We start from the raw sequence: 44473 nt of genomic DNA on the forward strand, positions 1-44473 counted from the left end.
GGCAGGTCGGCCCACTGGCCGGTGAAGAGGGTGAAGGGTCGTGGCACGGCGAGGGCCTCCTCGATACGGGCGTGGTCAGGCGGGGACGGGGGTGTAGACGGCGTTCTTCTCGGCGCTCTCCTCCACCGCCGCCAGGACCCGCTGCACCTGCAGCCCGTCGGCGAACGACGGCGCCGGGGCGACCCCTTCGGCGATCCCGAGGACGAGGTCGCGCGCCTGGTGGGTGAAGGTGTGCTCGTAACCGAGCGCGTGGCCGGGCGGCCACCACGCCTCCAGGTACGGATGGCCCGGCTCGGTCACCAGGATCCGCCGGAAGCCGGCCGAGTCGGCGGGCTCGGTGTGGTCGTGGAACGACAGCTCGTTCAGCCGCTCCAGGTCGAAGGCGAGCGAGCCGCGCTCGCCGTTGATCTCCAGCCGCAGGGCGTTCTTGCGCCCCGAGGCCATCCTCGTGGCCTCGAAGGAGGCGAGCGCCCCCGAGGCCAGCCGCCCGGTGAACAGCGCCGCGTCGTCGACGGTGACCGGCCCCCGCCGGGTGCTCCCGGAGCCCGACAGCCCCGACGACGTGCCGGCCAGCTCGGGCCGCTCCCGTACGAACGTCTCGGTGAGCGCCGAGACCCCCACCAGGTGCTCCCCCGCCAGGTACTGCGCGAGGTCGACGGCGTGCGCGCCGAGGTCACCGAGCGCCCCGGAGCCCGCGTACTCGCGCTTCAGCCGCCAGGTCAGCGGGAAGTCCGGGTCGACGAGCCAGTCCTGGAGGTAGGTCACCCGCACGTGGCGGATGGTGCCCACCCTCCCGTCCGCGATGAGCCGGCGGGCGTAGGCGACCGCCGGCACCCGCCGGTAGTTGAAGCCGACCATGGCCACCTGGCCGCGGGCGGCCGCCAACTCGGCCGCCGCGGCCATGGCCTCCGCCTCGGCGACCGAGTTGGCCAGCGGCTTCTCGCACAGGACGTGCTTGCCCGCCTCGAGCGCCGCGATGGCGATCTCGGCGTGGCTGTCCCCGGGGGTGCACACGTCCACCAGCTGGACGTCGTCCCGGTCCACCAGTGCCCGCCAGTCCGTCTCCGCGGCGGCCCAGCCGTGCCGGGCGGCCGCGGCCCGCACCGCCCCCTCGTCCCGGCCGCCGATCGCGGCCAGGACGGGCCTCATCGGCAGGTCGAACACGCGGCCCACGGTGCGCCACGCGTGGGAGTGGGTGGCGCCCATGAAGGCGTAGCCGACCATGCCGATGCCGAGCGCCGGCGAAGCGGCCCCTGCCTCACTGTCTTCCTTGCCGGCCATATCAGCCATGCCGTTGCTCCTCGTCGGTTGCTCGGTTCGGACGGGCGGGGCGGATCTGTTAGATGAAGCCCGTCGGCAGGTACTCGTCGACGTTCTCCTTGGTGACGACGGCCGAGTACAGGGTGATCGACGCGGGGATCTCCAGCTCCGACAACCCGCCGACGCCCTTCTTCTGTCCGAGCGCTCGGGCCAGGTCGATGGCGGAGGCGGCCATGGTGGGCGGGTACAGGACGGTCGCCTTCAGCACGCCGTCGTCGGCCTTGATGGCGTCCATCGCCGACTTGGACCCCGCGCCGCCGACCATGAAGAACTCGTCACGGCCCGCCTGCGCGATCGCGCGCAGGGCACCGACGCCCTGGTCGTCGTCGTGGTTCCACAGCGCGTCGAACTGCTTCTGCGCCTGCAGCAGCTGGGCCATCTTGGCCTGGCCGGTCTCGACGGTGAACTCGGCGGCCTGCCGGGCCACCTTCCTGATGTTGGGGTAGTTCTTCAGAGCGTCGTCGAAGCCCTGGGTGCGCTGCCGGGTCAGCTCCAGGTTGTCGATGCCGGCGAGCTCGACGACCTTGGCGTCCGGCTTGTCCTTGAGCTGCTCGCCGATGTAGCGGCCGGCGTTGAGCCCCATGCCGTAGTTGTCGCCGCCGATCCAGCAGCGGTACGCCTGCGGGGAGGCGAAGATCCGGTCCAGGTTGATCACCGGGATGCCGGCCTTCATGGCCTGCAGGCCCACCTGGGTGAGGGCCTTGCCGTCGGCCGGCAGGATGACCAGGACGTCGACCTTCTTGTTGATCAGCGTCTGGATCTGCCCGATCTGGGCGGCGGTGTCGTTGGAGCCCTCGGTGATCTCCAGCGTCACCTCGGAGTACTTCGCGGCGCGGTCCTTGGCGTTCTGGTTGATGGCGTTGAGCCAGCCGTGGTCGGCCTGCGGGCCGGCGAAGCCGATCGTGACCGGCGTGCCGGGCTTGTCGTCGGCGGCCGGGGCCTTGGTGGCGGCCGTGCCCGCCTTCTTCGGCTCGTTGCTGGTGCAGGCGGTGAGGGCCGCTCCGGCGGAGACGGCGGCGGCGCCGAAGAGCAGTCCTCTGCGGCTGGTGACCGGGATTCGTGGCATGGCGGTGAAACCCTCCGGGATAGGGCGGTGCGGGGCGCGTGCGGGTTGTCGGGTGGAGCGGGGGCGACGGGCTGTGTCAGCCGTCGCCGTTGCGCACGGTGCTGCGCTGGACCAGGACGGCGGCCACGATGATCGCTCCCTTGGCGATCTGCTGGACGGCGCTCTCCAGGTTGTTGAGGGCGAAGATGTTCTGGATGGTGATGAACACCAGGACGCCCAGGACGGAGCCGACGATCGTGCCGCGGCCGCCGCTGAGCAGCGTGCCGCCGATGATCGCTGCGGCGATGGCGTCGAGTTCGTAGAGGTTTCCGTTGGTGTTCTGGCCCGAGCCGGACAGGATGATCAGCATGAAGGCCGCGATGCCGCAGCACAGCCCGGACAGCAGGTAGAGGTAGAGCCGCTGCCGGCGGACGTCGATGCCGGCGAGGCGGGCCGCCTCCGCGTTGCCGCCGACGGCCACGGTCCGGCGCCCGAACGTCGTCCGGTTCAGCACCAGCCAGCCGATGACGGTGACCCCGGCGAAGACCAGCACCAGCGGCGGGATGCCGAGGACGTAGCTGGCGGGAAGGCCGAGGTCGAGCACCGAGTTCACGGTGACGATCTGCGTCTTGCCGTCGGTGAGGTACAGGGCGAGCCCGCGTGCCGAGGCGAGCATGGCGAGGGTCGCGATGAACGGCACCATGCCGCCGTAGGCGATGAGCACCCCGTTGACCAGCCCGCAGCCGACGCCGACGACGACCGCGGTGAAGAGGATGCCCGCGAAGCCGTACTCCTGGGTGGCGAGGGTCGTCGCCCACACGGAGGAGAGCGCGACGATCGCGCCGACGGACAGGTCGATGCCCCCGCTGGTGATCACGAAGGTCATGCCGACGGTGACGACACCGATGACGGACGCCTGCGTGAGCACCAGTTGGAGGTTGGAGACGTCCAGGAAGGCGTCGGGCTGTGTGATGCCCCCGACCAGGACGAGGGCGGCGAGGACGCCGAGCAGGGACAGGTTGCGGACGTCGGCGTGGAGCCCCAGCGCCGGACGCCGGCCGCCGCCCTTCGTGACGGGGGACGCGTCCGCGGGCGGCGTCGGTGCCTGCGGGGCCTGGGAAGCGGGCTGTGTCATCAGCTCGGGCTCCCTTCCATGACGAGGTCGAGTACGCGGTGTTCGTCCAGCTCCGTCGCGGGCGCCGTGTGCACGACGCGTCCCTCACGGAGTACCAGCACCCGGTCCGCGAGCCCCAGGACTTCGGGGACCTCGCTGGAGACGAGGAGTACGGCGAGCCCGTCGTCGGCGAGCCGGCGGATCACCGCGTACAGCTCGGCGCGGGCGCCGACGTCGACGCCCCGGGTCGGCTCGTCGAGCAGCAGGACGCGGCAGCCGCGCAGCAGCCAGCGGGCCAGGACGGCCTTCTGCTGGTTGCCCCCGGACAGGGTGCGCACCCGGGCGTCGGGGTTGTCGGGCCGCAGCGACAGCGACCGGGTGGACTCCTGTGCGGCCCGTCGTTCCTCCCTGCGGTCGAGCCAGCCGGCCCGGGAGAAGCGGGCGAGCGTGGACACCGACACGTTGCGCGTGACGGACTCCAGCATCAGCAGTGCCTGCGCCTTGCGCTCCTCGGGCGCCAGTCCCAGACCGGCGCGGACGGCGGAGCGGACGCTGCCGGGTTTGAGGGGCCGGCCGTCGACGGTCACCCGGCCGGCGGTGGGCTTCCTGGCACCGTAGAGCGTCTCGAGGATCTCCGACCGTCCGGAGCCCACGAGTCCGGCGAGCCCGACGATCTCCCCCGGACGCACTTCCAGGTCCACGGCGGCGAACTCGCCGTCGCGGGCGAGCCCTTCGACCCGCAGGACGGGATCGCCGGAGCGCGGTCCCGCGGGACGCGGCGGAAAGACGTACTCGACGTCACGGCCCGTCATGAGGGCGACGATGTCGCGCGTGGGCATCGACTTGGCGGGGAGTCCGCCGGCGACCGCGCGGCCGTCCTTCAGGACGGTGACCCGGTCGCCGACGCGGCGGATCTCCTCCAGCCGGTGGGAGATGTAGACGACCGCGACGCCGTCTGCGGTCAGCTGCCCGACGATGCGCAGCAGGTTGTCGGTCTCCTCGGGGTCCAGCGCGGCGGACGGCTCGTCCATGACGATGAGGCGCACGTCGTGGGAGAGCGCCCGGGCCATCGAGACGATCTGCTGCTGGGCGGCCGAGAGGTCACCGACGCGGCGGGCGGGGTCGATCTCGGGGTGGCCGAGCCGGCGCAGCAGGACGGCCGCTTCACGGCGTGCGTCGCGTCCGCGCACGACGAAGCCGGCGGTGGTCGGTTCGTGGCCGAGGAAGACGTTCTCGGCCACGGACAGCCCCTCGACCAGGTCGAGTTCCTGGTAGATGGTCGCGATGCCGAGCCGCATGGCGGCGATCGGCGACTTCAGCGACACCGGTTCCCCGCGCCAGGTGATCTCCCCGCCGTCGGGCTGGTGGGCCCCGGCGAGCACCTTGATGAGGGTGGACTTCCCCGCGCCGTTCTGGCCGAGGAGGCAGTGCACCTCGCCGGCCTGGACGTCCAGGTCGACGCCGTCCAGGGCGCGGACGCCGGGGAAGGACTTGGTGATGCCGGACATGGTGAGCAGCGGCGCCGCTGTCGCGGGCGGCGGTGCCGGTGGTTGTGGTGCCATGACGATCCCCTCGGCGGGTGCGGGTGACACGTACGCGTGCGGAGCGTGCAGTGGAGCCGGTGGTGCCGTGGTGCCGGTGGAGCGCTTGGCCGGTGGGGGGATCAGGCCGGGGAGAACACGTGGTCGCTGATGAGCCGGGCCGCGCCGATCACGCCGGCGGTGGGGCCCAGTTCACCCAGGACGATGGGGAGGTTGCCGGTCGCCAGGGGCAGGGACTGGCGGTAGACCTGGCTGCGGATGCTGGCGAGCAGCGTGTGGCCGAGGCCGGTGACGCCGCCGCCGATCACGACCAGTGCGGGGTTGAAGAAGCTGACGAGCCCGGCGATGACCTGCCCGACGCGGTTGCCCCCCTCGCGGATGAGTTCGAGTGCCGCCGCGTCACCGACCGCGGCAGCCGCGGCGACGTCGACGGCGGACAGCTGACCGGCCGCCTCGAGCCGGGCCGCGAGGGCGGCGGACCGCCCTGACCTGGCCGCCTCCAGGGCGTCCTGGACGAGCGCGGCGCCGCTGAAGTGGGCCTCCAGGCAGCCCTTGTTGCCGCAGGCGCAGGCGCGTCCGTCGGCCTCGACCCTGATGTGGCCGATGTCGCCGGCGCTGCCCGTCACACCGCGGTGCACCTCTCCGCCGACGACGATGCCGCAGCCGATGCCGGTGCCGATCTTGACGCAGAGGAAGTCGCCCACGGAGCGCGCGACCCCGGCGTGCTGCTCCCCCATGGCCATCAGGTTCACGTCGTTGTCGACCATGACGGGGCAGCCCAGTTCCTGGCTGAGTGCCTCGCGGACCGGGAAGCCGTCCCAGCCGGGCATGATCGGCGGGGCGACGGGGACGCCCTCGGGGAACCGCACCGGCCCCGGTACCCCGATGCCCGCGCCGTCGAAGCCTTCGGCGAGGCCGGCGGCCTTGAGTTTGGCGGCCATTTCGAGGATCCGCTCGAAGACGGCGACCGGTCCCTCACGGACGTCCATCGGGTGGTTGAGGTGGCCGAGCACCTCCAGCTCGGCGTTGGTGACGGCGACGTCGACCGAGGTGGCGCCGATGTCGACGCCCAGGAAGCGCAGGCCCGGGGCGAGCCTGATGTTGTGCGAACGCCGCCCGCCGCGCGAGGCGGCCAGGCCGTCCGCGACGACCAGACCCGTCTCCAGCAGCCGGTCGACCTCGACGGCGAGCTTGGAACGGGACAGGTCGATCTGGTCCCCCATCTGGGCACGGGAGTTGGGACCGCCGTCACGGAGCAGCCGCAGGAGCCGCGCCTGATGCGCGTTGGCGGGTCGAGCTGTCATGCGTCTCATGTGCCCCTCACCTCCCCCGGCCGTCGGCATGGGGATACCGGACCGGCGTCGGCCGGTCCCGCTCCGTCAGGCTTTCGATGGGAAAGTAGCAGCGCCCGTCCAGTGGGGGAAGAAGTTGCGCAGGAATCAGCAAGGTCTTTTTCCGGTTCCAGGACAAAGTCCGGAAGAGGTCAACTCACCTGCGGGCAGGGGGCGTGGGCGCGCCCGGAACGGCACGCACGGAGACGACGTGGCGAACCGGGGGTGGGACGGGCCCGTCACGGCGGACGGTGCCCGCCGTCGGTCACACCGGCGAGAAGACGTGGTCGCTGATCAGGCGCGTGGCCCCGACCACGCCCGCGGTCGGGCCGAGTTCACTGAGGACGATCGGCAGGTTGCCAGTGGCCAGCGGCAGCGACTGGCCGTACACCTGACTGCGGATGCTCGCCAGGAGGGTGTGCCCCAGACCGGTGAGACCGCCGCCGATCACGACGAGTCCGGGGTTGAAGAAGCTCACCAGGCCGGCGATGACCTGGCCCGTGCGGTTGCCGCCCTGCCGGATGAGGTCGAGGGCGGCACCGTCCCCGGCCGCCGCGGCGGCCGCCACGTCGGCGGAGGTGAGCGTCCCGGCAGCGGCCAGCCGGTCGGCGAGCGCCGCCGATTCCCCGGCGGCCGCCGTGGCGGCCGCGTCCCGGGCCAGGGCGCTCCCGCCGAAGTAGGCTTCGAGACAGCCGCGGTTGCCGCAGGCGCAGGAGATGCCCCCCGGCACCACCTGGATGTGACCGATGTCCCCGGCGCTGCCGGTGACCCCGCGGTAGACCTGCCCGCCCACGACGATGCCGCAGCCGATGCCGGTCCCGATCTTGACGAAGAGGAAGTCCCGCACGGAGCGGGCGACCCCGGCGTGCTGCTCCCCCAGCGCCATGAGGTTCACGTCGTTGTCGACCAGGACGGGACAGCCGAGTTCCTGGCTCATGGCCTCCCGGACGGGGAACCCGTCCCAGCCGGGCATGATCGGTGGGGCGACCGGCACGCCGTCGGGGAACCGCACCGGCCCGGGCACTCCGATCCCCGCCCCGTCGAAGCTCTCCGCGGCGCCGGTGGCGCGCAGTTCGGCCGCCATCGCCAGCACCTGCTCGAACACGGCGACGGGCCCCTCGCGCACGTCGAACCGCGCGGCACGGTGGCCGAGCACCTCCAGCTCGGCGTTGGTGACGGCGACGTCGACCGAGGTGGCGCCGATGTCCACGCCCAGGAAGCGCAGCGAGGGCGCGAGGCGCACGTTGTGGGAGGGCCGTCCGCCGCGGGAGGCGGCGAGGCCGTCGGGGACCACGAGGCCCGTCTCCAGGAGGCGGTCGACCTCGACCGCCAGCTTGGACCGGGAGAGTTCCACCTGGTCGCCGAGCACGGCCCGCGACTGCGGGCCCGCGTCGCGCAACAGGCGCAGCACTCGCGCCTGGTGCCCGTTCGCCGGACGGGCCGTCATCCGTCTCACGTCGCGCCTCTCCCTCGCCGGTGATCCTCGGGTGCGTCTCGTCACCCTCCGGACGGGGCCACGACTGGACCGGACCGTACCACCGGGGTGGGCGGCCGGGAAGAAACCGCCGAAAGGCACCCGGAGGCCCCTTCTCCGGGCGGCACCGGGGGGCGCCGTTTGCGGGCGCCCGCCGCGTCCGGCAGGGTGCGGGGCGACGGCACGCGGCACGGCTGCCCGCGTCGGGAGGGGGAAGGGGTTCGTGATGACGTGGTCCCGGATGACCGTGGTCCGCGACGGCGTACGGCTGGAGTGCCGGGACCTGCCCGGTCCGGGGCCGTCGGCGGTCCTGCTGCACGGCCTGGCCGGCCATGCGGGCGAATGGGACGAAACGGCGGGGTGGCTGAGCCGCCGTCATCGCGTGGTCGCGGTGGACCAGCGGGGGCACGGCGCCTCCGAGCGGCGTCCCGGGGACGTCTCCCGCGCGGCCTACGTCGCCGACACCGCCGCCGTCATCGCGGAGTCGGGGACCGGGCCGGCGATCCTGGTGGGCCAGTCGCTCGGCGGCCACACCGCGATGCTGACCGCCGCGGCCCGTCCGGACCTGGTCCGGGCCCTGGTGCTGGTCGAGGCGGGTCCCGGCGGCCCGAACCCGGATGTTCCGGGGGACATCGGGGCGTGGCTGGACTCCTGGCCGGTGCCCTTCCCCTCGGTGGAGTCCGCCGCGGCCTTCCTCGGCGGTGGCCCGGTCGGCAGGGGCTGGGCGGAGGGCCTGGAACGGCGCGAGGACGGCTGGTGGCCGCGCTTCGACCGGGACGTGATGGTCGCGTCCCTGCGGGAGAACGCGGAGCGGGACTTCTGGTCGGAGTGGGAGGCACTGCGGTGCCCGACGCTGGTCGTCCTGGCCGAGAGGGGGATCATCGGGGCCGAGGAGGCCGAGGAGATGTGCCGTCGGCAGCCGCGGGCGGTGGCCGTCGGCGTTCCCGGGTCGGGCCACGACCTCCATCTGGAGCGCCCGGACGCGCTGCGCCAGGCGATGACCGCTTTCCTCGACGGGCTCGGATGACGCGGCCCGCCTGACGGGAGCGGGGCGGCCCGGTGCGTCACCCCCGTCTCCTCCGGCATCGGCGTCATGCCGCCGGCCAGCATGCTGCGGCAGCTGAGCGCCACCGGATCGCGCAGGCCGGTCACCGTGCTCCACCACGACCGCACACCGTGGACGCACCCACCGCGCTTCGAGGTGGAGGAGTGCGTCGGCGGCTCGGCGGCCGGCTGCACGTCTGGTACGAGGACCCGGCGGGGGCACCGCCCCACGCCCGCCAGGGGGCGCCCGACCTGTCGCAGGCGGCGGTGGCGCCCGGAACGCGCGCCTACCTGTGCGGACCGACCTCCTTCACCAGGGCACTGCGGCCCAGGCTGGTGCACGTCCCCGTGGGGCGCGTCACGCCGGGCCGGAATTACTTGATCGGACGATCCAGATTGGTTTAGCCTTCAACCATCGGCCCGGAACGCGCCATCACGACCGGGCCCGAGATCTGTATCAATCAATCAAGAAAGGCTCGCCATGGACCTGCACCTCAAGGACAAGACCGTCGTCGTCACCGGAGCCAGCCGGGGCATCGGGCTCGCCACCGTCCGCGCCTTCGCGGAGGAGGGCGCGCGCGTGGTCGCCGGCGCCCGCAGCCCGGGGGCGGGCCTGGCGGAGCTCGCCGGGTCGTACGACGTCGTGCCGGTGGCCGGGGACCTCGCGACCCAGGAAGGCGTCCAGCGACTGGTCGCGACCGCGGTGGAGCGGTTCGGCGGGATCGACGTCCTGGTCAACAACGTCGGCGCCGTCCAGCCGCGGCTCGGGGGCTTCCTGTCGGTCACCGACGAGGACTGGCTGGCGACCATGAACCTCAACCTCATGAGCGCGGTGCGGGCCTGCCGCGCCGCGCTGCCCGGACTGCTGGAATCCCGCGGGGCCGTCGTCACGGTCAGCTCGGTGAACGCCTTCCTGCCCGACCCCGGCGTGATCGACTACACCGCGTCCAAGGCGGCCCTGACCAACTTCTCCAAGGCGCTGTCCAAGGAGGTCGGCCCGCTCGGGGTCCGGGTCAACTCGATCGCCCCAGGGCCGGTGTCCACCGACATCTGGACCGGCGAGAACGGGATGGCCGACCAGGTGGCCCAGGCCATGGGCAAGGACCTCGACAGCGCGGTCGCGGAGCTCCTCGCGGGCCTCGGCGGTCTCGCCACGGGACGTCTCACCACGCCGGAGGAGGTGGCGGACCTCGTCCTCATGCTCGCCAGCGACCGCACCGGGAACGTCACCGGAGCGGACTTCACCATCGACGGCGGCCTGATCAAGACCCTCTGAGACCCGCGCCGTTGGACAGTCCGCGGACAGCCCGGCGAGCGGGTCCACGACTCCCCTATGCTCGCCTACGATCCGACAACCTTCCCAACAGTTGATCCTTGAATCACCTCAGGAGATCGCCATGCCCGAGACACCCGGATCCGGGACCTCGGCCCCACGCGAGGTCGCCGAGGCGATGTACGACGCGATGCTGCGCTCCGACCGCGACACGCTGACGGCCATCGCCTCCCCCGAGATCCGGATCCGGGTGACCGAGGCCCTTCCCCACAGCGGCACGTATTCCGGACCGGCCGGTTTCGCCGCGTTCTTCAGGAAGACCTTCGACCTGATCGAGAGCCGCATCGAGATCGAGCGGCTCTTCGAGGCCGGCGGCCAGGTCGTCGCCGTGGGGCGGACCCAGGGCACCGGACGCGACACCGGCCAGGCCTTCGACTCCGCGGTCGTGCACGTCTTCACCGTCGAGGAGGGCAGGATCGTCGGGTTCGACGCCTACGTCGAGGGCCGGCCCGTGACCGCGGCGGTCAAGCGCGACGGGGCTCCGGCCTGAGGAGCGATCCAGCGGTCGCCGCGAGGCCGACGGGCCGGGCCCGACGGGCCCGGCCCCCCTGCTCCGGTGCTCAGGCCGAGGCCTGCCGCGGACCCCGCTCGTAGGCCTGGCGAGCCGTCCGCAGCAGGGTGCGCCAGGAGGTCACGGTGGGGCGGCGGCGCAGCAGGGCGCGGCGCTCACGCTCCGTCATACCGCCCCAGATCCCGAACTCGGTACGGTTGTCGAGGGCGTCGGCCAGGCATTCGGTGCGCACGGGGCATCCGCCGCACACGGCCTTGACGCGCTTTTGGGCGGCGCCCTGGACGAACAGCACGTCCGGGTCCTCCATCCGGCACATGGCCTGCGCTCCCCAGTTCTCCACCCAGACGTCGGACTCGCCCGCGATGCCCGTCGGCCCCGGCTCCCCCAACACGTCAAGCTTCATCGGCGTCTCTCTCCCGCTCCGCCGCCCCGTCGCGCCTTCGCGCGGGGCTTCTCCTCTCGTCCCCGTGCCCTCAGTACGGAGCGGGTGCGGAAACCGTTCAGCGGTCAGGCGGACGAGTCGGCGCGGGCGACGGCGATGTCGGCGAACTCCTCGATGAGCGGGTCGTGCCGGGTGCCGTCCCAGGCGAGGAACACGCGGTTGGGACCGATGTCCTCGATCGCGACGTGGGCGATGTCGGCGCGGGTGTAGTACGTCGCGGTGGAGAGCGGCAGCACGACGACGCCGCGGCCCGCCGCCACGCTCTCCAGCTTCTCCTCGACGGAACGGAAGCCCGGGACGGCCGGCCGCGGCTGCGGGTCGGCGAGCTCGCGCGCGATGTCCCGCCACTCGGGGACGGCGGCGGGATCCTGGAGGAGGTGCTCGCCGGCGAGGTCCGCGATGCGCAGGGCGGGCTTGCCCGCGTAGGGGTGGTCCGCGGGCAGGACGGCGACGCGGGGTTCGGCGAGGAGGCTGCGGGTCGCCAGGCCGCGGGTGTCGACGGGCATCCTGACGTAGCCGATGTCGACGCGTCCGTCGAGGATCACTTCCGTCTGGTCGTCCCAGTTCGTCCTGACGACGTCGACCGACAGGTCCGGGTGCCGGCGGGAGAGTTCCCGCACGGCACTCGTGACGATCAGTCCGGGCATGAAGCCCACGGTGAAGGAGGCGAGGCCGCGGGCCGCCCGGACGGCGCGCCGGCGGGTGGCGTCGGCGGCCGCCAGGAGCGGTCCGGCGTCGGCGAGGAGTTGCGTGCCGGCCGGGGTGAGCTCGGTGCTGCGGCGGTCACGGGAGAACAACAGCACCTTGAGTTCGTTCTCCAGCGCCCTGATCTGCCGCGACAGCACGGGCTGCGCGATGTGCAGGCGCTGTGCCGCCCTCCCGAAGTGCAGTTCCTCGGCCACCGCGACGAAGTAGCGCAGCTTGCGCAGATCCAGATCCACGGGCCCCTCCTCGCCTGCTCACCGGGACGGACACCTCCGAGCGTATCCGCCCGGCCCGCACTCCTCAGCGGAGAGGCTCAGGGGCGGGCGAGGTCTGCCGCGAAGTCGAGCCGGGAGGGACGCCAGCCCAGCTCCCGGCGGGCCCGGGCGCCGGTGAGCCGCTGGTCCAGGGCGAAGGCCTCCGCGATGGGGCCCATCCGCCCCTCGGCCTCAGCCGCGGTCAGGTGCCGGACCGACCCGGGATGGCCGATCGCCCGGCCCACCGCGTGGGCGATCTCCGCCTGGGTCGGGTGGAGGTCGCTGACCCCGGCGTACACCGAGCCGGGCGCGGCGTTCAGGGCCAGCGCGTAGAGCTCGGCGACGTCGTCGACGTGCACGGTCGACCAGTGGTTGGCGCCGTCGCTCACGCAGGGCACGGAGCCGGTCTCCCGGCCCGGAGCCGCATAGAAGGCCTCGACCAGTCCGCCGTTGCGGCCGTGGACCAGGCCTGGCATGACCACGACCGGCCGTTCGCCGGTCGCGGCCCGGGCCAGCACGCGCTTCTCGTTCTCCAGCCGCCAGGCGGTGAGGCGCGGCGGGGACAGCGGGGCGTCCTCGTCGGCCACGCCGTCGGTGTCGCCGTAGACCCACGCCCCGCCGGTGTGCACGTAGGGCCGCGGCCCGGCGCCGTCCTGCAGTGCCTCGGCCGCCGCCCGGTCGACCTCGGCGGTGTCGGGACCGTAGTGCTGGCCCAGGTGGATGACCCCGTCGGCGGCGCGCGCGGCGGCCCGCAGCACGTCCGTATCGGTCAGCTCCCCCCGCACGGGGGCGGCCCCGAGGTCGCCGACGACCCGGGCCGAGTCCTCGGTGCGCGCCAGCGCGACGACCTGGATCCCGCGGCGCACCAGGGCCTCGATGGTGGCCCGTCCGATGTAGCCGGAGCCTCCGGTGAGGAAGACCTTCATGACGCTCGCCTCTCTCGTGGTGTCCTGTGACACCTCCGAGTCTTCTGGCGGGGCGGGCACCGCGTCCAAGACCTGTTCCCCGCCCTGTGATACCCGCCGGGCATCAGCGCACGGCGGCGTCGATGAGCTCCTGCAGGCGCAGTCCCCGTCGCGCGTCGAGCTCGCCCGCACGGCCGGAGCGCACGGCGGCGGCGAACTCGGCGCGCAGCACCGGCCAGTCCTCCTCGTGGTCGATGGCGGAGGTGTCGTAGACGAGCTCCCCACCGGGGCCCAGGAGTTCGATCCGGGTACGCGGCTTCGGCAGCCGGACGCTACCCGAGGGGGAGGACTGGCTGACCGCCCGCGGCGGGCACCGCGTCCAGGACCTGTTCCCCGCCCTGCGATACCCGCCGGGCATCAGCGCACGGCGGCGTCGATGAGCTCCTGCAGGCGCAGTCCCCGTCGCGCGTCGAGCTCGCCCGCACGGCCGGAGCGCACGGCGGCGGCGAACTCGGCGCGCAGCACCGGCCAGCCCTCCTCGTGGTCGATGGCGGAGGTGTCGTAGACGAGCTCCCCACCGGGGCCCAGGAGTTCGATCCGGGTACGCGGCTTCGGCAGCCGGACGCTACCGGAGAGCGAGGCCTGGCTGACCGCCCCGTTCTCGTGCTCGCAGGTGACCTCGACCCATCGCCGGGGGTCGCCGGTGGCGCGGATCGAGGTGATCGGGCCGACGGCCGCGTCGAGGAGGTCGATCAGGTGCGGACCGAGGTCGAGCAGGGCGCCCTGTTCCAGGCGCCAGCCGGTGGCGAACTCCCCGCCGAGGAAGGCCCCGTGCAGGTAGCAGGACCGGGCACCGGTGACCTCGGCCTCCCGTGCACGCCGCAGGAAGGCGCGGGTCTCGGCCTGGTAGCGCTTGGTCAGCACCATCTGGGAGACGACACCGGCCTCGGCGACGGCTTCGGCGACCGCGCGTGCGGAGGCGAGGTCGGGGCCGAGCGGCTTCTCCAGCAGCAGGGCCTTGCCGGCCTTGGCGGCCCGTACGGCCAATTCGGCCTGGACGGCGGGCGGCACGGCGAAGGCCACGGCCTCGCAGCGGTCGAAGAGTTCCTCGGGGCTGCCGGCCGTCGCCGCGCCGTAGGTGGCGGCGATCTCGCGGGCGGCCTCGGTCCGGCGGGCCCAGACGGCGGTGAGCCGGGTCTCGGGTCCGGCGGCCAGGATCCGCGCGTGCATGGCGCGGGCCCAGGGGCCGGCGCCGATCAGCCCGACCTCGACGGGGGCAGGGGTGTTCACGGTGGTGCTCCAGGGTCAGTTGGGCGCCGCGGCGGTCAGGCGTTCGTTGGCCTGGTCCGGGGCGTAGAGGTGCTCGACCACCATGGCGGTGGCGCCGGCGAGGGCGGCGCGGTCACCGAGCCGGGAGGTCACGACCTGCAGGTTGCGGGTGGCCCGGGGCAGCGCGCGCTGGTAGAGCAGTTCGCGCACCCCGGTGACGAAGTGGGTCTCGGCGAGGTCCCCGGCGATCATCAGGACCCCGGGGTTGAGCAGGGTGACGACCGTGACCAGCACCTCGCCGCAGCGCCGGCCGGCCTCGCGGGCCAGACGCACCGCGTCGGGGTGGCCGGCGTCGAGGTGCCCGCGTACCTGCGCGGCGGAGCCGGCCGGCACGCCGAGGGCGCTGAGCTGCCCGGCCAGCGCGCGGCCGCTGGCGACGGCGGCGAGGCAGCCGTGGGAGCCGCACATGCACAGGGCGTCGGACGCGTCGTGCAGGCGGATGTGCCCGAGGTCGCCCGCGCCGCCGTCGATCCCGCGGAAGGCGCTGCCGTCGATGACGACGCCCGCGCCGATGCCGGTGGACACCTTGACCAGGACGAAGGCCGAGCAGTCGCGCCAGGAGCCGCGCTGCTCACCCAGGGCCATGAGGTTGGCGTCGTTGTCGACGAGGACCGGTACCGAGGCGGGCAGGCCGGCGTGGTGGGCGAGCGCCTCCTGCATCCGGGCCGGGACGGGGTAGCCGTCCCAGCCGGGCATGATCGGCGGCCGGACCACCACGCCGGTGGTCCAGTCGACGGGGCCGGGCACCGACAGGCCGACGCCGCACACCGTGGCCGCCGGGACGCCGGCGGCCACGAGGAGCTTGGCGAACCACCGGCCCAGTTCGTCCAGCACCCGCTCCGGGCCCTGGTCGAGCAGCAACTCCCCGGTGTGCTCGGCGAGCACCCGGCCGGACAGGTCCAGCACCGCGGCGCGGGCGCTGGTGGTGTCCAGGTCGGCGGCGAGCACCGCGGCGTGCCCGGAGTCGAACTGCAGGTGGGTGGAGGGGCGTCCGCCGGTGGACTGCCCGCCGGGTACGGTGCGCAGCCAGCCCGCGGCGAAGAGCTGGTCCAGCCGCTGGCCGACGGTGGAGCGGGACAGGCCCGTCACGCGCTGGAGTTCCCCACGGGTGGTCGCCTGCCCGGTCCTGATCAGTTCCAGCAGGTGTCCGGCGGTGCTCCAGGGCGTAGCCATCCGTCCTCGCTCCCCCTCGTGTCGGGCCATGGTGCTCAGCTCTTGTCCGCGCCGCTGGTCAGGCCCTCGGTGAGGAGCCGTTCGGCCGCGTAGAAAAGGAGTACCACGGGAAGCGTCAGCACGACGGAGCCTGCCATGAGGACGGTCTTCGGTACCTCGATGCCGTTGGCGAGTTGCTGCAGGCCCAGGGAGACCGTCCACTTGCCGGGTTCGGCGGCGAGGAACAGCAACGCGAAGAGGAACTCGTTCCAGGCGATCATGAAGACGTACAGCCCGGTGGCCATCAACGACGGGGCGGCCAGCGGCAGGACGACCTTGCGCACGGTCTGCAGCCGCGAGGCGCCGTCGAGGGCGGCGGCCTCCTCGATGCTCTCCGGGATGGTGATGAAGTAGTTCTTCAGCATGTAGATGGACACCGGGACGGTCTGCGCGATGTAGACGATCGCGAGGCCGAACAGGCTGCCCTGCAGGCCGATCCGGGCGAAGATGACGAACAGCGGCACCGCGAGCAGCGTCGCCGGGAAGAGGTAGACGGCCAGGAACAGCGCGCTCACCTGCCGGCCGCCGAAGAACTTCAGCCGGGTGATGGCGTAGGCGCCCGGGACCGACACCAGCAGGGTCAGCAGCATGGTGCCGAGCGCCACCAGGGCGGAGTTGCCGAGCATCCGCAGGAAGCCCTGGCCGCCGTCGTCGACCGACTTGAGGACGGTGCGGTAGGTGTCGAGCGTGAACTCGGAGGTGCCGACCCAGAGCTTGCCCGGATCGAGCAGCAGCTGGTCGATCGGCTTCACCGAGAGCAGCAGCATGTAGTAGAAGGGGAAGATCGTGATGACCGCGAGTCCGGCGATCACCACCCAGCGCAGGACGGCGAAGGTGCGGTCCTCGATCTGTGCGCGACTGGCCATCACGCCTCCTCCTGAACCTTCTTGGCGAAGAACTTGAAGTAGATGCCGAGCAGCACGGCGAGGATCGCGGCGAGGACGAGGGCCTGGGCCGCGGCGGCGCCCACGTCGTAGCGGGCGGTGAGGAAGTCGTAGACGCGCACGGCGACCACGTCGGTGCCCGAGCCGCCGCCCGTCAGCAGGTAGATGTCGTCGAACTTGTTGAAGGTGAGGATGAAGCGCAGCACCGACAGCAGGGCGATGACCGGCATCAGCTGGGGCAGGAGGATGTGGCGGAACCGCTGCGTGATGGTGGCACCGTCGACGACGGCGGCCTCCTCCAGCCCCTCCGGGACCGCCTGCAGACGGGCCATCAGGAACAGGAACGCGAAGGGGAAGTAGCGCCAGGTCTCGAAGGCGATCACGGTGAGCAGGGCCAGCGGCACGTGGACGTGCCACCCGAGGAGCGAGATCTCCTGGGACCTGGTGGACAGGAAGGCGACCGGCTCGTCCCAGCCGAACACCTTGGTGCCGACCTCGTTCACGATGCCGAACTGCGGGCTGAGGGCGATCTCCCAGACGAAGGTCACGGCGACCACGGGCGCCACGTACGGCAGCAGCATGGTGCCGCGGAGCAGGGCCCGGCCGCGGAAGGGACGGCGCAGCGCGAGCGCCGCGATCAGGCCGAGGACGATGGAGCCGGCGGTGGCACCGACCGTGTAGACCAGGGTGGTCCACAGGGAGGTCCAGAAGCCGGGCGAGGTGAAGACCTGGCTGAAGTTGCCCCAGGTCCAGTTGGACAGGAAGCCCATGCCCTGGATGTCGACCAGCCGGGCGTGCTGGAAGGCCAGCAGGACGGTCCAGGCGATCGGCAGGACCACGACGACCAGGACCACCAGGAGGGTGGGCGAGACGAAGGCGAGTCCGGCGCGGTTCTCCCGCTGGGCCAGGGTCAGCGGGCGCTGGGACTTGGTGTTCGCGGTGTCCGCCTCCGGCGTTCTCCGCTGCTGTGTGCTCTGTGCGGTGCTCATCACTGCTTCCTTGAAGGACGAGGCCGGGGGCGGCTCACTGGAGGGACTTCTGCAGGGACGCGACTTCCTCGTCGGCCTCCTCGGCCGCCTCCTGGGGGGAGGTCTGGCCGGTGGTCATGTCACCCACCGCCTTGGGGATGGGCAGTTCGCCGATGGTGGCGCCCACGAGTGCGCCCTGGCCCTGGGTAATGCCCCAGCGCTTCATGTTGCCGACGCCGGCAGCGAGTTCGTCGAGCAGCTGCGGGGAGAAGACCTCTTCCATGGACTTCTTGGTGTCCACGCCCATGTCGCTGGCCCGCCAGGCCTTGAGGTACTTCTGCGGATCATCGGCGGTTCCGGCCCGGACCGGGATCTTGCCCTCGGGGGCCATGCCGAACCAGCCCTGGTAGCCGTCGCCCATCATGAACTCGATGAACTTCTCCGAGGCGGCGGTCTCGGCGGTCTTGGTCACGACCCACGAGGAGACCTCGCCGAACTGGGCGGGCTTGGTGGAGTCGGGTCCGCTCAGCGCGGTGACGATCCCGCTGTTGTCGGAGAGGTACTGCGGGTCCTTCTTGCACTGGGCGCAGCTGGGCAGGGCGTCGTTGCGCAGTCCGGCCAGCTCGTCGAGGAGGAAGGTGGACCAGACGATCATGGAGGAGCGCCCGGCGAAGTAGGTGGCCCGGGTGGTGTCCACGGTCTGGGTGCCCGGGGCGCCGTAGTCGCCGGCGAGCTTGTTGTAGGCGTCGAAGGCGCGGTCGCACTGGGGGCTGTCGAGGGTGACGTCGCCCTTGGTGTCGGCGAGTTCGCAGCCGTTGGCGAGGGCGAGGTCCTCGAAGCTCTGCTGGGTGAAGACGTCACCGGGGTCGGTGGAGAGCGAGATGCCGCTCGTGCCGCCGCTGTGGAGCTCGCGCGCGGCCTTGAGCATCGCGTCGTAGCTGTCGGGGGCGGCGAGCCCGGCCTTGGCGAAGAGGTCCTTGCGGTAGACGAGGATCTGCATCCAGGCGTCGCTGGGCACGCCGAGGCGGGTGGCCCCGTCGCCGGTCAGCTTCAGGGCGTTGCTGTTGAACGTCCCCGCCCCCAGGTCGTCGACGATCTTCTTCGTGGCGTCGGTGTTCAGCAGGCCGTTGCTGTACATCTGCCAGACCGGCGCGAGGGGTATGCCGCCGATGACGTCGGGGAGGGTGCCCGCGGCGGCGGCCGACATGATCAGCTGCGGCAGCTGTCCCTCGTCGACCCCGACCAGGTTCACCTTGACCCCGGACTCCTTCTCGAAGGCGGCGATGGTCTTCTTCGTCGCCTCCACGCGGTCGGTGAGGTTCTCCAGGCTCCAGACGGTGATCTTGTTGTCGGGTTTCCCGTTGTCCTGCGCCGCGCAGCCGGACATCACCCCGATTCCCACTACGGCGGCCAAGCCGCTCGCCAGCGCCCTCGACCGTCGGGACCACATGCGCATCAACCGTCCTCATCGTCAGCCTTGCGTTACGTACGCGTTGCATCAGAGCACCACTTTTGCTTGTTGACAAGACTTAAGTCTCGGATATCTTCGACGTAAGTCAGCCGTCGATGGCTGAACGGACCGCATAACCGATCTTTCCGGAGTCCCCTGTGGAACGCGTAGTCCAGTTCACCGGCCCCCGTCAGGTGGAGGTCGCCCCGAGCGAGTCAGTCCCCCTGCCCCCTGGCCATCTGCGCGTACGAACCCGCTACTCCGGCATCTCGGCGGGCACCGAGCTCACCGCGTACCGCGGCACCAACCCGTACCTGACCCGCACCTGGGACCCGGAGGCGCGCCTGTTCCGCGAGGGCGCGGCGGGCATCGAGTACCCCGTCGCCGGCTGGGGGTACTCCGAGGTCGGCGAGGTGACGGAAGTCTCACCCGAGCTCACGGACGTCCCCGGCATGCCCGCCGTGGGCGACCTCGTCTGGGGCATCTGGGGCCACCGCAGCGAGGGCGTCGTGCCCGCCGAGCGCATGGTCGGGCACGTGCTCCCGGCCGGCCTGGAGCCGCTGGCCGGTGCCTTCGCCCGCGTCGGGGCGATCGCCTACAACGCGGTCCTCGGCGCCGACGTCCACCTCGGTGAGGACGTCGCCGTCTTCGGCCAGGGCGTCATCGGGCTGCTCACCACCCGGCTCGCCCAGCTGAACGGCGCCCGCGTCACCGCGGTCGACGCGCTCGACGTCCGCCTCGCCAAGGCCGCGGAGTACGGCGCGACGACCACCCTCAACGCCCGCACGGACGCGGTCGCCGAGCGGATCCGCGCCGCCACCGACGGCCGCGGCGCCGACGTCGCCATCGAGATCAGCGGCGCCTACCCGGCCCTGCACGACGCCCTGCGCTCGGTCGCGGTCGGCGGGCGCGTCGTGGCCTCCGGCTTCTACCAGGGCGACGGAGTGGGCCTGCGGCTCGGCGACGAGTTCCACCACAACCGCGTGCAGCTGATCTGCTCCCAGATCGGCGGGGTCCCGCCGCAGCTCAGCGGGCGCTGGAGCGTCGAACGCCTCCAGCAGACCTTCCTGCGGCTGGTCGCCGAGGGCCGCGTCGACGTGAAGTCCCTCGTCAGCCATGTCGTCCCGGTCGCCGAGGCGGCCGAAGCCTACGTCCTGCTGGATGAGCGTCCCGCCGACGCGCTCCAGGTCGTCCTGGAGTTCTGAGAGGCCCTTCGATCATGTTCAAGACCGCTTGCCAGGAACAGCTGCTGCCCGGTGACACCCTCCAGCAGAAGTGGGAGTTCGCCCAGGAAGCCGGCTACGACGCCATCGAACTGCGCGGCAAGGGCGACCTCCACTTCCGCGACCGGCTCCCCGAATTGCGCAGGGCCCAGGCCGACGGGGTCGTCATGCCGACCGTCTGCGTCGACATGCTGCACTTCTTCGGCGCCTTCGACCCCGACCTGCGCCGTGACGCCGTCGCCCAGATGAAGTCGCAGCTCAGCGTCATCGCCGAACTCGGCGGCCGCGGCGCCCAGACCCCCGCCTCGTACGGCATGTTCTCCCGCAGGTTGCCGCCCTTCGAACCGCCGCGCAGCGAGGAGGAGGACCGCGAGGTGCTCCTGAAGGGTCTGACGGAACTGGGCGAGCACGCCCGTGCCGAGGGTGTCACGCTCTTCCTGGAGCCCCTCAACCGCTACGAGGACCACATGGTCAACCGGCTGGAGCAGGCCGCCGACCTGATCCGCACCGTGGGTCTGGACTCGGTGCGCATCGGGATCGACAGCTACCACATGAACATCGAGGAGACCGATCCTGCTGCGGCGATCCTGGCCGTGGCACCGCTGATCGGCCACGCCCAGGTCAGCGACTCCAACCGCTTCCAGCCCGGCGCCGGCCACCTGGACTGGCCGGCCTGGCTCGGGGCGCTGGACGCCGCCGGGTACGACGGCTACCTGGCCGCGGAGTGCCGTCTGACCGGTGACCCCGTCGACGCCGTGCGCTCCGTCCCCGCGTTCCTGCACCGGGCCGCCGGATGACGGCCGTCCTCGAACCGGCCCTGCGCTCCCCAGACCGCGAAGGGGACCAGGACACCGCGCTCCGCCGGGCCGCCGCCCGCGTCCTGCTGTCCAACTGGACGGGCGCGGCGACCGTCCCCTCGCGCACCCTCTACCCGCACCAGTGGAGCTGGGACTCCGCCTTCATCGCCATCGGGCTGGCCCGGCTCGCCCCGCGCAGGGCCCAGCGCGAACTGGAGACCCTGCTGGGGGCGCAGTGGCGCGACGGCCGTGTCCCGCACATCGTCTTCAACCCCTCGGTGCCCCTGGACGCGTACTTCCCGAGCCCCGACTTCTGGCGCAGCTCGGGCGCGGGTGCCGCCTCGGGCGCGCCGGCGGACATCGAGACCTCCGGCATCGTCCAGCCCCCGGTGCACGCCCTCGCCGCCTGGCAGGTCCACCTCGCGGACCCGGCCGAGTCCCGGCGCCGCGGTTTCCTGCGCCGGATGTACCCCCGGCTCGCCGCCTGGCACCGCTACCTCGCCGCCTCGCGCGACCTGGGCGGCGGCGGGCTGGCGGCCGTGGTGCACCCCTGGGAGCCCGGCCTGGACAACAGCCCGGTCTGGGACGCGGCGCTCGCCCGGGTCGAACCGGCCCCGCCGGAGTCCTTCCGCAGGGCGGACCTCGACCACAGCGCGCCCGCCGACCGCCCCACCGACCTCGACTACGGCCGCTACGTCCGGCTCGCCGCCGACTACCGCGACCACGGCTACGACGACGCGCGCACCCCGCACGCCTTCGCCCTCGAGGACCCCTGCTTCAACGCCCTGTTCATCGCCTCCGAGCACGCCCTCGCCGAGATCGCCGCGGCCGCCGGCGCGGACCCCGGACCGCACCGCCGGAAGGCGGCCGAGGCCACGGCCGCGCTGGTCGACCGGCTGTGGGACCCCACCGCGGGCATCTTCCTCGCCCGTGACCTGACGACCGGCGGGGCCGCCGGCGGCCACAGCGTCGCGGGACTCGTACCGCTGATCGTGCCGGGCCTCCCCGACACCGTCGTACGGTCGCTGATCGCGACGGCGCACGGCGAGCGCTTCCGGCTCGGCCGTGTGCACCTGGTGCCGAGCTACGACCTCACCGCCCCCGAGTACGACGGCAACCGCTACTGGCGGGGCCCCAGTTGGTTCAACACCGCCTGGCTGGTCCACCGCGGCCTGCGGCAGCACGGCGCGACCGAGGCGGCGGGCGCCCTGCGCGACCAGGCGCTCGACGACGCCCGCCGCACCGGCTTCGCCGAGTACGTCGAACCGCACAGCGGCCAGGGCCGCGGCATCCGCCGCTTCAGCTGGACCGCGGCGCTGGCCCTGGACCTGCTGCACCGGACACCGCAAGGAGAGCCCGCCCGATGACCGTCGAACGTCTGCTGGTCCACCGCGGCACCTTCGCCTCCACCAGCCGCTCCGGCGACATCACCGGACGCCGTGGCGACACCCCGGACGGCCTCTTCCTCCGCGACGCCCGGCACCTGAGCCGCTGGCGGCTCACCGCGGACGGCGTCGCGCCGTCCCTGCTGACCTCCTCCGACGACGGCTTCGTGCTCACCCCTGAGGGCGGCCGCGACGAACCGCCCGCGTACGCGCTCTTCCGCCGCCAGGCCGTCGTGGCGGGTGCGCTCACCGAGCGCGTCCGCGTGGTCAGCAACCGCGCGGAGCCGGCGACGGTGGAGATCGCGCTGGAGGTGGACGCGGACTTCGCCGACCAGTTCGAGCTGCGGGGCGACCACCGGCACTACGACAAGGCCGACGGGCGGCGCACCGTCGAGGACCGGCCGGACGGCGTCACCTTCCGCTACCGGCGCGGCGAGGACTGGGACGCGCGGACCACCGTCACCGCCTCCCCCGCCCCCGCGGAGGTCCGCCCGCTGGCGCCGGAGGGCACCGCGCGCCTGCTCACCTGGCGGCTGTCCCTGCCCGGACACGGTGCGGCCGAGCTCGCCCTGAGCGTCCGGGCGGTGCCCCACGGCGCCGCGGAACCGGCCGCTCCCCCGGACCCGCTGGCGGTCCGCAACCGGCATGCCGCCGAGGAGGACGGCTTCGTCCAGGCGCGGCCGCGGCCGCGTTCGCTCACCAACTGGGACGAGCTCGCCCGGGCCTGCGCGGCGGGCCTGGCCGACCTGGCCCGGCTCCGCGTACCGGCGACGGGCCCGGCCGGCGAGCCGCTGCTGGTGCCCGCGGCCGGCATCCCCTGGTTCCTCACCCTCTTCGGCCGCGATTCGCTGCTGACCTCGCTGTTCGCGCTGCCGTACCGGCCGGAACTGGCCGCCGACACCCTCCTCGCGCTGGCGGCCACCCAGGGCACCCGGTACGACGCGGCCCGCCTCGAGCAGCCGGGCCGGATCGTGCACGAGGTCCGGCACGGTGAACTCGCCCACTTCCGGCAGGTGCCGTACGGCCGCTACTACGGCAGTGCCGACGCCACGCCGCTGTTCCTGGTGCTGCTGGAGGCCCACAGCGCGGCGACCGGCGATCCGCGGCTCGCACGGCGCCTGGAGCCGCACGCCCGTGCCGCGGTGGAGTGGATGTTCCGCGACGGCGGGCTGGGCGGGAGCGGCTACCTCCGCTACACCTCCGACGCCGCGCGCGGAGGGCTCGCGCACCAGAACTGGAAGGACTCCGAAGGAGCCATCTGCTTCGCCGACGGCCGCCGGCCCGAGGGCGCGCTCGCCGTCGCCGAGGTCCAGGGCTACGCCTACGACGCCCTGGTCCGCACCGCGCGCCTGGCCCGGACCGTGTGGGGCGACGCCGAGGAGGCGGCACGGCTCGAGAAGGCCGCGGCGGACCTGCGGGAACGGTTCCGCCGGGACTTCTGGATGAGCGGCCCGGACTTCCCCGCCCTCGCCCTGGACGGCGAGGACCGGCAGGTCGACGCCCTCGCCTCGGACGCCGGGCACCTGCTGTGGTCCGGCATCCTCGACCCGGCCGACGCCCGGACGGTGGGACGGCGCCTGCTGCAGCCCGACTTCTTCTCCGGCTGGGGGGTGCGCACCCTGGCGTCGGGCCAGGCCCCCTACCACCCGCTGTCGTACCACCGCGGCAGCATCTGGCCGCACGACAACGCGGTCGTCGTGCTGGGGCTGGCGCGCAGCGGTCTGGCGGAGGAGGCCTCGGAGATCGCCCACGGGCTGGTCCAGGCGGCCGCCGCGCACGACTGGCGGCTGCCGGAGGTGATGGCCGGGTACGGACGGGACGAGCACCCGGTCCCCGTGCCGTATCCGCACTCCTGCTCGCCACAGGCCTGGGCCGCGGCCACGCCCCTGGCACTGCTCACCGCGCTCAACGGCGGCCCCGAGGCGCTGCGCTGAGACCGGCCGGCACAGCCCGGGCCCCGGGTCCCCCGCCGTCACGGCGGGGGACCCGGGGCCTTCACGGCGCCGCGGAGCCGGCCCGGCTCACGAGGTGAAGTCGGTGGACAGGGCGAGGTCCCGCCACGTCCCGATCTCACGGGCCACTGCGGCGAGCTTGTCCTCCACGTCGCCGAGGCTGGCCTTGCCCAGCGGGATCCGGGCCGGCATCTCCTCCGCCCGGGCGACGGTGATGATGGCGGCCGCCGCCTTCACCGGGTCGCCGTCCTGGGCGTGGTTGCTGTCGTCGGCCCAGGCGCGCATGCCTCCCGCGCTGTCCTGGTAGTCCTCGATGACCCGCTCGGTGCGGTGCAGCGAGGAGGAGTCCAGGAAGTCCGTCCGGAACGGGCCGGGCTCGATGGCGGTCGCCTGGATGCCGAGCGGCGCGAGCTCCAGCCGCAGGGCCTCGGTCACGGCCTCGACGGAGAACTTGGTCGCGCAGTACAGGCCCCAGCCCGCCCAGCCGACGAAGCCGCCGACGGAGCTGAGGTTGACGATCCGTCCGGAACGCCGGGCCCGCATGACGGGCAGGACGGCACGGGTCACGGTCAGCAGTCCGAAGACGTTGGTGTCGAACACCGCGCGCGCCTCGGCGTCGCTGGTCTCCTCCACCGCGCCGAGCAGGCCCCTGCCCGCGTTGTTGACGAGGACGTCGATGGTGCCGAAGCGCTCGACCGCCGCCTGCACGGCGGCCCGGGCCTGCTCCTCGTCGTTCACGTCGAGCGGTACGGCCAGCAGCCGGTCCGCGTGGGCCGCGAGGGCCTCCTCCACGGCACGGGGGGTACGGGCGGTGGCCACGACGTTGTCGCCCCGCTCGAGAGCCTGCCGGGCGATTTCCAGGCCGAACCCGCGGGATGCGCCGGTGATGAACCACGTCGTCATGGTGGTGTGCTCCTCATGATCACTGGGGGTCGTTCTGTCGACGTGTCCCAGCGTGTGCCCGCGGCGAAGGGCGGGCCAGAGAAGGATCAACCGTAGGCGACGGCTTCCTGGGACCGGCAGTACCAGCCAGTTCCGGTCACGGGCGCACGGCGGCGGGGCTCGCCGACCAGGTGGCCAGGAACCGCAGCGCCTCGTGGGCGGGTGTGCCGGGCTGCGCGGTGTAGACGAAGACGGTCTGGTCCGGGTCGTCGCCCACGACGAGGCTCTGGAAGTCCAGCGTCATCGTGCCGGCCACCGGGTGCCGGAAGGTCTTCTGCCCCGCGGCCCGGGTCCGCACCCGGTGGTCCGACCACCAGCGGCGGAAGTCGGCGTCGGCGTCGGCGAGTTCCTGCACCAGCGCCTTCAGCCGCGGATCCTGCGGGTCGCGCGCCGCGCCCATGCGGAGGTAGGCGACGCACTCGCGGGCGACGGTCCGCCAGTCCGCGTAGAGCTCGCGGAAGGCCGGGTCCAGGAACGCCATGCGCACCAGGTTGCGTTGCGGTTCCGGAACGGCGGCGAAGTCGGCGATCAGCGCCGCGCCCAGCGGGTTCCAGCCCAGGACGTCCAGCCGGTGGCTCAGCAGCAGGGCCGGGTACTCCTGCAGCCCGTCGAGCAGGGTCTGCGTCTGCGGCCGGATGCGCGGAGGCGCGGAGGCGGACGGTTCTGCGCCGGCCGCGGCGACCCGCAGCAGGTAGTCGCGCTCGTCGGGCCGCAGGCGCAGCGCCCGCGCGAGCGACTCCAGCACCGCCGTCGAGACGTGCACCGTACGGCCCTGCTCCAGGCGCACCACGTAGTCCACGCTCACGTTGGCCAGCTGCGCCAGCTCCTCCCGCCGGAGTCCCGGCACCCGGCGGTGCCGCCCGTCGTCCGGCAGGCCCACGTCTCCGGGGTTCACCCGGGAACGGCACGCCCGCAGGAAGTCACCCAGCGTGGTGTTCGAAGCGTTCCGCTGACTCATACGTCGATTATCGACGCTGCGCGTCCATACCGGGGCGTCCCCGGCCGCAGGCCTTCGTGCGGAGTCCCGGGCGGGTCCGCCGGGCGGGTCCTTCTCAGGCTGTGTCCACGCGGCCTGGGCGGCCTGGGCGGCGGTGAGCGTGAGGCAGCCGTCGACCCAGGGCCGTGCGCGCGACCCCGGCGAACAGCACCGCGGCGTCGTCCCGCCCGAAGCGCCCGTCGACGGCGCGGACCCGGTCGAGCGAGGCGTTGCCGCGGCTGACGTGGTCGGTGGGGACACCGTCGCCGGACCCGGGTGGTGCCGCCCAGGCGCTCCGCGGCACCCGCCGTGGAGGGCACCAGCGGCACCCGTTCCAGGTAGGCACGCCCCGAGGCGCGACCGGTCCGAGGTCCTGCGGTGCCAGGACGGACGGGGCCGTCCTGGCGAGCTCCCGGCCCGGGCCGGTTCAGCAACGGAGTCGCCGTGCGTCCGTACTTCCGCAGGGTCGTGGGCGACGCACCACAGACGTATCGGGTGCGCCCTTACGTGCCGGGGCACGGTCCGGCGCCCGACCATGACGGCGCAGCCGGTGCCGGAGCGGCACCGGCTGCGCACGGTGGTCAGAAGGTCAGGCTCCAGCGGTCGAGGTAGCCGGGGTCGACGGTGAAGATGCCGGGGGTGTTGTCCGTGACCCGCAGCTTCCAGGTGCCGTTGGCGGGGACCGCCGAGGCGTCCACGGTGTACGTGGCGTGCACCTCGCCCTCGCCGGTGTCCCAGTACCACGGCTTCACCGGGATCTCCGTACCGTTCTCGGCGACCAGGGTGACGATCTGGCCGCCGACCCACGGGTGGACGAGGTCGATCGTCACCTTGAGGTCGCTGGACGCCTGGCCCTTGCGGCCGGTCACGATCAGCGGCGACTCGATCGTCTTCCAGTTGGGGATGTCGTAGCGGGCGGGGTTGACGAAGAAGCGCCCGCCGGAGGCCAGGACGGGCCAGTCGATTCGCACCGTGCGCTTGGCCTTGTGCTGCGCGGTGTTCTCGACGGTGATGGCCGTCTTGTAGGTGCCGGCCTTCTTCGGCGTGCCGCTGATCAGGCCGGTGCGCGCGTTGATGGACAGGCCCTTGGGCAGCTTGTGCGCGGAGTAGACCAGCCGCCCGGGGCTGGAGCCCACCGCCTCGATCTGACGGGTCATCGGCTGACCGACGGCCACGGGGCGGGTGGAGGGGGTCACGAGGGCGATGTGGTTGACGTAGCGGGCGCCGACGTTGACCGCCGCCCAGGCGTTGCCGACGGCCTCGTAGGTGTCGCTGCCCTGCCCGAACAGGTCGGCGGCCGCCTGGAGGGTGGCGGTGCGGGCCCCGGCGTAGTCGGTGCTGCTGGTCATGTAGGTGGTCAGCGCCCGGTACCAGATGTCGGTCGCGTTGTCCCGGCCGATGCCGGCGACCGGCAGGCCGTCGAAGGTGGGGCTGTCGTAGGCGACGCCGTTGATGGTCTTCTTCCCGCTGCCCTCGGAGAGGAGGTAGAAGAAGTGGTTCGCCGGGCCGGAGCTGTGGTGGACGTCCTCCTTCTTCAGCTGCGGCGTCCAGTAGTCCAGCGACGTGCCCTTGACGGGATCGGCGTCCTTGGACGGCTGGTCCATGTAGCGCAGCGGCTTGCCGGTGCCGCGGACGTCGGCGAGTTCGCCCATCATGTAGTCGGGGACGTCGGCGGGGTTGTCGGCGGCGAACTCCACGGCCGTGGCCATGATGTCGCTGGTCGCCTCGTTGAGGCCGCCGGACTCCCCGGTGTAGGTGAGGTTGGCGGTGGCGAAGGTGACGCCGTGCGTCATCTCATGGGCGGCGATGTCGAGTTCGGTGAGCGGGTGCTCGTTGCCGCGGCCGTCGCCGTACGTCATGCAGAAGCAGCCGTCGTCCCAGAAGGCGTTGGCGTACGAGTCGCCGTAGTGGACGCGGGAGAACGCCCCGACACCGTTGTCGGCGATGCCGTTGCGGCCGAAGCGGCCCTTGTAGAAGTCCCAGGTCTCGCGCTGGCCGTAGGCGGCGTCCACGGCGGCGGTCTGGCGGTCGGAGAGCGTGCCGTCGCCCCAGACGTCGTCGTCGTCGGTGACCAGGTTGCCGATGCCGCCCACGCCGGTCAGGTCGTACGTCTTGTGCCCGCCGCGCTCCGGGTCGGTCAGCTCGTAGACGCCGCCGTTGTTCACGGTGCCGATCTGCACCTGGCCGCTGTACTGGCTGTTGCCGGTGCCCGAGCGGATCTCCTCGACGCTCTGGAGCTCCTTGCCGGTCGCGGCGTCGGTGACGACGTTCAGCCGGCTCGGGGTCCCGTCCTTCTGGGTGCCGGTGACGGAGGACTGCCAGGCGAGGGTGGGCTTGCCGTCGCCGAGGAAGACGACCAGGCGGGGGGCGCCGTCCGCGGCGGGGTCCTGGGTCCGCTCGCTCTTGGCGGCGGAGAGGGCGGACTTCTTCGCCTTCGCGGCGCTGACGGCGGCCTTCGTCGTCGGCACCGTGACCCGGGCCGCCGACGCCTTGCTGACGGTGCGTCCGCCCGCCCGCTCGTGGACCACCAGATCGCCGCCGACGACCGGGAGCCCGGCGTAGGTGCGCTCGTAACGGGTGTGCACCGTACCGTCGGCGTCCTTGATGACGTCCTTGGGTATCAGCGCTTCCTTGTCGCCCAGCTGGAGGGCGCGGGCGGTGGCGGTACGCCCGTCGGACGCGGCCTTGAGCAGCTGCTTGCGCTGCGCGGCGGAAAGGGCGACGGAGCGCGCCCCGGGCCGGGACTCCGCGACGATCTTGCGCGGTGCCGTCCCGTCGCCCTCGGACACGGCGGCTGCGCCGGTGGCCGGGAGGAGGGGGGTCAGCAGTGCGGCCAGGGTCACGGCGGCGGTCGCCGCGACGCGGCCGCGTGCTCCGCGCGCACGGCGGGTGGGAGAGGGATTCGGCGGTGAACTGGCGCCCGTGACAGCGGGATGGTTCGTCACTCGTGGAGCTCCTTGTGCCCGGCCGCGTGAACGGCCGTCGGGGACGGGAACATTGGAGGCCCTTGATGCCTCCGCGAGATGACGTGCGAGTGATGCTCGCGCGACGTGGGGGATCGTTTCAGCATGGTCGTCCACTGTCATCACTGCGGAGATCATTGTCCGAAAGTCGGTCAGCCGCTCACCGTGGGAGCGGTCCCACGGCGAGCCGACCACGTGCGGATTTACGGTGCGGCAACAGTGAAGTGACGATGCCGAGCGAATAGTTCCAGCCACGGTGGCGGACAGGCCACACCGTCCGGATGATGCGGATCTGCGGACCTTTTCCCTGATCAGTGCGGGGCCGCCGAGGCCGCCATCGGCATCCGGCGGCTCAACTCGACGGTGCCGCCGAAAATTTCGAGCCAGCTCCCCGCGGGCTGCGGCCCGGGGCGGGGCGGGGCGGGGCGGCTACTCCTCCTCGGCGGCCGGGACGGCGTAGCCCGGCACGGACGGCCAGCGGACGGTCAGCACCGTCGAGTCCTCCTCCGCCACCCACGAGTGGTCCACGCCCTTGCCCCAGACGACGTAGTCCCCCTGACGCGCCAGCACCACGGACCGCCCGGGGAAGTCGACCCGGAACCGCCCGCTGACGAGGACCTGCAGCGCCGTCCGCTCCTCCCCGCGCACCCACTCCCCGCGCTCGTCCCCCGCCGGATGGACGCCCCACTTGATCTCCACGGCGTCACTGTGCCGGGGGTCGCCCGCCTCCTTGAAGTGCCCCAGCAGCCACCCCTTGTCGAGCGGCGCGTCCTCACCGGCATTGCCCACGTAAACGCTGTCGTCCATGGCCGGGACGCTAACACCGCGGCGCGACCGTCCTCGGCGCCCGGCGGCGTGCGTGCCTCAGTCCGCCTCGCGGGGTTCGCCCATCGCCATCTCGGCCGTCACGGCCCACCGTTCGTGGCCCCGCCAGGCGCCGTCCAGGTACTGGAAGCGCGGGGAGTACCCCTCGCGCTCGAAGCCCAGCCGCTCCACCAGCCTGATCGACGCCACGTTCGCGGGCTGGATGTTGGCCTCCAGCCGGTGCAGGCCGAGGTCACCGAAGGCGTAGGCCATCACGAGCCGGAGCCCCTCCGTCATGTAGCCGCGACCCGCGGTCGACGCGTACGCGACGTAGCCGAGGGCACCACTCTGAATGGTGCCCCTGACGATGTTGTTGATGTTGACCCCGCCGACGATGGCGCCGGTCCCGGGGAGGCAGATCACGAATCCCTCGTGCGTCGGGTGGTCGAAGCGCCCGACCCAGGCGCGGAAGGACTCGGGGGTGTGCTCCCACGCGGGCACCCAGGGCGCGTGCAGTGCGGCGCTCTCCCGGGAGAGCGCGCCGATCTCTTCGTGGTCCCGTGCGGTGATCCGCCGGATGGCCACCCGGGGGCCGTGCGCGAGGAAGGTGTCGTCAGCCATCGCGCGATCGTAGTGCCGCCGGCCCCCGTGGTACCGCTTCCCGACGAACGGCGTTCACCCGCGGGCCATCTGTGCGTGGACGTCAGCGGTGGGCGCCGAAGCGCCGGCCGGCCGCCGGTCTGCCGGTGTCGCCGTCGCCGTCTCCGGGGGAGGCACCTTCACGTTCGGAGGGATTCACCGGGCCGCAGGTACCGGTACCCGTGGTCGGTCTGTTCCGCGAGCCAGCCGTTGACGCTGCCGAGTCCCCGCTCGTTGATCTGGCCGTCGTGGATCCCGAAGGCCCGGCGCGGTGCGACCGCGTTGACGAAGTCGATCGCCTCGGTCGTCTTCAGCCAGGAGGCCTGGAGCGGAACCATGAGGGTCTCGATCGGCTGCCCGGGCACGTGCAGGGCGTCACCGGGGTGGTAGACGGCGTCGTCGATGACGTAACCGAGGTTGGCGCAGGCGGGCCGGCCCGCGTGGACGGGCGCGTGACGGCCGCCGACCGCGCGCACGCGGAAACCCGCGGCGGTGAACTCCGAACCGGGGGTGACGCGGATCGCCTCCAGCCGAGGGACGTCCGCGTCGGCGGGAACGTGGACCGGTACGCCGAGCCCGGCCAGGCGCAGGACGTCGACGTGGTCGATGTGCTCGTGCGTCACGAGTACGGCGTCCGCCCCGGTCAGCGCGGCCGGCTCGCTCCACGTCCCGGGGTCGACGACGAGCACGCGCCCCTCGTGCTCGATGCGCACGCAGGCGTGGGTGTACTTGGTGATCCCCATGGCCCGAACGTAGCGGAGCCCGGACGGCCGTGTGGTTGGATCGCACCGCACCGCATCCGCGCAGCCGCCGGGAGGGCACGATGGGGACCCGCGCCGTTCTCTTCGCCTTGGACGAAACCGACTCCGCACGCATTCTGGCCTGCGAGGACGACGACGCGCTGGCCGCGGTCGTCGAGGAGATCGAGGAGCGCTGGGACAGCGACCACCTGTGCGAACTCGACTCGTCCTGGGACGCGTTGCACCGGTGCTTCACGGACGGTGACCTGAGCTTCGACAACGGCGAGTTCCCCCTGTCGCACGTCATCCTCGGCGGGGAACCGCTCCACGAAGAGGACGACTACATCGTCTGCCACGTCACCGCGGACCAGGTTCCCGAGGTCGCGGCGGCCCTGGAGCCGCTGGACGCCGTATGGGTGCGCGAGCGCTTCGCCACGCTCACCTTCGAGGCCTACCAGGGCACCGGCGACGCGGAGGACCTGGCCTACACCGAGGCGTTCCTGCCCGGGCTGAAGGACTTCTACCGGGCGGCGGCACGGGCGGGCCGTGCCGTGATCTTCACCGTCGACCAGTAGGCGTCGAGGAGCGGGCGGGGCGGGCTGGGCGACCGGTGCGTCAGACCCCCTCGGCCAGGCGCCGCGCGGCGGTCCGCGCGCCGTCGGTGCGGACGGTGCCGGCGACGGACCGGGCCCGGTCGGCCACCTCCGGGGCGAGGGCGGCGCGGAGCGCCGTGCGCAGCCGGTCCGCTGCGGGGGCGCCGGCGGGATGGGCGCTGCCGATGCCGAGCCGGGCGACGCGGCCGGCGAAGTAGAACTGGTCGAACATCTGCGGGAGGACGACCTGCGGTGTCCCCGCGGCCGTCGCCGCGGTGGTCGTGCCGGCGCCGCCGTGGTGCAGCACCGCGGCGACGCGCGGGAAGAGCGCCCGCTGGTTCACCTCGCCGATCGTCAGGCAGTCGGGACCGTCGTCCGCGGGCGCAAGATCGGCCCAGCCCCGGGACACGACGACGCGTCGTCCGAGCGCGCGGGCGGTGCCGATCACCGTGCCGGCGACGCCGTCCGGTGCGCGCACGCTGCCGAAGCCGCAGTAGACGGGTGGCTCCCCGGAGTCCAGGAACGCCTCCACCTCGGGGGACAGCGGCCGGTCGTCCGGGAGCAGCCAGGCGCCCGTCTGGAGCACGTCGAGTGATGCGGACGGCTGGGGCCAGGGGGCCAGCACCGGGTCCGCTGCGAGCCACGGGGAGGCGGTGAAGATGTGGGCGCGCACGTCCTCGGCCGGCGGCAGTCCGGCGGCGGCGCGGCGGGCGTTGAGGGGGCCGGCCCACAGGGCGTTCCAGCGTGCGGCGTCCTCGGCCCAGAGTGCGCGGTGTTCGGCGTTCCCGGCCGCGGGTCGCTGCCCGAGCATGCCGAAGACGGGCGGTGCGTGCCGCTCGGAGGGCAAGGTGATGGGGGCGAACGCCGCGTACACGTAGCCGATGCCCCGCTGTTCGGCCACCGAGCGGGCGGCGACGGCCAGGGCCCCGCCCGCCACGACTGCGTCGCAGCCCTCGGCGGCCGCGCCCACGGCCTCGAACTGCGCGGCGACCGTGCCCTCGATCATCAGGCGCCGTTGCTCCGGGGTCGGAATGGTTCCGGCACTCTGCTTCGCGGTACCGCGCAGTGCGGGTCCGACGGGCACGTACGTGATTCCCAGGGACCCGGCCCACTCACGGAAATCGGGAGGCGCGCACACCACCGCCTCATGCCCCATGGCCTTCAATTCGACCGCCAGCGCGACCAGCGGCTGGACTTCGCCGCGTGTCCCGATCGTGGACAACAGAAAACGCATCTCGCTCCCGTCCTGCGCCATTCCCCGGCGCGTGAGGAGCGATTTTCGCCCCCTATGGGGGCCTTGCGGCAAGGCCCCCCGTGCGCTATACGGTGGAAATGCGGGAAGGGGACGCCGGGCGTGCCGGATTTCATCGAGTCCGCCCGCACGGCGGATTGCGCCGCACCCTCCCGGCGACCTCGGAACCCATCGCGACCGCGTGCCGCGCGATCCCCGCCTGAAACGTTCTCATCTCATGCCCCGCACCCGCCGCGGAGGTCCGGCGCAGGCCGTCGACACGCCCGCTCCTGACGGCCGTGCAGGCCTCCCCCATCACACCCGTCGAGGTTCGCGCCCGCCGGGATCTTGCCCCCAACCGGGACCTCGCTGTAGCCTCCGCGAAGATTGAAACGGTTCAATGTACGATTCGATCAGCAGCGCGGTGCATCTCGGCACTGATCACTCCGGGATGAAAGGCACCTCCACCTCTCACTCCGGGGAGCTACGGAACCATGCACGACGACAGCAACCGCCCCGAGGCCGGCGGGGTTTCCCGTCGCAGCCTCCTCATCGCCACCGCCGTCGCGGGAACCGCGGCGGCGGTGGCCCCCGCACTGCCCGCTGCCGCCGCCGAGGCGCGGACCGGGACCGGGACCGCGGACGCGGGCGGCGCGGCGGGCGCGTTCGCCGAGCCGGGGAGCGCGGTGCGGCCGAAGTTCCGCTGGTGGTGGCCGGACGGGCTGGTGGACCCCGACGAGATCAGACGCGAGGTCGACCAGATCGCCGACGCCGGGTTCGGCGGCGCCGAGATCGCCGCCGTCCACCACAGCGTGAAGGACACCTCCGTCCTGGACACCGAGCACCACGGCTGGGGCAGCCCCGCCTGGGTCGCCGGCGTCCATGCGGCCTTGGACCAGGCCCGCCGACGGGGCGTCACCATCGACCTCACCATCGGCCCCAGCTGGCCCGCGGCCGTCCCCGGGATCACCCCCGACAGCGACGCCGCGGTGCAGGAACTCGCCCTCGGCGTCGTCACCGTGGCCGCCGGGACGGCCTACTCGGGCCCTGTGCCGGCCCCCGCCGCGGCCCCCGCGTCCGGGGTCACCCGTCAGCGGCTGCTCGGCCTGCTGGCCACCCGGATCGCCCCCGAGAACGCCACCCGCAAGGAGACCGGCCTGGACCGCGCGAGCGTCCAGGACCTCACCGCGCACGTCGCCGACGGCGCTGTGGACTGGACCGCGCCCGGCGGGGGCGACTGGGTGCTCACCGCCTTCTGGCAGCGCGGCACCGGGCAGACCCCCGAGGGCGGTCCGCACACCTCGCCCACCGCGTACGTCGTGGACCACTTCAGCGCGGCCGGCACCGCCGCCGTCACCGGCTTCTGGGAACGGAACCTGCTCACCAAGGAGATCAGGGGCCTCCTCAAGAGCGCCGGCGGCGTCCTGTTCGAGGACTCCCTGGAGATCGAGACCAAGGCGCTGCCCTGGACCCCCGGGCTGCCCGCCGCCTTCGAGAAGCGCAACGGCTACCCGCTGCTGCCCGTCCTGCCCGTCATCGCGATGAGCGGCGGCAACCAGGTCTACGCCTACGACGCCGTCGCGACCCGCCAGATACGGCACGACTTCTGGGACACCGTCAGCGACCTGTACAACACCCACCACCTCACGGCGCTGCGCGACTGGGCGCACTCGCTGGGCCTGGGGATGCGCGCGCAGCCGTACGGCCTGCAGACCGACGCCATCCGGTCCGCCGCGCTGCTGGACATCCCCGAGGGAGAGTCGCTGGGCTTCAAGAACCTCGACGACTACCGCTGCCTGGCCGGCGGCCGGGACATGGCGGGCCACACGGTGCTGTCCTGCGAGGCCGGCGCCTACACCGGCTCCGCGTACAGCACCACGTGGGAGAAGTTCCTGCGCACCATGGGCGGCGCGTACGCGGCCGGCGTCAACCAGACCGTCGTGCACGGCTTCTCGTACGCCACGCTGCCCGGGGTGAAGTGGCCCGGCTACGCGGCCTTCACCCCCTACAACGGCACCGTCGGCTACGGCGAGTCCTGGGGCCCGCGGCACCCGACCTGGCGGCACGTCACCGACGTGTCCGGGTACCTGTCCCGGGTGCACCACGCCATGCAGCGCGGCACCTCCCGGATCGACGTCGCCGTCTTCCGGCAGACCGGCTACACCGCGACGGGGATCGGTGCGTCCTGGTTCACCTCGACGGGCGTGCCGCTCGGCTGGACCCACCAGTTCCTCAGCGGGCCCCTGCTGGACCTGCCGTCGGCGAAGGTCCGCGACGGCCGGCTGGCCCCCGACGGCCCCGCCTACCGGGCGCTGTTCGTCGAGGGCGACTTCTTCTCCGGCTCCGCGGTCACCCTCACCCTCGCGGACGCGCGCCACCTGCTGCGCCTGACACGGGCCGGGCTGCCGGTCGTCCTGCTCGGCGACTGGACGACGGTCACGACGCCCGGCGTGGAGGACGACTCGATCCTGACGCAACTCCGCGCTCTCGTCGTCGAGTTGCTGGCACAGCCGCGGGTCCGGCAGGTCACCGACAAGACGGCGGTGGGCCAGGCCCTCACGGACCTCGGTCTGGTGCCCGACGTGAGCTACGCCGTGCCCTCGACGCTGCTCACGATGCACCGCTTCGACGAGGGCGTCGACTGGTTCTACCTCGTCAACGGCAAGCACGCCGAGACCGTGAAGCCCCCCGTCGCCGCGATCGACCACGCCGTCACGGTCCGCCGCACCCGCTCGGGCGCGGTGCCGTACCTGCTGGACCCGTGGACGGGCGAGGCCCGGCCGCTGGCCCTGTACGCGCAGGACGGCGACCTGTTCACCTTCCGGGTGGCGCTGCAGCCGGCCGAGTCGATGGTCGTGGCCTTCGCACCGCCGGGCCGGTTCCACGGCAAGCCCGGCCGTACCCACGCCGTCACCACGGACGCGGACGACGTGCGTTTCGACGACGGCCGGCTCGTCCTGCGCGCCCGCGCGGCCGGCACCTACACCACGGCGCTGTCGCGCGGGGGTTCGGTCGGCACCGTGGTCGGGGAGGTGCCCGCGCCCCGGGAGCTCACCTCCTGGACCCTGGACGCGGAGGACTGGCGTCCCGGCGCGGACCCTGACCGCACGACCGTCGTCCGGCACCGGATCGCCCTCGACGCCCTGGCGCCGTGGAACGCCATCCCGGAGCTCACGGACGCCGCCGGCATCGGCCGCTACCGCGCCACCGTCGAACTCGACCGGTCCTGGAGCGGCGGCCTCGGCGCCCTGCTCGACCTCGGCGAGGTCACCGACACCTTCCGGGTCAGCGTCAACGGGCGGCCGGCACCGGTCACCAGCCACATCAACCCCGTGGTGGACCTCGGTGGGCTGCTCCGCCGCGGCAGCAACACGATCGAGGTCGAGGTGGCCACGCCGCTGCTCAACCGGCTGCGCGTCAGCGACCCGTCCGTATACGGCGGTGCCGCCTCGCAGCGCACCGGGCTCGTCGGGCCGGTGCGGCTGGTCCCGTACGCCCAGGCCGTGGTGGGCCGGGACTGACGGGTCCCGGTCCCGTCCCCGGGGTTCCCTGCCGGCCGGCGCACGACCGGCGGGGCCCCCGGGCACCTGGTTCAATGGCCGCGGAGGTGAGGGAAGGACCATGGTGTCCACCGACCGGCTGCTCGCGTTCGCGGCGATGTCCCTGCTCGTCATCGTCATCCCCGGGCCCAGCGTGCTCTTCGTCATCGGCCGCGCCCTGGCGCACGGTCGCCGCACCGCTCTCGCGTCGGTGCTGGGCAACTTCATCGGCTCGTACCTTCTGGTGGTGGCCGTGGCGTTCGGCCTGGGCTCGCTGATCGAGCGGTCCCTGACGCTCTACCTGGTGGTGAAACTGGCCGGGGCCGCCTACCTCGTCTTCCTCGGCGTGAAGGCGTTCCGGCACCGCCGGGAGCTCACGGTCGGCGCGATGGGCGGCGGCCCGGAGCGGCCCGTCCGCGGCGACCTGCGGACCGTCGCGGACGGCCTCGCGGTCGGGGTCACCAACCCCAAGGGCATCGTCTTCTTCGCCGCCGTTCTCCCCCAGTTCGTGGACCACTCCGCCGGGTCGCTGCCCGCGCAGATGCTGCTCCTCGGCCTCGTCCCCATCGGCATCGGCCTCGTCAGCGACACCCTGTGGGGCCTGACCGCCTCCGCCGCCCGCGTCTGGCTGGGCCGCTCCGACCGCCGCCTGTCCGCGATCGGCGGCGCCGGCGGGCTGGCGATGATCGGCCTCGGCGTGACGGTGGCCGCGACAGGGCGCGCGGACTGACGGGCCGGTGCCCGGCCCGTTCAGATGTGAGCCCTGATCTGCCGGACGGGGTGGCCGAGCGCTTCACCGACGGCGGCCAGTTCGTCGTCGCCGAACCAGTCACGGCGGGGGTTCCACACGGCGATCTCGAAGCGCGCGAACCCGCACGGCCAGTCGTAGTGCAGTTCGTCCAGCACCGTGGCACCCCCGCAGCACGGGACGTCGACCGACAGCGTCACGAAGCCCTCGTCCCGGTGCGCGTCCAACACGGCCGACCACCAGGCGGTGTCGACGGGGCCACCGCACAACGGGCAGCCGATGGCGACCAGATTGCCGCCGCACTCGACCGGCGTGATGGTGTCGTACCGACTGACCTCGATCTCGATGTCCGCACCGTCGGGATCCCCGGGTTCCAGCGAGGCGACGAGGGCGGCGACACGCTCTGCCGCGTCACGGTCGGGCTGCCATCGGGGGTCGGTCGGTATGACCGACAGGACGTCGTCGCTCACGGCTGTCGCTGCCTGCTTCCGGGCTCACGGGATCCGGTGGGGGAACGCGTGAACGCTATCGGCCGCCCCTGACACAACCACGTTGCCCCGGTCCGGCGCCGTGGACCAGAATCCGCCCCATGACCTCCGCAATGCGCCACATCACGATCGACTGCGCCGACGCCCACCGTCTGGCGAGCTTCTGGTCCCTCGTCCTGGACCGTCCGCTCCACGAGGACGACAAGCCCGGTGACGAGGAGGCGCTGATCGAGGTCGACGGCGGCCCCGGCATCCTCTTCGTGACCGTTCCTGACCCCAAGACCGTCAAGAACCGCGTGCACCTGGACGTCCAGCCGCAGGACCGCACCCGGGACGAGGAGGTCGAGCGCCTCCTCCTGCTCGGCGCGACGCAGGTCGACGACCGGCGCCGCCCCGACGGCACGGGCTGGGTGGTGCTCGCCGACCCGGAGGGCAACGAGTTCTGCGTGGAGCGCAGCGCGGTGGAACGCGCGGGCTGAGCCGGCCGGCGTTTCGGCCATCACCGCCTCGCGCGGAGTGCCGGTGCGCCAAGGGTCGGTGTACGGCACGAACGCCGTGCCCCCGACGTGACAACGCCCCCATGACGGCTGAAAGCGGCCCGGTCGTCGGGCCCCTCCTGTTCGTTGGACCCGGTGGAACGGCCATTGCCCGGCCCGCCCGTCACCCACGCGACAGGAGTGTTCCGTTGGCCTACACGAGCCGGACAGCATGGGACGAGCACTACACCGCGGGGCGGGATTTCCGTGGGCTCACCGCAACGGAACGCGACCTGCTCGCCGAGCACGTTCCGGCCGTGAGCGGGTCGCGCGCGCTGGACGTGGGCTGCGGCACCGGGGAGCTGACCCTGCACCTGGCGGGGCTCGGGTACGCGGTGGACGGCGTCGACTTCACAGAGAGCGCCCTGGAGCGGGCCGCACAGCGTGCGTACGCCTCGGACGGCGTGCGGTGGTTGTGCGGCGACGTCGAGCGCGAGGTCCCCGCCGAGCTGGACGAAGCCGGCTACGACCTCATCACGCTGCGCCTGGTGGTCGCGTTCCTCCGTGATCGTTCCCGCGTACTGCGCCGTCTCGCCGCCCGCCTCCGCACCGGGGGTGCCCTCGTGGTGATCACGCCCCTGGCCGCGAACACCCCGGAGGAGCGGAGGAGCATCGCCCTGGACGAGGACGAGATCGGCGTCCTCGTCGAGGGGTGGGCCTCGGTGGACCGCTTCGACGCCGAGGGGCTCGCCGTGCTCGTGCTGCGCGATCCGCGCCCGGTGTTCACGGCGGTGGAGAAGGCGGGCGAACCGGACGCGGCAGCGGTCGCCGGTGCGTGCGTGGTCGTCACGGACGGCTGCGGCCGCGTGCTCCTGGGGCGTTCCGCCGAGGGCATGTGGGAACTGCCCGGCGGCCGCGTCGAACCGGGCGAGACCTTCCCGGAGACCGCGGTACGGGAACTGGCCGAGGAGACCGGCCTGTCCTGCGGGACGCAGGACGTCCATCTGGTGGCGATCCTCCACGACGACCGCGGCGGCGTCCGCCGCCTCTCCGCCGTCGTTCGGGCCGTCTCCTGGTCCGGCGAACCCACCGTGCGCGAGCCGGACCGCTTCCTGCGGTGGGAGTGGCACGAGCTGCACGCCCTCGCCGCGCTCGGGCCTGTCTTCGCGCCGTCCGCACAGGCCCTCGCCACCGTATGGCCCGGCGTCGTGCCGGACCAGCCGTCCACGACGACCTATGAGACGGCCGGCCGGCAACCCCCGGTCGAGGGCGAACCGGCACCGGCGGCGCGGTTGCGCGAGCGCATGGCCGACGACGTGGTCCGTGGGGGCTGGGCCCCCTCGCCCGCGGTCCAGGAGGCCCTCCGGTCCGTGCCGCGGCACAGGTACGTCCCCGAGAGCCCGCCGGCCACCGCGTACGACCACGATCTCGCCGTCGTCACCCGGCGCACGGCGAGCGGGGAGTCCGTCAGCTCCGTCTCCGCGCCGTGGCTGCAGGCCGACATGCTCGAGAAGATGCGTCTGGAGCCGGGCATGACGGTGTTCGAGGCCGGATCCGGGGGGTACAACGCGGAACTCATCGCCCACGTCGTCGGTCCGGCAGGAAGGGTCGTCACGGTCGACGTCGACCCGTACGTGGTCCGTCGCACCAGGCGCCTCACCGCGGAGGCAGGGAGCGGCCGCGTCACCGTCGTACTCGGCGACGGCGGGCACGGGGCGCCGGGTCACGTCCCGCGGGGCGGTTTCGACGCGAGTGTGATCACCTACCGGACCTGGGACGTCTCCCCCGAGTGGGTCCGTCAGCTCGCCGACGGGCGGTACCTCGTCCTGCCTCTGGAGATCCACGGCTACACCCGCGCCATCGCCCTCCAGAAGGAGGGTGAGGTGCTGCGCTCCCGCGGATGGACGTACTGCGGATTCGTCCGCGACCGCGGGGCCGCGGCACGGACCCTTCCGGTGGTCGACCTTGCCGGCGCCGGGCTGCAGCTGCGCTTCGGGGACGGCACCGTGCCGGACACGGCCGGCGTCGGGGAGACGCTGCGCGGCGGGCGTCATGAGTTGAGGACCGGCGTCACCGTCGCGGCCGAGGAGTCCCTGGAGACGCTTGAGCTGTTCGCGGCCACCACGTTGCCCGGCTTCTGCCGCCTGGTGCGGGGCGGTTCACGGGGTCCAGGGCGCGTGGCCCTTCCCAGGAGCGGGGACGCCGCCGCCGTGGTGGCGGATGGCTCCCTCGCCCATCTCACCCACGCCGAGGTCCCGGGCGGGCCGGAGGCCCGGGGGCGGCGCCTGGAACTCGTCGTCCACGCCTACGGCGCGGCCGGGCCCCTGTCGGCCGAGCGCCTGGTCGTGTGCCTGCGCGCCTGGGACCGGCACGTCCGCGGCACGGGGTATCCGGCCCTGTCCGTCCACCCCGCGGGCACCCCGGACCACGAACTCCCGGCGGGACACGTGATCGACAAGGTCTTCACCCGCCTGGTCCTCCGGTGGCCGGGCGCCGCCGCGGATGCCTGATCCGGCCCCTCACCCCGCCACGGCCGCCCGCGCGAAGTGGTCGTGGTCGTCGAGGACTTCGGTGATGACGTGCCGGTTGACCTCGGCGCGGGCCGGGTCGGTGGTGAGGGTGTCGGCGAGCACGAGCAGTGACTTCCACAGGGCCCAGCCGCGGGCGCGGGCCCAGGTGGCGGGGTCCTGGCGGACCGTGCGGCGGAACGCCTCGCGACCGGAGCCGGAGAACATGGTCCAGGCGATGACCAGGTCGCAGGCGGGGTCGCCGACGCCGGAGGTGCCGAAGTCGATGACGGCGGCGAGTTCGCCGCCGCGGACGAGGAGGTTGCCGGAGGCGATGTCGCCGTGGAACCAGACGGGTCGGCCGTGCCACTCGGCGGCGAGGGCGGCGTCCCAGACGGCGCGGGCCCGGGCGGTGTCGACGTGGCCGTCGAGGAGAGCCAGGCAGCGGCGGGTTTCCTGGTCGTAGTGGGCGGGCGACGCGCCCCGGTACCAGCTGTGCGGGCCGGCGGACGGGCCGCCGGTGGGGTCGCAGCCCTGGAGCGCGAGGAGGAACTCGCCGAGGTCCACGGCGAACCGGGTGAGGTCGGCGATGCGTTCGGGCGCGGCGGTCTCGCCGGGCAGCCAGCCGCGTACGGACCAGGGGAAGGGGTAGCCCTCGCCCGGGGCGCCCATGCCGAGGACGGACGGGACGGCGACGGGGAGCGAGGGCGCGAGCCGGGGCAGCCACTCGTTCTCCTTGGCCACCGCGGGGACGTAGCCTTCGGCGGTGGGCAGACGGACCGTCATGGCGTGCCCGAGGCGGTAGGTGCGGTTGTCCCAGCCGTCGGCCTCCACCGGGGTGACGGGCAGGTGGCCCCATTGCGGGAACTGCGCCGCGAGCAGGCGCTTGACCAGTGACGCGTCGATTCCGGCGCGGCCGTCGGGCGGGGTCGTGATCATCCCGCGATGATCACCCGTCGTGTCCGCCCGCGGCAACGGGTTATCGGGGACGTGGGGCGCCGGCGGGCCGGGAGGGGGGTGGCCCGGCCCGCCGGCGGAGCGGAGTGTGGTCCGCTACGGGGTGATGGTCCAGTTCTCGATGTAGCCGGTGTCGAGCGCGACGGCGTCGCGGACGCGGAGCTTCCAGGTGCCGTCGATCGTCTCGGCGGAGGCGTCGACCGTGAAGGTCTGGTCGACGTTGTCGGCGGACCCGCCGGTCTGGTTGAGCAGCGGGTAGGTGCGGCCGCTGGGCCCGACCAGGTCGACGACGAGGTCGCCGCGCCAGGTGTGGACGATCTTCACGTGGACCTGGGTGACGGCGGAGGCGTGGCCGCCGCGGCCCGTCACGGTGATCGGCGACTCGACGGCGGCCCCGGCGTCGGGGATGTCGACGCGGGTGCTGTTGCCGTAGACGTAGGCGACCGTCCAGGTGAACTCGGTGGAGGCGGTGTCGCCGGTGCTGTCGGTGACGGTGACCGTGACCTCGTGGGTGCCGGTGGAGTCCGGGGTGCCGGAGATCAGGCCGGTGTCCCGGTCGATGCCCACGCCGTCGGGCAGCCCGGTGGCCTCGTACTCCAGGGTGGCGCCGGCGTTGCTGGTGGTCGCCTCGACCTGCAGGGAGACCGTCTGGCCGACGCCGCTGATCTGGTCGCCGGGCGGGATCAGGTCGATGCCGTCGACGATGCGGCGGCCGACGTTGACGGCCGCCCAGGTGTTGGCGACGGTGATGTACGTCGGGCTGTAGGCGCCGAAGAGGTCGGCCGCGGCCTGGAGGGTCGCGGTGCGGGCTCCGGCGTAGTCGGTGGTCGAGGTCATGTACGTGGTCAGTGCCCGGTACCAGATCGCGGCGGCGTTGGCGGCTCCGATGCCGGGGACCGGGACGCCGTCGTAGGTGGGGCTGTCGTAGGCCACGCCGTTGACGGTCTTCGGGCCGCTGCCCTCGGCGAGCAGGTAGAAGAAGTGGTTGGCCGGGCCCGACGAGTAGTGGACGTCGACGCCGCCGAGCGAGGACGACCAGTAGTCGCGCGAGTCGCCGTCCTTGGAGGGCTTGTCCATGTAGCGCAGCGGGGTGCCGTCGCCGTTGATGTCGATCTCTTCGCCGATGAGGTAGTCGGGGGTGTCGGCGGCGAGGTCCGCGTGGAACTCGACCATGGTGCCGAAGATGTCGGAGGTGGCCTCGTTCAGGCCGCCGGACTCACCGCTGTAGTTGAGGTCGGCGGTGGCGCTGGTGACGCCGTGGCTCATCTCGTGCCCGGCCACGTCGATGGCGGTGAGGGGGTGGGTGTTTTCCGAGCCGTCGCCGTAGGTCATGCAGCGGCAGGTGTCACTCCAGTAGGCGTTGACGTAGTTGCTGCCGTAGTGGCTGCGGCTGTAGCGCCCGTCGCCGTCGTTGTAGATGCCGTTGCGGCCGAAGGTGTCCTGGTAGTAGTCCCAGGTGGCGCCGGCGCCGAAGTGGGCGTCCACGCCCGCGGACTGGCGGTTGGCGACGGTGCCATCGCCCCAGACGTCGTCGGCGTCGGTGAAGAGGGTGCCGGTGCCGGAGGAAGTCGTGTTGTTCAGGTCGGTGGTGTAGTGGCCGCCCCGGGTGCCGTCGCGGAGCTCGTAGGCACCGCCGGCCTCGGTGGTGCCGAGGGGGACGGTGCCGACGAAGGCGCCGGTGCCGGTGCCGGTCTTGACGCCTTCGGAGCGGGAGAGCTCCTTGCCCGTGCGGGCGTCGGTGACGACGTGCAGTTCGCTGGGGGTGCCGTCGGCCTGGGTGGCGGTGACGACGGTCTCCCAGGCCAGTGCCGGCCTGCCGGTCGCGGCCCAGACGACGAGCCGCGGCTCCCCGGCCGCGCGGGGCTTTCCGGTCCGTGGCGCGGCGGCGAGGGCCTTCTTCCCGGCGGTGGCCGCCGGGACCGCGGGCCGTATGCCGGGCACGGACAGCGTCGTGTCGGTGGCGCGGTCCTGGGTCAGCCGGTTGCCGTCGCGGTGGACGACGAGGTCGCCGCCGAGCACGGGGAGTCCGGCGTAGGTGCGTTCGTACCGCGTGTGCACGGTGCCGTCGGCGTCCTTGGCGACGTCCTTGACGACGAGTCTTTCCTGCTGCCCGAGGCGCAGCGCCTTGGCGGTCGCGGGCGCCGCGGAGCCGGCCTCGCGGATCAGCGTGGCGCGGGCGGACGGGGACAGGCGCGCGGGGAACGCGCCGGTGTGGGGGGATGCGACGATCGTCGTGCTGCCCCGTCCCTGGCCTGTGGCGAGCGCCGGGCCTGAGGGAAGGGCCGCGCCGAGCAGTGCGGCGGCGGCGGTCAGGGCGACGGCGGTCGCCCTGGCGTGACGGGGCAGGGTGCGTAAGTGGGACAAGGAGTTCTCCTCCTGCGGCGGTCGGCTGACGGTGGCCGTGCGGACCCGCTGGCGGGGTGGGCCGGGCGGGGCGGAGCTCGCAGTGCGGGATGGCGCCGTCCGTGTGCGGGTGTGGACACAGCGTGACATCGGGATCACATCATTGTCATGGCGGCAACAAATCTTGTCCGAAATCGATCAGCGTTCCGCCCGCTCCCCGGACAGCGGCGGGCGCGCGCCCCGGCGACGTGGTCTCCAGTTGCCCGCGGTCGGCCAGCCGGATCAGGATCGGGTACATCGACCCGGCC

The 44473-nt window shown here is 72.9% G+C and carries 38 protein-coding genes (1 of these 38 cut by a window edge); 12 read left to right on the plus strand and 26 right to left on the minus strand.

Annotated features, from left to right (window positions below; genetic code table 11):
- The 7 genes from ABZ312_RS07860 to ABZ312_RS07890 form a co-directional block, all read right to left on the minus strand.
- Window positions 1-47, minus strand: partial view of a sugar phosphate isomerase/epimerase family protein gene (locus tag ABZ312_RS07860; protein ID WP_499515840.1) — the 5' end (the start) only. It extends 958 nt beyond the left edge of the window; the window shows 47 of its 1005 coding nt (coding positions 1-47); it begins with the start codon at window positions 45-47; the stop codon falls past the left edge of the window.
- A gap of 28 nt (window positions 48-75) precedes the next feature.
- Complete coding sequence (locus ABZ312_RS07865) at window positions 76-1290, minus strand: Gfo/Idh/MocA family protein (RefSeq protein ID WP_500356339.1); 1215 nt, start codon at window positions 1288-1290, stop codon at window positions 76-78.
- 49 nt (window positions 1291-1339) lie between these two features.
- Window positions 1340-2377 carry a substrate-binding domain-containing protein gene (locus ABZ312_RS07870; protein WP_500436838.1) on the minus strand — a complete coding sequence of 346 codons (1038 nt, stop codon included), beginning with the start codon at window positions 2375-2377 and terminating at the stop codon, window positions 1340-1342.
- Window positions 2378-2462: 85 nt separating this feature from the next.
- Window positions 2463-3500: an ABC transporter permease gene (locus ABZ312_RS07875; RefSeq protein WP_499515838.1), complete on the minus strand. Its 1038-nt coding sequence runs from the start codon at window positions 3498-3500 to the stop codon at window positions 2463-2465.
- Window positions 3500-5041: a sugar ABC transporter ATP-binding protein gene (locus ABZ312_RS07880; protein ID WP_500324640.1), complete on the minus strand. Its 1542-nt coding sequence runs from the start codon at window positions 5039-5041 to the stop codon at window positions 3500-3502. Before ABZ312_RS07880 ends, ABZ312_RS07875 begins: the two co-directional genes overlap by 1 nt.
- A gap of 101 nt (window positions 5042-5142) precedes the next feature.
- On the minus strand, window positions 5143-6324 hold the full coding sequence (locus ABZ312_RS07885; RefSeq protein WP_500324639.1) for an ROK family protein: 1182 nt from the start codon (window positions 6322-6324) through the stop codon (window positions 5143-5145).
- A gap of 292 nt (window positions 6325-6616) precedes the next feature.
- Entirely contained in the window at window positions 6617-7798 is a 1182-nt protein-coding gene (locus ABZ312_RS07890) for an ROK family protein (protein WP_500356378.1), read from the minus strand.
- 253 nt (window positions 7799-8051) lie between these two features.
- Here ABZ312_RS07890 and ABZ312_RS07895 point away from each other — a divergent pair, with 253 nt between their 5' ends.
- The 3 genes from ABZ312_RS07895 (at window position 8052) to ABZ312_RS07905 (ending at window position 10692) form a co-directional block, all read left to right on the plus strand.
- On the plus strand, window positions 8052-8852 hold the full coding sequence (locus ABZ312_RS07895) for an alpha/beta fold hydrolase (protein WP_500324637.1): 801 nt from the start codon (window positions 8052-8054) through the stop codon (window positions 8850-8852).
- Between the two features lie 498 nt (window positions 8853-9350).
- The gene (locus ABZ312_RS07900) at window positions 9351-10145 is read left to right on the plus strand and encodes an oxidoreductase (RefSeq protein WP_500324635.1); all 795 of its coding nucleotides are present in this window, start codon (window positions 9351-9353) and stop codon (window positions 10143-10145) included.
- 121 nt (window positions 10146-10266) lie between these two features.
- On the plus strand, window positions 10267-10692 hold the full coding sequence (locus ABZ312_RS07905; protein ID WP_500436806.1) for a nuclear transport factor 2 family protein: 426 nt from the start codon (window positions 10267-10269) through the stop codon (window positions 10690-10692).
- Between the two features lie 70 nt (window positions 10693-10762).
- Here the strand turns inward: ABZ312_RS07905 and ABZ312_RS07910 are convergent, their stop codons facing one another.
- From ABZ312_RS07910 to ABZ312_RS07950, 9 genes are all read right to left on the minus strand, one after another.
- The gene (locus tag ABZ312_RS07910) at window positions 10763-11116 is read right to left on the minus strand and encodes a WhiB family transcriptional regulator (protein ID WP_500436808.1); all 354 of its coding nucleotides are present in this window, start codon (window positions 11114-11116) and stop codon (window positions 10763-10765) included.
- Window positions 11117-11220: 104 nt separating this feature from the next.
- Window positions 11221-12096: a LysR family transcriptional regulator gene (locus tag ABZ312_RS07915; RefSeq protein ID WP_500436810.1), complete on the minus strand. Its 876-nt coding sequence runs from the start codon at window positions 12094-12096 to the stop codon at window positions 11221-11223.
- A gap of 77 nt (window positions 12097-12173) precedes the next feature.
- Window positions 12174-13040, minus strand: coding sequence for an NAD-dependent epimerase/dehydratase family protein (locus ABZ312_RS07920; RefSeq protein WP_500436812.1), 867 nt, complete (start codon window positions 13038-13040; stop codon window positions 12174-12176).
- A 103-nt stretch (window positions 13041-13143) separates the two neighbouring features.
- Entirely contained in the window at window positions 13144-13437 is a 294-nt protein-coding gene (locus ABZ312_RS07925) for a hypothetical protein (RefSeq protein WP_500436814.1), read from the minus strand.
- Window positions 13437-14309 carry a Gfo/Idh/MocA family protein gene (locus ABZ312_RS07930; RefSeq protein WP_500356343.1) on the minus strand — a complete coding sequence of 291 codons (873 nt, stop codon included), beginning with the start codon at window positions 14307-14309 and terminating at the stop codon, window positions 13437-13439. Before ABZ312_RS07930 ends, ABZ312_RS07925 begins: the two co-directional genes overlap by 1 nt.
- Before the next feature lie 15 nt (window positions 14310-14324).
- Window positions 14325-15521 (minus strand): ROK family transcriptional regulator, encoded by a 1197-nt coding sequence (locus ABZ312_RS07935; protein WP_500324628.1) that lies wholly within the window; start codon window positions 15519-15521, stop codon window positions 14325-14327.
- Between the two features lie 35 nt (window positions 15522-15556).
- The gene (locus tag ABZ312_RS07940) at window positions 15557-16426 is read right to left on the minus strand and encodes a carbohydrate ABC transporter permease (protein WP_500324626.1); all 870 of its coding nucleotides are present in this window, start codon (window positions 16424-16426) and stop codon (window positions 15557-15559) included.
- Complete coding sequence (locus tag ABZ312_RS07945) at window positions 16426-17433, minus strand: carbohydrate ABC transporter permease (RefSeq protein WP_500324624.1); 1008 nt, start codon at window positions 17431-17433, stop codon at window positions 16426-16428. Before ABZ312_RS07945 ends, ABZ312_RS07940 begins: the two co-directional genes overlap by 1 nt.
- 34 nt (window positions 17434-17467) lie before the next feature.
- Window positions 17468-18868 carry an ABC transporter substrate-binding protein gene (locus ABZ312_RS07950; RefSeq protein ID WP_500356344.1) on the minus strand — a complete coding sequence of 467 codons (1401 nt, stop codon included), beginning with the start codon at window positions 18866-18868 and terminating at the stop codon, window positions 17468-17470.
- Window positions 18869-19020: 152 nt separating this feature from the next.
- Between ABZ312_RS07950 and ABZ312_RS07955 the strand changes: the two genes are divergently transcribed.
- Genes ABZ312_RS07955 through ABZ312_RS07970 form a run of 4 tightly spaced genes read left to right on the plus strand, consistent with a single transcriptional unit; the run spans window position 19021 to window position 24201 of the window.
- On the plus strand, window positions 19021-20067 hold the full coding sequence (locus ABZ312_RS07955) for a zinc-dependent alcohol dehydrogenase (RefSeq protein ID WP_500324622.1): 1047 nt from the start codon (window positions 19021-19023) through the stop codon (window positions 20065-20067).
- Between the two features lie 14 nt (window positions 20068-20081).
- Entirely contained in the window at window positions 20082-20882 is an 801-nt protein-coding gene (locus ABZ312_RS07960) for a sugar phosphate isomerase/epimerase family protein (protein WP_500324620.1), read from the plus strand.
- Complete coding sequence (locus ABZ312_RS07965) at window positions 20879-22249, plus strand: MGH1-like glycoside hydrolase domain-containing protein (protein ID WP_500324618.1); 1371 nt, start codon at window positions 20879-20881, stop codon at window positions 22247-22249. The genes ABZ312_RS07960 and ABZ312_RS07965 overlap by 4 nt, the downstream gene beginning before the upstream one ends.
- Window positions 22246-24201 (plus strand): amylo-alpha-1,6-glucosidase, encoded by a 1956-nt coding sequence (locus ABZ312_RS07970; protein ID WP_500324616.1) that lies wholly within the window; start codon window positions 22246-22248, stop codon window positions 24199-24201. Before ABZ312_RS07965 ends, ABZ312_RS07970 begins: the two co-directional genes overlap by 4 nt.
- A gap of 87 nt (window positions 24202-24288) precedes the next feature.
- Here the strand turns inward: ABZ312_RS07970 and ABZ312_RS07975 are convergent, their stop codons facing one another.
- From ABZ312_RS07975 to ABZ312_RS08000, 6 genes are all read right to left on the minus strand, one after another.
- A complete protein-coding gene (locus tag ABZ312_RS07975; protein ID WP_500436817.1) occupies window positions 24289-25122 on the minus strand; it encodes an oxidoreductase in 834 nt (277 codons plus the stop codon).
- Window positions 25123-25258: 136 nt separating this feature from the next.
- Window positions 25259-26119 carry a helix-turn-helix transcriptional regulator gene (locus ABZ312_RS07980; RefSeq protein WP_500436818.1) on the minus strand — a complete coding sequence of 287 codons (861 nt, stop codon included), beginning with the start codon at window positions 26117-26119 and terminating at the stop codon, window positions 25259-25261.
- Window positions 26120-26718: 599 nt separating this feature from the next.
- On the minus strand, window positions 26719-28980 hold the full coding sequence (locus ABZ312_RS07985) for a M4 family metallopeptidase (RefSeq protein ID WP_500436820.1): 2262 nt from the start codon (window positions 28978-28980) through the stop codon (window positions 26719-26721).
- 549 nt (window positions 28981-29529) lie between these two features.
- On the minus strand, window positions 29530-29907 hold the full coding sequence (locus tag ABZ312_RS07990) for a cupin domain-containing protein (protein WP_499515817.1): 378 nt from the start codon (window positions 29905-29907) through the stop codon (window positions 29530-29532).
- Between the two features lie 57 nt (window positions 29908-29964).
- Window positions 29965-30525, minus strand: coding sequence for a GNAT family N-acetyltransferase (locus ABZ312_RS07995; RefSeq protein ID WP_500324608.1), 561 nt, complete (start codon window positions 30523-30525; stop codon window positions 29965-29967).
- Window positions 30526-30683: 158 nt separating this feature from the next.
- The gene (locus ABZ312_RS08000; protein WP_500436822.1) at window positions 30684-31286 is read right to left on the minus strand and encodes an MBL fold metallo-hydrolase; all 603 of its coding nucleotides are present in this window, start codon (window positions 31284-31286) and stop codon (window positions 30684-30686) included.
- Window positions 31287-31366: 80 nt separating this feature from the next.
- On the opposite strand from ABZ312_RS08000, the gene ABZ312_RS08005 reads away from it, so the two are divergent.
- A complete protein-coding gene (locus tag ABZ312_RS08005; RefSeq protein WP_500436824.1) occupies window positions 31367-31858 on the plus strand; it encodes a DUF1877 family protein in 492 nt (163 codons plus the stop codon).
- A 40-nt stretch (window positions 31859-31898) separates the two neighbouring features.
- On the opposite strand, the gene ABZ312_RS08010 is transcribed toward ABZ312_RS08005, so the two are convergent.
- Window positions 31899-33110 carry a glycosyltransferase gene (locus ABZ312_RS08010; protein WP_500436826.1) on the minus strand — a complete coding sequence of 404 codons (1212 nt, stop codon included), beginning with the start codon at window positions 33108-33110 and terminating at the stop codon, window positions 31899-31901.
- 491 nt (window positions 33111-33601) lie between these two features.
- Here ABZ312_RS08010 and ABZ312_RS08015 point away from each other — a divergent pair, with 491 nt between their 5' ends.
- Both ABZ312_RS08015 and ABZ312_RS08020 read left to right on the plus strand, forming a co-directional pair.
- Window positions 33602-36628: a glycosyl hydrolase gene (locus tag ABZ312_RS08015; RefSeq protein ID WP_500436828.1), complete on the plus strand. Its 3027-nt coding sequence runs from the start codon at window positions 33602-33604 to the stop codon at window positions 36626-36628.
- Window positions 36629-36728: 100 nt separating this feature from the next.
- The gene (locus ABZ312_RS08020; RefSeq protein ID WP_500324599.1) at window positions 36729-37376 is read left to right on the plus strand and encodes a LysE family translocator; all 648 of its coding nucleotides are present in this window, start codon (window positions 36729-36731) and stop codon (window positions 37374-37376) included.
- Between the two features lie 20 nt (window positions 37377-37396).
- Here the strand turns inward: ABZ312_RS08020 and ABZ312_RS08025 are convergent, their stop codons facing one another.
- A complete protein-coding gene (locus ABZ312_RS08025; protein ID WP_500324597.1) occupies window positions 37397-37864 on the minus strand; it encodes a hypothetical protein in 468 nt (155 codons plus the stop codon).
- Window positions 37865-37983: 119 nt separating this feature from the next.
- Here ABZ312_RS08025 and ABZ312_RS08030 point away from each other — a divergent pair, with 119 nt between their 5' ends.
- On the plus strand, window positions 37984-38361 hold the full coding sequence (locus ABZ312_RS08030) for a VOC family protein (RefSeq protein ID WP_500324596.1): 378 nt from the start codon (window positions 37984-37986) through the stop codon (window positions 38359-38361).
- Window positions 38362-38567: 206 nt separating this feature from the next.
- Window positions 38568-40868 (plus strand): methyltransferase, FxLD system, encoded by a 2301-nt coding sequence (gene fxlM / locus ABZ312_RS08035; protein WP_500436830.1) that lies wholly within the window; start codon window positions 38568-38570, stop codon window positions 40866-40868.
- Window positions 40869-40877: 9 nt separating this feature from the next.
- Here the strand turns inward: fxlM and ABZ312_RS08040 are convergent, their stop codons facing one another.
- Together ABZ312_RS08040 and ABZ312_RS08045 are read right to left on the minus strand one after the other, a co-directional pair.
- On the minus strand, window positions 40878-41804 hold the full coding sequence (locus ABZ312_RS08040) for an aminoglycoside phosphotransferase family protein (protein WP_500436832.1): 927 nt from the start codon (window positions 41802-41804) through the stop codon (window positions 40878-40880).
- 114 nt (window positions 41805-41918) lie between these two features.
- A complete protein-coding gene (locus ABZ312_RS08045) occupies window positions 41919-44186 on the minus strand; it encodes a M4 family metallopeptidase (protein ID WP_500436834.1) in 2268 nt (755 codons plus the stop codon).
- Window positions 44187-44473 lie beyond the last annotated feature (287 nt).

This window comes from Streptomyces sp. NPDC006207 (genome assembly GCF_040613835.1).
GTDB lineage: Bacteria > Actinomycetota > Actinomycetes > Streptomycetales > Streptomycetaceae > Actinacidiphila.

Excerpts from the sequence above, each read along its gene's own strand:
- ABZ312_RS07865 (WP_500356339.1), bottom strand. The coding sequence starts at position 1,290 with ATGGCTGATATGGCCGGCAAGGAAGACAGTGAGGCAGGGGCCGCTTCG.
- ABZ312_RS07875 (WP_499515838.1), bottom strand. The coding sequence starts at position 3,500 with ATGACACAGCCCGCTTCCCAGGCCCCGCAGGCACCGACGCCGCCCGCG.
- ABZ312_RS07880 (WP_500324640.1), bottom strand. The coding sequence starts at position 5,041 with ATGGCACCACAACCACCGGCACCGCCGCCCGCGACAGCGGCGCCGCTG.
- ABZ312_RS07885 (WP_500324639.1), bottom strand. The coding sequence starts at position 6,324 with ATGACAGCTCGACCCGCCAACGCGCATCAGGCGCGGCTCCTGCGGCTG.
- ABZ312_RS07890 (WP_500356378.1), bottom strand. The coding sequence starts at position 7,798 with ATGACGGCCCGTCCGGCGAACGGGCACCAGGCGCGAGTGCTGCGCCTG.
- ABZ312_RS07895 (WP_500324637.1), top strand. The coding sequence starts at position 8,052 with ATGACGTGGTCCCGGATGACCGTGGTCCGCGACGGCGTACGGCTGGAG.
- ABZ312_RS07900 (WP_500324635.1), top strand. The coding sequence starts at position 9,351 with ATGGACCTGCACCTCAAGGACAAGACCGTCGTCGTCACCGGAGCCAGC.
- ABZ312_RS07905 (WP_500436806.1), top strand. The coding sequence starts at position 10,267 with ATGCCCGAGACACCCGGATCCGGGACCTCGGCCCCACGCGAGGTCGCC.
- ABZ312_RS07910 (WP_500436808.1), bottom strand. The coding sequence starts at position 11,116 with ATGAAGCTTGACGTGTTGGGGGAGCCGGGGCCGACGGGCATCGCGGGC.
- ABZ312_RS07920 (WP_500436812.1), bottom strand. The coding sequence starts at position 13,040 with ATGAAGGTCTTCCTCACCGGAGGCTCCGGCTACATCGGACGGGCCACC.
- ABZ312_RS07925 (WP_500436814.1), bottom strand. The coding sequence starts at position 13,437 with ATGCCCGGCGGGTATCGCAGGGCGGGGAACAGGTCCTGGACGCGGTGC.
- ABZ312_RS07935 (WP_500324628.1), bottom strand. The coding sequence starts at position 15,521 with ATGGCTACGCCCTGGAGCACCGCCGGACACCTGCTGGAACTGATCAGG.
- ABZ312_RS07940 (WP_500324626.1), bottom strand. The coding sequence starts at position 16,426 with ATGGCCAGTCGCGCACAGATCGAGGACCGCACCTTCGCCGTCCTGCGC.
- ABZ312_RS07945 (WP_500324624.1), bottom strand. The coding sequence starts at position 17,433 with ATGAGCACCGCACAGAGCACACAGCAGCGGAGAACGCCGGAGGCGGAC.
- ABZ312_RS07950 (WP_500356344.1), bottom strand. The coding sequence starts at position 18,868 with ATGCGCATGTGGTCCCGACGGTCGAGGGCGCTGGCGAGCGGCTTGGCC.
- ABZ312_RS07960 (WP_500324620.1), top strand. The coding sequence starts at position 20,082 with ATGTTCAAGACCGCTTGCCAGGAACAGCTGCTGCCCGGTGACACCCTC.
- ABZ312_RS07965 (WP_500324618.1), top strand. The coding sequence starts at position 20,879 with ATGACGGCCGTCCTCGAACCGGCCCTGCGCTCCCCAGACCGCGAAGGG.
- ABZ312_RS07970 (WP_500324616.1), top strand. The coding sequence starts at position 22,246 with ATGACCGTCGAACGTCTGCTGGTCCACCGCGGCACCTTCGCCTCCACC.
- ABZ312_RS07975 (WP_500436817.1), bottom strand. The coding sequence starts at position 25,122 with ATGACGACGTGGTTCATCACCGGCGCATCCCGCGGGTTCGGCCTGGAA.
- ABZ312_RS07980 (WP_500436818.1), bottom strand. The coding sequence starts at position 26,119 with ATGAGTCAGCGGAACGCTTCGAACACCACGCTGGGTGACTTCCTGCGG.
- ABZ312_RS07990 (WP_499515817.1), bottom strand. The coding sequence starts at position 29,907 with ATGGACGACAGCGTTTACGTGGGCAATGCCGGTGAGGACGCGCCGCTC.
- ABZ312_RS07995 (WP_500324608.1), bottom strand. The coding sequence starts at position 30,525 with ATGGCTGACGACACCTTCCTCGCGCACGGCCCCCGGGTGGCCATCCGG.
- ABZ312_RS08000 (WP_500436822.1), bottom strand. The coding sequence starts at position 31,286 with ATGGGGATCACCAAGTACACCCACGCCTGCGTGCGCATCGAGCACGAG.
- ABZ312_RS08005 (WP_500436824.1), top strand. The coding sequence starts at position 31,367 with ATGGGGACCCGCGCCGTTCTCTTCGCCTTGGACGAAACCGACTCCGCA.
- ABZ312_RS08010 (WP_500436826.1), bottom strand. The coding sequence starts at position 33,110 with ATGCGTTTTCTGTTGTCCACGATCGGGACACGCGGCGAAGTCCAGCCG.
- ABZ312_RS08015 (WP_500436828.1), top strand. The coding sequence starts at position 33,602 with ATGCACGACGACAGCAACCGCCCCGAGGCCGGCGGGGTTTCCCGTCGC.
- ABZ312_RS08020 (WP_500324599.1), top strand. The coding sequence starts at position 36,729 with ATGGTGTCCACCGACCGGCTGCTCGCGTTCGCGGCGATGTCCCTGCTC.
- ABZ312_RS08030 (WP_500324596.1), top strand. The coding sequence starts at position 37,984 with ATGACCTCCGCAATGCGCCACATCACGATCGACTGCGCCGACGCCCAC.
- ABZ312_RS08040 (WP_500436832.1), bottom strand. The coding sequence starts at position 41,804 with ATGATCACGACCCCGCCCGACGGCCGCGCCGGAATCGACGCGTCACTG.